The sequence below is a fragment of the Pseudomonas sp. JE3303 genome (assembly GCF_056312565.1).
This window is the reverse complement of the sequence record NZ_JBWGIF010000013.1, coordinates 167,527-223,450: the sequence shown is the minus strand read 5'-3', so window position 1 is coordinate 223,450 and position 55,924 is coordinate 167,527. Positions and strand designations below refer to the sequence as shown.

Annotated in this window: 52 protein-coding genes (2 of these 52 running past the window's edge); 31 read left to right on the top strand and 21 right to left on the bottom strand. The window is 62.9% G+C overall.

Going from position 1 to position 55,924, the window contains the following annotated elements:
- Positions 1-209, top strand: partial view of an exodeoxyribonuclease V subunit alpha gene (gene recD / locus AC0ZZU_RS19405; RefSeq protein ID WP_476342828.1) — the 3' portion only. Its footprint begins 1,867 nt before the window's first position; the window shows 209 of its 2,076 coding nt (coding positions 1,868-2,076); its start codon lies off the left edge, out of view; its stop codon occupies positions 207-209.
- An 11-nt stretch (positions 210-220) separates the two neighbouring features.
- On the opposite strand, the gene AC0ZZU_RS19400 is transcribed toward recD, so the two are convergent.
- A complete protein-coding gene (locus AC0ZZU_RS19400; RefSeq protein WP_476342827.1) occupies positions 221-1,171 on the bottom strand; it encodes a LysR family transcriptional regulator in 951 nt (316 codons plus the stop codon).
- A 94-nt stretch (positions 1,172-1,265) separates the two neighbouring features.
- On the opposite strand from AC0ZZU_RS19400, the gene AC0ZZU_RS19395 reads away from it, so the two are divergent.
- Complete coding sequence (locus AC0ZZU_RS19395; RefSeq protein WP_476342825.1) at positions 1,266-2,792, top strand: CoA-acylating methylmalonate-semialdehyde dehydrogenase; 1,527 nt, start codon at positions 1,266-1,268, stop codon at positions 2,790-2,792.
- Between the two features lie 11 nt (positions 2,793-2,803).
- Positions 2,804-3,691 (top strand): 3-hydroxyisobutyrate dehydrogenase, encoded by an 888-nt coding sequence (gene mmsB / locus AC0ZZU_RS19390; RefSeq protein WP_476342824.1) that lies wholly within the window; start codon positions 2,804-2,806, stop codon positions 3,689-3,691.
- A 61-nt stretch (positions 3,692-3,752) separates the two neighbouring features.
- Here mmsB and AC0ZZU_RS19385 read toward each other — a convergent pair whose 3' ends face one another.
- A complete protein-coding gene (locus tag AC0ZZU_RS19385) occupies positions 3,753-4,097 on the bottom strand; it encodes a cupin domain-containing protein (RefSeq protein WP_476342823.1) in 345 nt (114 codons plus the stop codon).
- Positions 4,098-4,260: 163 nt separating this feature from the next.
- Between AC0ZZU_RS19385 and AC0ZZU_RS19380 the strand changes: the two genes are divergently transcribed.
- A complete protein-coding gene (locus AC0ZZU_RS19380) occupies positions 4,261-5,025 on the top strand; it encodes a sulfite exporter TauE/SafE family protein (RefSeq protein WP_476342822.1) in 765 nt (254 codons plus the stop codon).
- On the opposite strand, the gene AC0ZZU_RS19375 is transcribed toward AC0ZZU_RS19380, so the two are convergent.
- Positions 5,015-5,329, bottom strand: a complete 315-nt coding sequence (locus AC0ZZU_RS19375) for a putative quinol monooxygenase (RefSeq protein WP_476342820.1) — start codon at positions 5,327-5,329, stop codon at positions 5,015-5,017. The genes AC0ZZU_RS19380 and AC0ZZU_RS19375 overlap by 11 nt on opposite strands.
- Before the next feature lie 195 nt (positions 5,330-5,524).
- On the opposite strand from AC0ZZU_RS19375, the gene mdaB reads away from it, so the two are divergent.
- The 3 genes from mdaB to ggt all read left to right on the top strand — a co-directional run bounded on the left by mdaB (position 5,525) and on the right by ggt (position 8,865).
- Positions 5,525-6,115 carry an NADPH:quinone oxidoreductase MdaB gene (gene mdaB / locus AC0ZZU_RS19370; RefSeq protein ID WP_476342819.1) on the top strand — a complete coding sequence of 197 codons (591 nt, stop codon included), beginning with the start codon at positions 5,525-5,527 and terminating at the stop codon, positions 6,113-6,115.
- Between the two features lie 67 nt (positions 6,116-6,182).
- Positions 6,183-7,079, top strand: coding sequence for a LysR substrate-binding domain-containing protein (locus AC0ZZU_RS19365; protein WP_476342818.1), 897 nt, complete (start codon positions 6,183-6,185; stop codon positions 7,077-7,079).
- Positions 7,080-7,197: 118 nt separating this feature from the next.
- Positions 7,198-8,865: a gamma-glutamyltransferase gene (ggt, locus tag AC0ZZU_RS19360; protein WP_476342817.1), complete on the top strand. Its 1,668-nt coding sequence runs from the start codon at positions 7,198-7,200 to the stop codon at positions 8,863-8,865.
- 42 nt (positions 8,866-8,907) lie between these two features.
- Here the strand turns inward: ggt and AC0ZZU_RS19355 are convergent, their stop codons facing one another.
- Together AC0ZZU_RS19355 and ypfJ are read right to left on the bottom strand one after the other, a co-directional pair.
- Complete coding sequence (locus tag AC0ZZU_RS19355; protein WP_476342815.1) at positions 8,908-10,827, bottom strand: methyl-accepting chemotaxis protein; 1,920 nt, start codon at positions 10,825-10,827, stop codon at positions 8,908-8,910.
- 140 nt (positions 10,828-10,967) lie between these two features.
- Positions 10,968-11,846, bottom strand: coding sequence for a KPN_02809 family neutral zinc metallopeptidase (ypfJ, locus tag AC0ZZU_RS19350; protein ID WP_476342813.1), 879 nt, complete (start codon positions 11,844-11,846; stop codon positions 10,968-10,970).
- Between the two features lie 201 nt (positions 11,847-12,047).
- On the opposite strand from ypfJ, the gene pcaH reads away from it, so the two are divergent.
- Both pcaH and pcaG read left to right on the top strand, forming a co-directional pair.
- Complete coding sequence (pcaH, locus tag AC0ZZU_RS19345) at positions 12,048-12,767, top strand: protocatechuate 3,4-dioxygenase subunit beta (RefSeq protein WP_476342811.1); 720 nt, start codon at positions 12,048-12,050, stop codon at positions 12,765-12,767.
- Between the two features lie 11 nt (positions 12,768-12,778).
- Positions 12,779-13,384 (top strand): protocatechuate 3,4-dioxygenase subunit alpha, encoded by a 606-nt coding sequence (gene pcaG / locus AC0ZZU_RS19340; protein WP_476342810.1) that lies wholly within the window; start codon positions 12,779-12,781, stop codon positions 13,382-13,384.
- Positions 13,385-13,447: 63 nt separating this feature from the next.
- Here pcaG and trmA read toward each other — a convergent pair whose 3' ends face one another.
- A complete protein-coding gene (gene trmA / locus AC0ZZU_RS19335) occupies positions 13,448-14,533 on the bottom strand; it encodes a tRNA (uridine(54)-C5)-methyltransferase TrmA (protein ID WP_476342809.1) in 1,086 nt (361 codons plus the stop codon).
- On the bottom strand, positions 14,530-15,825 hold the full coding sequence (locus AC0ZZU_RS19330) for an NCS2 family permease (RefSeq protein ID WP_476342808.1): 1,296 nt from the start codon (positions 15,823-15,825) through the stop codon (positions 14,530-14,532). The genes trmA and AC0ZZU_RS19330 overlap by 4 nt, the downstream gene beginning before the upstream one ends.
- 211 nt (positions 15,826-16,036) lie before the next feature.
- On the opposite strand from AC0ZZU_RS19330, the gene AC0ZZU_RS19325 reads away from it, so the two are divergent.
- A complete protein-coding gene (locus AC0ZZU_RS19325; protein ID WP_476342807.1) occupies positions 16,037-16,516 on the top strand; it encodes a GNAT family N-acetyltransferase in 480 nt (159 codons plus the stop codon).
- Positions 16,517-16,526: 10 nt separating this feature from the next.
- Here the strand turns inward: AC0ZZU_RS19325 and AC0ZZU_RS19320 are convergent, their stop codons facing one another.
- On the bottom strand, positions 16,527-17,756 hold the full coding sequence (locus tag AC0ZZU_RS19320; protein ID WP_476342806.1) for an MFS transporter: 1,230 nt from the start codon (positions 17,754-17,756) through the stop codon (positions 16,527-16,529).
- Between the two features lie 353 nt (positions 17,757-18,109).
- Between AC0ZZU_RS19320 and AC0ZZU_RS19315 the strand changes: the two genes are divergently transcribed.
- From AC0ZZU_RS19315 to AC0ZZU_RS19305, 3 genes are read left to right on the top strand one after another with little or no spacing between them, the layout of a single operon-like run.
- Positions 18,110-19,546: a cytochrome ubiquinol oxidase subunit I gene (locus tag AC0ZZU_RS19315; protein ID WP_476342804.1), complete on the top strand. Its 1,437-nt coding sequence runs from the start codon at positions 18,110-18,112 to the stop codon at positions 19,544-19,546.
- A 3-nt stretch (positions 19,547-19,549) separates the two neighbouring features.
- Positions 19,550-20,557: a cytochrome d ubiquinol oxidase subunit II gene (gene cydB, locus AC0ZZU_RS19310; protein ID WP_476342802.1), complete on the top strand. Its 1,008-nt coding sequence runs from the start codon at positions 19,550-19,552 to the stop codon at positions 20,555-20,557.
- A gap of 12 nt (positions 20,558-20,569) precedes the next feature.
- Positions 20,570-20,725, top strand: coding sequence for a DUF2474 domain-containing protein (locus tag AC0ZZU_RS19305; RefSeq protein WP_476342800.1), 156 nt, complete (start codon positions 20,570-20,572; stop codon positions 20,723-20,725).
- A 12-nt stretch (positions 20,726-20,737) separates the two neighbouring features.
- Here the strand turns inward: AC0ZZU_RS19305 and AC0ZZU_RS19300 are convergent, their stop codons facing one another.
- Positions 20,738-21,862 (bottom strand): methyltransferase, encoded by a 1,125-nt coding sequence (locus AC0ZZU_RS19300; protein WP_476342799.1) that lies wholly within the window; start codon positions 21,860-21,862, stop codon positions 20,738-20,740.
- 231 nt (positions 21,863-22,093) lie between these two features.
- Between AC0ZZU_RS19300 and AC0ZZU_RS19295 the strand changes: the two genes are divergently transcribed.
- Entirely contained in the window at positions 22,094-22,870 is a 777-nt protein-coding gene (locus AC0ZZU_RS19295) for a ferredoxin--NADP reductase (protein WP_476342797.1), read from the top strand.
- Positions 22,871-22,912: 42 nt separating this feature from the next.
- On the opposite strand, the gene mscL is transcribed toward AC0ZZU_RS19295, so the two are convergent.
- Positions 22,913-23,338, bottom strand: coding sequence for a large-conductance mechanosensitive channel protein MscL (mscL, locus tag AC0ZZU_RS19290; RefSeq protein WP_476342795.1), 426 nt, complete (start codon positions 23,336-23,338; stop codon positions 22,913-22,915).
- A 174-nt stretch (positions 23,339-23,512) separates the two neighbouring features.
- Here mscL and radA point away from each other — a divergent pair, with 174 nt between their 5' ends.
- Positions 23,513-24,880, top strand: a complete 1,368-nt coding sequence (gene radA / locus AC0ZZU_RS19285) for a DNA repair protein RadA (protein WP_476342793.1) — start codon at positions 23,513-23,515, stop codon at positions 24,878-24,880.
- 44 nt (positions 24,881-24,924) lie between these two features.
- Here the strand turns inward: radA and AC0ZZU_RS19280 are convergent, their stop codons facing one another.
- Positions 24,925-26,442, bottom strand: coding sequence for a nucleobase:cation symporter-2 family protein (locus tag AC0ZZU_RS19280; RefSeq protein ID WP_476342791.1), 1,518 nt, complete (start codon positions 26,440-26,442; stop codon positions 24,925-24,927).
- A gap of 260 nt (positions 26,443-26,702) precedes the next feature.
- Positions 26,703-27,068: a PilZ domain-containing protein gene (locus tag AC0ZZU_RS19275; protein ID WP_476342790.1), complete on the bottom strand. Its 366-nt coding sequence runs from the start codon at positions 27,066-27,068 to the stop codon at positions 26,703-26,705.
- 171 nt (positions 27,069-27,239) lie between these two features.
- Here AC0ZZU_RS19275 and AC0ZZU_RS19270 point away from each other — a divergent pair, with 171 nt between their 5' ends.
- The 3 genes from AC0ZZU_RS19270 (at position 27,240) to yjiA (ending at position 30,584) form a co-directional block, all read left to right on the top strand.
- Complete coding sequence (locus AC0ZZU_RS19270) at positions 27,240-29,306, top strand: carbon starvation CstA family protein (RefSeq protein ID WP_476342788.1); 2,067 nt, start codon at positions 27,240-27,242, stop codon at positions 29,304-29,306.
- Positions 29,307-29,323: 17 nt separating this feature from the next.
- Positions 29,324-29,521 carry a YbdD/YjiX family protein gene (locus AC0ZZU_RS19265; RefSeq protein ID WP_158460487.1) on the top strand — a complete coding sequence of 66 codons (198 nt, stop codon included), beginning with the start codon at positions 29,324-29,326 and terminating at the stop codon, positions 29,519-29,521.
- Between the two features lie 85 nt (positions 29,522-29,606).
- Positions 29,607-30,584 (top strand): GTPase, encoded by a 978-nt coding sequence (gene yjiA / locus AC0ZZU_RS19260; protein WP_476342787.1) that lies wholly within the window; start codon positions 29,607-29,609, stop codon positions 30,582-30,584.
- A 75-nt stretch (positions 30,585-30,659) separates the two neighbouring features.
- On the opposite strand, the gene glyA is transcribed toward yjiA, so the two are convergent.
- Together glyA and AC0ZZU_RS19250 are read right to left on the bottom strand one after the other, a co-directional pair.
- A complete protein-coding gene (glyA, locus tag AC0ZZU_RS19255; protein WP_476342786.1) occupies positions 30,660-31,913 on the bottom strand; it encodes a serine hydroxymethyltransferase in 1,254 nt (417 codons plus the stop codon).
- Between the two features lie 118 nt (positions 31,914-32,031).
- On the bottom strand, positions 32,032-35,862 hold the full coding sequence (locus AC0ZZU_RS19250; protein WP_476342784.1) for a sensor domain-containing protein: 3,831 nt from the start codon (positions 35,860-35,862) through the stop codon (positions 32,032-32,034).
- A gap of 239 nt (positions 35,863-36,101) precedes the next feature.
- Between AC0ZZU_RS19250 and AC0ZZU_RS19245 the strand changes: the two genes are divergently transcribed.
- From AC0ZZU_RS19245 to gdhA, 3 genes are all read left to right on the top strand, one after another.
- Positions 36,102-36,422, top strand: a complete 321-nt coding sequence (locus AC0ZZU_RS19245) for a hypothetical protein (protein ID WP_476342782.1) — start codon at positions 36,102-36,104, stop codon at positions 36,420-36,422.
- Positions 36,423-36,633: 211 nt separating this feature from the next.
- Positions 36,634-38,301: an energy-dependent translational throttle protein EttA gene (ettA, locus tag AC0ZZU_RS19240; RefSeq protein ID WP_476342780.1), complete on the top strand. Its 1,668-nt coding sequence runs from the start codon at positions 36,634-36,636 to the stop codon at positions 38,299-38,301.
- A 219-nt stretch (positions 38,302-38,520) separates the two neighbouring features.
- Complete coding sequence (gdhA, locus tag AC0ZZU_RS19235; protein ID WP_476342779.1) at positions 38,521-39,861, top strand: NADP-specific glutamate dehydrogenase; 1,341 nt, start codon at positions 38,521-38,523, stop codon at positions 39,859-39,861.
- On the opposite strand, the gene AC0ZZU_RS19230 is transcribed toward gdhA, so the two are convergent.
- The 3 genes from AC0ZZU_RS19230 to AC0ZZU_RS19220 all read right to left on the bottom strand — a co-directional run bounded on the left by AC0ZZU_RS19230 (position 39,858) and on the right by AC0ZZU_RS19220 (position 43,040).
- Positions 39,858-40,358 carry a GreA/GreB family elongation factor gene (locus AC0ZZU_RS19230; RefSeq protein WP_476342777.1) on the bottom strand — a complete coding sequence of 167 codons (501 nt, stop codon included), beginning with the start codon at positions 40,356-40,358 and terminating at the stop codon, positions 39,858-39,860. The genes gdhA and AC0ZZU_RS19230 overlap by 4 nt on opposite strands.
- A 261-nt stretch (positions 40,359-40,619) precedes the next feature.
- The gene (locus AC0ZZU_RS19225) at positions 40,620-42,473 is read right to left on the bottom strand and encodes an Lnb N-terminal periplasmic domain-containing protein (RefSeq protein WP_476342776.1); all 1,854 of its coding nucleotides are present in this window, start codon (positions 42,471-42,473) and stop codon (positions 40,620-40,622) included.
- A gap of 78 nt (positions 42,474-42,551) precedes the next feature.
- Positions 42,552-43,040 (bottom strand): DUF3015 domain-containing protein, encoded by a 489-nt coding sequence (locus tag AC0ZZU_RS19220; protein ID WP_158460478.1) that lies wholly within the window; start codon positions 43,038-43,040, stop codon positions 42,552-42,554.
- A 253-nt stretch (positions 43,041-43,293) separates the two neighbouring features.
- Here AC0ZZU_RS19220 and AC0ZZU_RS19215 point away from each other — a divergent pair, with 253 nt between their 5' ends.
- The 5 genes from AC0ZZU_RS19215 to AC0ZZU_RS19195 all read left to right on the top strand — a co-directional run bounded on the left by AC0ZZU_RS19215 (position 43,294) and on the right by AC0ZZU_RS19195 (position 47,970).
- On the top strand, positions 43,294-45,732 hold the full coding sequence (locus AC0ZZU_RS19215) for a Lon protease family protein (protein WP_476342775.1): 2,439 nt from the start codon (positions 43,294-43,296) through the stop codon (positions 45,730-45,732).
- Positions 45,733-45,891: 159 nt separating this feature from the next.
- Positions 45,892-46,233, top strand: a complete 342-nt coding sequence (locus AC0ZZU_RS19210; protein WP_476342773.1) for a PA4575 family protein — start codon at positions 45,892-45,894, stop codon at positions 46,231-46,233.
- Positions 46,234-46,338: 105 nt separating this feature from the next.
- Positions 46,339-46,827: a TIGR00645 family protein gene (locus tag AC0ZZU_RS19205; protein WP_476342772.1), complete on the top strand. Its 489-nt coding sequence runs from the start codon at positions 46,339-46,341 to the stop codon at positions 46,825-46,827.
- A 134-nt stretch (positions 46,828-46,961) separates the two neighbouring features.
- Positions 46,962-47,267, top strand: coding sequence for a DUF6482 family protein (locus tag AC0ZZU_RS19200; RefSeq protein WP_476342771.1), 306 nt, complete (start codon positions 46,962-46,964; stop codon positions 47,265-47,267).
- An 85-nt stretch (positions 47,268-47,352) separates the two neighbouring features.
- On the top strand, positions 47,353-47,970 hold the full coding sequence (locus tag AC0ZZU_RS19195) for an FKBP-type peptidyl-prolyl cis-trans isomerase (protein WP_158460473.1): 618 nt from the start codon (positions 47,353-47,355) through the stop codon (positions 47,968-47,970).
- Between the two features lie 43 nt (positions 47,971-48,013).
- Here AC0ZZU_RS19195 and AC0ZZU_RS19190 read toward each other — a convergent pair whose 3' ends face one another.
- The 3 genes from AC0ZZU_RS19190 to AC0ZZU_RS19180 all read right to left on the bottom strand — a co-directional run bounded on the left by AC0ZZU_RS19190 (position 48,014) and on the right by AC0ZZU_RS19180 (position 49,769).
- The gene (locus AC0ZZU_RS19190; protein WP_476342769.1) at positions 48,014-48,259 is read right to left on the bottom strand and encodes a PA4570 family protein; all 246 of its coding nucleotides are present in this window, start codon (positions 48,257-48,259) and stop codon (positions 48,014-48,016) included.
- Between the two features lie 101 nt (positions 48,260-48,360).
- Positions 48,361-48,702, bottom strand: a complete 342-nt coding sequence (locus AC0ZZU_RS19185) for a zinc ribbon domain-containing protein YjdM (RefSeq protein ID WP_110639764.1) — start codon at positions 48,700-48,702, stop codon at positions 48,361-48,363.
- A 98-nt stretch (positions 48,703-48,800) separates the two neighbouring features.
- Positions 48,801-49,769: a polyprenyl synthetase family protein gene (locus AC0ZZU_RS19180; protein ID WP_476342768.1), complete on the bottom strand. Its 969-nt coding sequence runs from the start codon at positions 49,767-49,769 to the stop codon at positions 48,801-48,803.
- A 247-nt stretch (positions 49,770-50,016) separates the two neighbouring features.
- Between AC0ZZU_RS19180 and rplU the strand changes: the two genes are divergently transcribed.
- The 5 genes from rplU to AC0ZZU_RS19155 all read left to right on the top strand — a co-directional run bounded on the left by rplU (position 50,017) and on the right by AC0ZZU_RS19155 (position 53,701).
- Positions 50,017-50,328 (top strand): 50S ribosomal protein L21, encoded by a 312-nt coding sequence (gene rplU, locus AC0ZZU_RS19175; RefSeq protein WP_158460469.1) that lies wholly within the window; start codon positions 50,017-50,019, stop codon positions 50,326-50,328.
- A gap of 34 nt (positions 50,329-50,362) precedes the next feature.
- Entirely contained in the window at positions 50,363-50,620 is a 258-nt protein-coding gene (gene rpmA, locus AC0ZZU_RS19170; RefSeq protein ID WP_101316402.1) for a 50S ribosomal protein L27, read from the top strand.
- A 190-nt stretch (positions 50,621-50,810) separates the two neighbouring features.
- The gene (cgtA, locus tag AC0ZZU_RS19165) at positions 50,811-52,031 is read left to right on the top strand and encodes an Obg family GTPase CgtA (protein ID WP_476342767.1); all 1,221 of its coding nucleotides are present in this window, start codon (positions 50,811-50,813) and stop codon (positions 52,029-52,031) included.
- An 84-nt stretch (positions 52,032-52,115) separates the two neighbouring features.
- Positions 52,116-53,234: a glutamate 5-kinase gene (gene proB, locus AC0ZZU_RS19160; RefSeq protein ID WP_476342766.1), complete on the top strand. Its 1,119-nt coding sequence runs from the start codon at positions 52,116-52,118 to the stop codon at positions 53,232-53,234.
- Positions 53,235-53,248: 14 nt separating this feature from the next.
- The gene (locus AC0ZZU_RS19155) at positions 53,249-53,701 is read left to right on the top strand and encodes a CreA family protein (RefSeq protein ID WP_476342765.1); all 453 of its coding nucleotides are present in this window, start codon (positions 53,249-53,251) and stop codon (positions 53,699-53,701) included.
- Positions 53,702-53,765: 64 nt separating this feature from the next.
- On the opposite strand, the gene mksF is transcribed toward AC0ZZU_RS19155, so the two are convergent.
- Positions 53,766-55,924, bottom strand: partial view of an Mks condensin complex protein MksF gene (mksF, locus tag AC0ZZU_RS19150; RefSeq protein ID WP_476342764.1) — the 3' portion only. It continues 673 nt past the right edge of the window; only the last 2,159 of its 2,832 coding nucleotides appear in the window; its start codon lies beyond the right edge, outside the window; it ends in the stop codon at positions 53,766-53,768.

The following is a 55,924-nucleotide window of genomic DNA, read 5'->3' as shown; positions in this document are numbered from 1 at the left end:
TGCACAAGTCCCAGGGCTCGGAATTCGACCACACCGCCCTGGTGCTACCCGATGCCCTCAACCCCGTACTGACCAAGGAGCTGGTCTACACCGGCATCACCCGGGCCAAGCACTGTTTCAGCCTGATAGAGCCGCGGCTGGGAATCTTTGAGGAAGCCGTATCACGCAAGGTGCGGCGCATTTCGGGACTGATGCTTGAGCAGGTCTGAGGCCCGCCGCGCTACCCCTCGTTGAAGCGCATCTCTGCGGATGCGCCCATCAACAACTCAGCGTTCTGCTCGGTCACCCCACGGATGTAATCCCACAACAGCGTAATCCGCTTCAGCTTCCTCAGGTCCTCCCGGCAGTACATCCAGAACTGCCGGGTGACTTCCACCTGATCCGGCAATACCGCCACAAGACGCGCATCCTGCGCAGCCAGGAAGCACGGCAGGATCGCCAATCCTCGGCCCTGCAGCGCCGCGGTGTATTGGGCGATGACGCTGGTGCTGCGCAGGTGCGCGTTGGCATTGGGGATCAGATTGGCCAGGTACAGCAGCTCGGAGCTGAACGCCAGGTCGTCCACGTAGCTGATGAATGGGTGATTGGCCAGGTCGCTGACTTGCTGGATCGGCTCGTGGGTGTCCAGATAATCCTGGGTGGCATACAGGCGCAAACGGTAGTCACACAGCTTGCAGCACACATACGGTCCGTGTTCTGGACGCTCCAAAGCAATGACGACATCCGCCTCGCGCTTGGAGAGGCTGATGAAGTGGGGCAAGGGCAGGATGTCGACGGTGATGGCCGGGTAGGCATCGACGAAGTGGCTCAGTTGCGGGGTGATGAAGAAGCTGCCGAAACCTTCGGTGCAACCCATGCGTATATGCCCGGAGAGCGCAACGCCCGAGCCCGACACCTGTTCGCAGGCCTTGTGCAAGGTGCTCTCGATCGACTCGGCATAGCCGAGCAGGCGCTGGCCTTCGGCAGTGAGGGTAAAGCCGTTGGTGCGCGATTTCTCGAACAGCAAGGTGCCAAGCGCCACTTCCAGCGAGCCGATGCGACGCGACACCGTGGTGTAGTCGACATTGAGACGCCTGGCCGCGCTGCTGGCCTTGCGGGTGCGCGCCACTTCAAGAAAGAACTTCAGGTCATCCCAGTTCAGCGAGCCCAGGGACGTGAGGTTTTTTTGCATGATGGTCCGGCTTTTATGTGCGTTCTTGTTGGAAGTTTGCACATCTATACTCGAATTCAGCCTCGTCCCCAACAATAATTCCAGGAGAGCGCAGATGAACGCACCCCATACCCCAGACCAGGCCAAGGTCGAGCAGGTCAAGCTGCTGATCGACGGCCAGTGGGTCGAATCGAAGACCAGCGAATGGCGCGATGTGGTCAACCCGGCCACCCAGCAGGTGCTGGCGCGTGTGCCGTTCGCCACGGTCGAAGAGGTCGACGCCGCCGTGGCCGCCGCCCATCGTGCCTTCAAGACCTGGCGTGACACCCCCGTCGGCGCGCGCATGCGCATCATGCTGAAATTGCAGGCGCTGATCCGCGAGCACTCCAAGCGCATCGCCCAGACCCTCAGCGCCGAACAGGGCAAGACCATTGCCGACGCCGAAGGGGATATCTTCCGCGGACTGGAAGTGGTCGAACACGCGGCGTCCATCGGCACCCTGCAGATGGGCGAGTTTGCCGAGAACGTCGCAGGTGGCGTCGACACCTACACCCTGCGCCAGCCCATCGGCGTGTGCGCCGGCATTACTCCGTTCAACTTCCCGGCGATGATCCCGCTGTGGATGTTCCCGATGGCCATCGTGTGCGGCAATACCTTCGTGCTCAAGCCTTCCGAGCAGGACCCGTTGTCGACCATGATGCTGGTCGAGCTGGCGCTGGAAGCCGGGGTGCCGGCAGGCGTGCTCAACGTGGTGCACGGAGGCAAGCAGGTGGTCGATGCAATCTGCACCCACCCTGACATCAAGGCGATTTCGTTTGTGGGTTCGACCGAGGTCGGCACCCACGTCTACAACCTTGCAAGCCAGCACAACAAGCGTGTGCAGTCGATGATGGGCGCCAAGAACCACGCCGTGGTGCTGCCGGATGCCAACCGTGAACAGACCCTCAATGCATTGGTCGGCGCAGGCTTCGGCGCGGCCGGCCAGCGTTGCATGGCAACCTCGGTGGCGGTGCTGGTCGGCAAGGCCCGCGAGTGGATCCCCGAACTCAGGGACCTGGCCGCCAAGCTCAAGGTCAACGCTGGCAGCGAGCCGGGCACCGATGTCGGACCGCTGGTTTCCAAGCGGGCCAAGGAGCGGGTGCTGGGCTTGATCGAGAAGGGCATCCAGGAGGGCGCGAAGCTCGAACTCGATGGCCGCGGCGTTCAGGTGCCGGGGTTTGATCAAGGCAACTTCGTTGGCCCGACGCTGTTCTCCGGGGTGACCACCGACATGCAGGTCTACACCCAGGAAATCTTCGGCCCGGTACTGGTGGTGCTGGAGGTCGATACGCTGGACGAGGCGATTGCCCTGGTCAACCGCAACCCATTCGGTAATGGCACAGGCCTGTTCACCCAGAGCGGGGCGGCGGCGCGCAAGTTCCAGAACGAGATCGACGTTGGCCAGGTCGGCATCAACATCCCCATCCCGGTGCCGGTCCCGTACTTCAGCTTCACCGGTTCGCGCGGCTCCAAGCTGGGGGACCTCGGGCCATATGGCAAGCAGGTGGTGCAGTTCTACACTCAGACCAAGACCGTCACCGCCCGCTGGTTCGACGACGACAGCGTCAACGACGGTGTGAACACCACCATCAGCCTGCGCTAAGGAGACCTGCCATGCGTATCGCATTCATCGGGCTGGGCAACATGGGCGCGCCCATGGCCCGCAACCTGATCAAGGCCGGCCATGAGCTGAACCTGTTCGACCTCAACCAGACGGTGCTGGCCGAGCTCGCCGAACTCGGCGGACAGATCAGCACTTCACCCCGGGACGCGGCGGCCAACAGCGATCTGGTCATCACCATGTTGCCGGCGGCGCAGCATGTACGCAGTGTGTATCTGAACGATGACGGCGTGCTCGCTGGCGTGCGTGCGGGCACCCCGGTGCTGGACTGCAGCACCATCGACCCGCAGACCGCGCGCGATGTGTCGCGGGCGGCAGCGGCCAAGGACGTGGACATGGGTGATGCGCCGGTGTCCGGGGGGACCGGTGGCGCGGCGGCCGGTACATTGACCTTCATGGTGGGTGCCACGCCTGCGCTGTTCGCTACCTTCAAGCCGGTGCTCGAGCAGATGGGCCGCAACATCGTGCATTGCGGGGAGGTCGGTACCGGGCAGATCGCCAAGATCTGCAACAACCTTCTGTTGGGCATCTCCATGATCGGTGTGTCCGAGGCGATGGCGCTGGGCAATGCCCTGGGCATCGATACCCAGGTCCTGGCCGGGATCATCAACAGCTCGACGGGCCGCTGCTGGAGCTCGGACACCTATAATCCCTGGCCGGGGATCATCGAGACTGCGCCTGCATCACGGGGCTACACCGGAGGCTTTGGCGCCGAACTGATGCTCAAGGACCTGGGCCTGGCCACCGAAGCGGCCCGCCAGGCGCACCAGCCCGTGATCCTGGGCGCAGTGGCGCAACAGTTGTATCAGGCCATGAGCTTGCGGGGCGACGGGGGCAAGGACTTTTCGGCAATCGTCGAGGGGTATCGCAAGAAGGATTGATGAGCGCTGGCGTCCCTCGCAGGCGAATCGGATTTTCGTCCGATTCGCCTGCGGTCCGGGATCAGGCAAACACGAAATACTTGCGCACCGTCTCGACCACTTCCCAAGTGCCCTTCATCCCCGGCTCGATCACGAACACGTCACCCGCCTTCAGGTGCTTGGGCTCTTCGCCCTCGGGGGTGACGATGCAGTAGCCGTCGAGGAAATGGCAGAATTCCCATTTGTCATAGTTGACTTCGAATTTGCCTGGGGTACAGATCCAGGTGCCCATGATCTTGCTACCGTCCTGGGACAGGTAGGCGTTCAGGTTGACGGTGTGCGGGTCGCCGCCGATGCGCTTCCACTTGGTCGCATCCAGTACCGGGGTTGGGCAGGTTTCGCGCAGGACGGTGATGAAATCGGACATGCTGGGCTCCAGACGAGTCATTGTTTGACCGGTCACCATAGGCCCTGCGCGTGGGTAGCAGTTGCCTGGGCTCGACGTCCAGGTGTCTGCCCGCGCAGTGGCCCTGCCAAAAACCGCCCCTTGTGGTATCACGACAGCCACCTTTCCTACAGGATTGCCGCGTGTGACCACACTCTTTGATTTCTATCATCAGATCGGCCCGGCGCTTTCTCTGCTGGTAGTCGTGACGTTTGTCCTGGCGGGAACCGTGAAGGGCGTGATCGGCCTGGGGCTGCCTACCATTGCCATGGGCCTGCTTGGCCTGGCAATGCACCCTGCCCAGGCTGCGGCGCTGCTGATCGTGCCTTCGGCTTTCACCAACGTCTGGCAACTGGCGGCAGGCGGACATCTGCTGGCACTGCTACGCCGGCTGGGCACGATGCTGCTGATGATCTTCTCGGGCACGCTGCTGGGCAGCGTCTGGCTCGGCATCGACAGCGGGCCTTGGGCAGTGCATGCCCTGGGCGCGGCGTTGGTGGTCTATGCGCTGTACGGCCTGGCTGGGCCGGGACTGCGTACACCCGTCGCCCGTGAGCGCTGGCTCGGCCCGCTGTGCGGGCTGCTCACCGGTGTGATCACCGCGGCCACTGGCGTGTTCGTCATGCCAGCGGTGCCTTACCTGCAGAGCCTGGGCCTGACCCGCGATGAGATGGTTCAGGCCCTGGGTCTGTCGTTCACGGTCTCGACCGTAGCCCTGGCCATCGGTCTTGCGGGTCAGGACGCGCTTGGCGGTGCGGAACTGGGCGCCTCACTGCTGATGCTGGTGCCTGCCTTGCTCGGCATGATTGGCGGTCAATGGCTGCGCCAACGAATCAGCGCGGCGCTGTTCAGACGCTGCTTCTTCATTGGCCTGGCATTGCTGGGCGGGCACCTGCTGATCAACGGTTAGCCGAGGACGGGCTGAGCATCTCGATCAGCTGGATATCAAAATCGCGCTCCAGGTAATCCATTCGCTGCTCGGAGAACCGCTGCATGTGCGGCAGGGCAGAATGTACGTCCAGGTCCGCCTTGCTTGCCCATACCTCGAAGAACACGAACAGTGTCGGGTCCTGCTGGTCGCGGAGCATGTGGTACTCGATGCAACCCGGCTCCTGGCGGCTCGGCTCGACGTACGCACTGAACAGAGCCTCGAAGGCTTCGGCTTTATCGGGACGGGTCTTGGCTTTGAGAATGAAGGCGTAGGGCGCGCTCATGGAATGACCTTTTCAGATAAGTAATGGGCCTATTCTAAAGCAACAATCTGTTGATCATTCGTGATTTGAAATCAAATGTATTTTGAGCATCCAGCGCTGTTTCCCCCGCCTGTAAAGGCCTAATCTGCCGGCCATACAACTTGATACGGTCTGTCGCCATGCAAAGCTGCGGACCGCCAACCAGATGAGGCACGCATGAAAAAGATCCTTCTGCTCAACGGTGGCAAACGCTTCGCCCATTCCGATGGCCGTCTCAACGAGACGCTGCACGATACCGCTCTGGCCTATCTTGACCGCGCCGGTTTCGATGTGCGCCAGACCTTTATCGACGGCGGTTACGACGCCCAGGAAGAAGTCGAGAAGTATCTCTGGGCCGATGTGGTGATCTACCAGATGCCAGGGTGGTGGATGGGCGCGCCATGGACGGTCAAACAGTACCTGGACGAAGTCTTCACCGCCGGGCATGGCAGCCTCTACGCCAACGACGGCCGCACCCGTTCCGACGCCTCGCAGAAATATGGCAGCGGTGGCCTGGTGCAAGGCAAGCAGTACATGATCTCGCTCACCTGGAACGCGCCTCAGCAAGCCTTCGACGACCCAAGCGACTTTTTCGAAGGCAAGGGCGTGGATGCGGTGTACTTCCCTTTCCACAAGGCCAACCAGTTCCTGGGGATGACCGGCTTGCCAACGTTCCTGGCGGTCGATGTGATGAAGCGGCCAAACGTCGAGGCCACCCTGGCCGCCTACGAGGCACATCTGGCCGAGGTCTTTGGCAAGGCTGAGTGACGCGCGCTTGCGTCCTGGCCGGGGAGCGGCTATCAATCACGGCAATCTCAACGAGCAGGACCGCCGCTTGAAAACCCGTTCCGATGAACTGCAAGTATTTGTCTCGGTGATCGACTGCGGGTCGATCACCGCTGCCGCCGAGCAGGTAGGACAGACACCTTCGGCAGTCAGCCGCACCCTCTCGCGCCTCGAAGCCAAGCTGGGCACCACGCTGATCAACCGCACCACCCGACGCATGGACCTGACCGAGGAGGGGCGGTTTTTCCTCGAGCGTGCCAAAGCCATCCTCGAGCAGATGGACGACCTTGAAGAGCGCCTGGCGCTGCACCACCAGACCCCCTCCGGACGGTTGCGCATCAACGCAGCAGCACCCTTCATGCTGCATGCCATCGTGCCGTGGATTGGCGAGTTCCGCCGGCGATACCCGGATATCGAGCTTGAGCTCAACACCGACGACCTGATCATCGACCTGCTCGAACAGAGCACCGACGTGGCCATCCGTATCGGCGAACTGGCCGACTCCAGCCTGCATGCCCGCTCGCTCGGCTGCAGCCCGCTGCAGGTATTGGCCAGCCCGGCCTACCTCGAGCGTCACGGTACGCCGCAGCATGTCGAAGACCTCGACCAGCACTGCCTGCTTGGCTTCAGCGCGCCCGATAGCCTCAACCAGTGGCCGCTGCGTCACGCCCAGGGCGACCGCTGGGCCATTCGTCCGCATCTGCTCGCCTCCAGCGGCGAAACCCTGCGCCAGCTGGCCCTGGCGGGCGAAGGGATCGTCTGCCTGTCGCACTTCATGACCCATGAGGACATCCGAGCGGGACGCCTGCAGGTATTGCTGGCAGACGCCAACAACGGTTATCGCCAGCCTGTGCACGCGGTGTACTACCGAAATACCCAGCTGGCGCTGCGGATCCAGTGCTTTCTCGATTTCATCCAGGACAAGCTGTCGGCCTACGCCTGCTGAGTTGCTTGCCAGCGACAGATCCTGTCCATGGGCGGCGTAAAACCTGTGTGATGTTTGCTTAGTCGCAAGGCCTGGGCCTTAATGACTGATCAACAAAAACAACACCAAGGACGTCCACATGCGAATCGTCATGTTTCAATCCATTGCGCTCGGGGCCGCGATCCTCAGCAGTTCGTCCGCCTTCGCGGTAACGCTGGAAGGCGGCGCGGTGGCCGCGCCCGATCAATATGGTGCACAAGTGGCGGCCGACATCCTGAAGAAAGGCGGCAATGCGGTGGATGCCGCCGTGGCCACCGCCTTTACCCTGGCGGTGACCTATCCCGAGGCCGGGAACATCGGCGGCGGCGGCTTCATGACCCTGTACATGGACGGCAAGCCGTATTTCCTCGACTACCGCGAAGTGGCGCCCAAGGCAGCCAGCCGCAACATGTACCTGGACGACAAGGGCGAGATCATCGAGAACCTGAGCCTGGTCGGCGCCCGCGCCGCTGGGGTGCCTGGCACGGTGATGGGGCTGTGGGAGGCGCACCAGAAGTTCGGCAAGCTCAAGTGGTCCGAGCTGCTGACCCCGGCCATCGGCTATGCGCAAAACGGTTTCAAGATCGCCGCCAAGCAGTACCAATACCGCGACGACGCCTTGGGCCTGTTCAAGACCAGCACCAACTTCAACGACTACTTCGGCAGCATGAAGGTCGGTGAGTCCTTCAAACAGCCTGAGCTGGCGCAGACGCTGGAGCGCCTCGCCGACAAGGGCGTCAGCGACTTCTATCAAGGCAAGACCGCAGACCTGCTGGTGGCGCAGATGCAAGCCGACAAGGGTCTGATCACCAAGGACGACCTGAAGGACTACAAGGCTGTGTGGCGTGATCCCATCGCCATCGACTGGCGCGGCAACACTGTCTATACCGCACCGGCGCCAAGCTCCGGCGGTGTGGCGCTGGCGCAGCTGCTGGGCATCAAGGAGTTGCGTGCCGCGGACTTCAAGGACGTCGAGCTCAACTCCGCGCGCTACATCCATCTGTTGGCCGAGATCGAGAAGCGGGTGTTCGCGGACCGTGCCGACTATCTGGGCGACCCGGCGTTCACCAAGGTGCCGGCGGACCGGCTGGTGGCCAAGGAGTACCTGGCCAAGCGCGCCTTGCAGGTCAATCCAACGGCGATTTCCGAGACCGACAAGGTCCGTCCAGGCCTGGAGCCCCACCAGACCACGCACTTCTCGATCGTCGACAAACAGGGCAATGCGGTGAGCAACACCTACACGCTCAACCTGGACTATGGCAGCGGAGTGGTGGTCAAGGGTGCCGGCTTCCTGCTCAATGACGAAATGGACGACTTCAGCGCCAAGCCGGGCGTGGCCAACGCTTTCGGTGTGGTTGGCGGGGATGCCAATGCCATCGCGCCGGGCAAGCGCATGCTTTCGTCGATGAGTCCGACCCTGGTCACCCGGGACGGCCAAGTGACCCTGGTGCTGGGCACTCCAGGCGGTTCGCGGATCTTCACCTCGATCTTCCAGGTCATGAACAATCTCTACGACTACAACCTGCCGCTTGAGAAAGCCGTGGCGGCGCAGCGCGTGCACCATCAGTTGCTGCCCAAGGACACGATCTACTTCGATGCCTTCGCGCCACTGACCGGCAAGGTGGCCGAGGAGCTGAAGAAGATGGGCTACACCCTGGAGGACCAAGGCTGGGAGATGGGCGACATCCAGGCGATCCGGGTGAAGGGCACGGCGCTGGAGACCGCGTCGGATCCGCGCGGGCGTGGGGTCGGGATGGTGGTCAGGTAAGAGAAGGGACTGGGGCCGCGAAACGGCCCCAGGATTCAGCGGTCAGACGCGGAAATGGCTGACCATGGTCTGTAGCTGATTTCCAAGCCGCGCCAGTTCGACGCTGGAGGCGGCTGTCTCTTCACTCGCCGCGGAGGTCTGTTCCGACACATCGCGCACATTCAGGATGCTTCGGGTGATCTCCTCGGCAACGGCACTCTGCTGTTCCGCGGCTGCGGCGATCTGCTGGTTCATCGACTGGATGTTCGACACCGTGCGCGTGATGCTTTCCAGCGAGGCACCGGCCTTGCGGGTGAGCTCGACGCTGCTGTCGGTCAGGGTGCGGCTGCCCAGCATCACATTGGCCACCTGCTGGGTGCCGTTCTGCAGGCTGGCGACCAGCTCTTCGATTTCTTCGGTGGACTTCTGCGTGCGCTGGGCCAGCCCGCGCACTTCATCAGCCACCACCGCGAAGCCGCGCCCGGCCTCGCCGGCACGGGCCGCCTCGATGGCGGCATTGAGCGCCAGCAGGTTGGTCTGCTCGGCCACTGACTTGATCACGTCCATGACGCTACCGATCTTCTGGCTTTCCTGCTGCAGCAGCTCCATGGCTTCGGTGGAGCGTTTGACCTCCTGCGCCAGGCGTTCGATCTGGCTGATCGCTTCGCCCACGACTCGGTCGCCGGTACGCGCCTGGCCATCGGCTTCGGTCGCGGCCTGCGAGGCCTGCTCGGCGTTGCGCGCGACTTCCTGCACGGTCATGGCCATTTCGTGCATGGCAGTAGCGACCTGGTCAGTTTCGACCTTCTGGCTGTTGACCCCGGCGCTGGTCTGCTCGGTAACCGCCGACAGCTCTTCGGCGGCGCTGGCGATCTGGGTAACGCCATCGCGAATACCGGAGATCAGGTCGCGCAGGGTAGTGCCCATGCGTGCGATGCCTTGTTGCAGCACGCCCAGTTCGTCGCGGCGAGTGACGCGCACGTCATGGGTCAGGTCGCCGGCGGCGATCTTTTCCACGACTTCCAGGGTTTCGCGCAGTGGGCGGGTAATCTGGCGGGTGATCAGGACGGCAGCCAATACGCCGAACAGCAAGGCCAGCAAGGTGGCGATGATCTGCAGCGTACGGGCCTCGGCGCTTTCGCTGTCCCGGCGGTCGAGCTGGATCTTGTACAGCTGGTCGCTGATCTTGACGATGGCCGCGCCTTCAACGGTCATTTCCTGGCGAGCTTCGGCAATGACCGCAAGGGCATCGCGGAACTGGCGCAGGGAATCGCGCAAGGCCACCATTTCATTCTCGAACTGCTGTACACGGGCGGCTTCATTGGGCAATTGCTGCTTGAGGACGTCGATACCCACCAAGGCGGTTTCCAGCTGGGTGAGTGCGGCCTGCTCTGCGCTGGCGCTGGCGTCGGCGATATAACTGCGGATTTCGAGACGGGCCTGGCTCAGCTGTTGCTTCGCGGTGCTGATCACCTGGTACTGCTGCAGACGGACCGCATCGCTTTCAGGCTGATCGAGCACGCTCCGGCCAAGGGCATCGAGTGCCTGGTCGGCGCGGTTCGCGATCTGCATCATGTTGTCTCGAACCGCCTGGCGGCTTTTGTACCCAGCACGCATCTTTTCCAGGGAGACCTGGTACTGGCCGATCACATCGCCCAGCTCGCGCAGCAGCTTGACGTTCTCGGGGCTGGTGAAGCTGGCAAGCAACTTCTGCTGTTGCGCGCCGAAGGTGTCGAGCTTGACCTTGACGGCAGCCGCCGCAGCGTCGTCGCCGTTGGTCAGCATGTACTGCAGGCGCGTGATGCGCATGTTGGTCAGGTCATTGTTGAGCTGACCGATGTCGCCCATCCAGTTGCTGCGGTTGATGAGGCTGCCCAGGCTGTTCCAGCCCGTCAGGGCCAGCAGCCCGGTCAGCACGAGCACCAGGCCGAAGCCCAGTCCCAGTTTGAGGTTGACGCTGATGTTGGCAAACCAGCTGTTCATGCACGCTCTCCAGAAATTGTTCGCTCACTTGATCTTGATCTGGCGGACGTTGTCTTTCTTGAGAGCCCGCTGATTTCGTGCATGGGTTATCGGCGGGTATCGCGGAAGCTGAAACGCTTTTTTTGCTTAATTGCCTTCTGTTACAGGCCCCGGGCGCTGAACGTATCGCAATCGGTCACCTCTCCTGTAGCAAAGCCGGTCTTGAACCATTTCACCCGCTGCGCGGAAGTGCCGTGGGTAAAGGAATCCGGTACGACGCGCCCCTGGCCTTGTTGCTGCAAGCGGTCATCGCCAATGGCATTGGCGGCGTTGAGGGCTTCTTCCACGTCACCCGGTTCCAGCCAGTTCAGGCGTTTCTGCGCCTGGAAAGCCCAGACGCCGGCCAGGCAGTCGGCCTGCAGCTCCTGGCGTACCAGCAAACCGTTGGTGCCCTCCATGCGCTGGCCTCGTTGGCGGGCAGCCTCCACCTGCTTCGAGACGCCGAGCAGCGTCTGCACATGGTGGCCGATCTCATGGGCAATCACGTAGGCCTGGGCGAAGTCGCCTGCGGCGGAGAAGCGTTGTTCCATCTCGCGGAAGAAGGTCATGTCCAGGTAGACCTTCTGGTCGGCAGGGCAGTAGAACGGGCCTACGGCCGAGGAGGCAAAGCCGCAGGCTGAATTCACCTGACCGCTGAACAGCACCAGGGTCGGATCGCGGTACTGGCGGCCGCCCTGGGCGAACAGCGCCTTCCAGGTGTCCTCGGTGTCGCCCAGCACCGACGCAACGAACTCGGCCTGCTCATCGTTGGCCGGTGGCGCCTGGCCGCTGGGGCCGGAGGTCGCACCCTGCTGTTGCATCTGCCCGGTAAGCTGGCCAAGAATCTGCAAGGGGTCCTGTCCGGTAATCCAGCCGATCCCGACGATCAGCAGGATGGCACCGATGCCCAAGCCCTTGCCGCCGCCGAAGCGCATGCCGCCACCGCCCTCCCCACGGGCATCGACCACATTGTCGCTACGCCTGCCTTTTCGCCATTGCATGGATGCTCTCCCGCATCAGGAAATATGGAACAAAGATTAGTCCAGCCATGGCACCCACGGGAGGCGGGTACAGGCGACATAACCGTTTGGTTATGCATGCGACAGCGGTTTTCAGTATTCAGCTCCCGCTACTTGTCCGAAACTGCACGCTCGCCTGCCACGCACAGGCGACCCGATAATTCCAAGAGAGAGGAAACCGGAATGCCTGCCCAGGACACCAGCCGCTTTGTGATCCGCGATCGCAACTGGCACCCCAAGGCCTTGACCCCTGACTACAAGACCTCGACGATGCGCTCCCCGCGCCAGGCACTGGTCAGCATTCCCCAGTCGATCAGTGAGAGCACCGGCCCCAACTTCTCGCACCTGGGCTTCGGCCCCCACGACAACGACCTGCTTCTCAACTTCAACAATGGTGGCCTGCCGATCGGCGAGCGCATCATCGTTGCCGGACGCGTGTGCGACCAGTTCGGCAAGCCTGTGCCCAACACCCTGGTGGAAATGTGGCAAGCCAACGCCGGTGGCCGCTACCGCCACAAGAACGACCGCTACCTGGCCCCGCTTGACCCCAATTTCGGCGGTGTAGGCCGCACCCTCACGGACAGCCAGGGCTATTACAGCTTCCGCACCATCAAGCCCGGCCCTTACCCATGGCGCAACGGTCCTAACGACTGGCGTCCGGCGCATATCCACGTCTCGGTCAGCGGCCCGTCGATTGCAACCCGCCTGATCACCCAGCTGTATTTCGAAGGCGACCCGCTCATCCCCATGTGCCCGATCGTCAAGTCCATCGCCAACCCTGAGGCGGTGCAGCAACTGATCGCCAAGCTCGACATGAGCAACGCCAACCCGATGGATTGCCTGGCCTACCGCTTTGATATCGTCCTGCGCGGCCAGCGCCAGACCCACTTCGAAAACTGCTGAGGAGGCCCGTCATGCCTATCGAACTGCTGCCCGAAACCCCTTCGCAGACCGCTGGCCCCTATGTGCACATCGGCCTGGCCCTTGAAGCGGCGGGCAATCCACCCCGCGACCGCGAGATCTGGAACCGCCTGGCCCAGCGTGACGCGGCTGGCGAGCACATCGTGCTGATCGGCCATGTCTATGACGGAAACGGCCACCTGGTGCGTGATTCGTTTCTGGAGTTCTGGCAGGCCGATGCTGCAGGCCAGTACGTCGACGACTACAACCCCGAGAACGACTTCAACAGCTTTGGCCGCACGGCCACCACCTTCGATGCGGGCGAGTGGGCGCTGCACACGGTCAAGCCAGGCGTGGTGACCAATGCCGCAGGCATGCCGATGGCACCGCATATCAACGTCAGCCTGTTTGCCCGGGGGATCAATATCCACTTGCACACGCGGCTGTACTTCGAAGACGAGGCCGAGGCCAACGCAAGGTGCCCGGTGTTGAATCTGATCGAGCAGCCGCAGCGGCGCGAGACATTGGTTGCACGGCGGTGCGAGGTGGAAGGGAAGACGGCGTACCGGTTCGATATCCGGATCCAGGGGGAGGGGGAGACGGTGTTCTTCGATTTCTGATGCAAGACCGCGCCACTGCGATCTGCTGACTTGCCAGCGAATAGCAGCGGCGCGGTGAATGGGTTACCGCCGGACCAGCAGCACTCCGCTTTCCATATGGTGCGTATATGGGAACTGATCAAACACCGCGCACCGCTCAACCCGGTGCGTGTCCTGCAGCTGGGCAATGTTGGCCGCCAGCGTCTCCGGGTTGCAGGAGATGTACAGGATGCGCTCGAAGCGGCGGGTCAGCTCGCAGGTGTCCGGGTCCATCCCGGCACGGGGCGGGTCGACGAACACGCTGCCGAAGTCGTAGCTTTTGAGGTCGATCCCTTCCAGGCGGCGGAAAGGCCGCACCTCGTTGAGGGCCTCGGTCAACTCTTCGGCCGACAGGCGCACCAGGCGCACGTTGTCGACGCCGTTGTCATCCAGGTTGTGCAGCGCGGCATTCACCGAGGTCTTGCTGATCTCGGTGGCCAGCACCTTGCGCACTCGGGTCGCGAGGGGCAGGGTGAAGTTGCCATTGCCGCAGTACAACTCCAGCAGGTCGTCATCGCGCTCGCCCAGCGCCTCGTAGGCCCAGCCAAGCATCTTCTCGTTCACCGTGCCGTTGGGCTGGGTGAAAGCACCCTCTGGCTGGCGATAGCGGAATGTACGCCCGGCAACATCGAGCGATTCGACGGCGTAGTCGCGGCCTATCACCACGCGCTTGCCCTTCGAGCGGCCGATGATGCTCACGCCCAACTCGGCGGACAACTGCTGTGCTTCGGCTTCCCATGCCTCGTCCAGCGGACGGTGGTAGCAGAGGGTGATCATCGCGTCGCCCGCGAGGGTGGTCAGGAACTCTACCTGGAACAACTTGAAGCTCAGCGCGTGGCTGGCTTGCCAGGCGGCCTTCAGGCGTGGCATCAGGTCGTTGATCTGCAGGCTGGCGATAGGGAAGTCGTCGATCAGGATCGGCGTGTACTTGTCCCCTGGGGCGAACATCGCGTAGTGGCGTTGCTCGTTTTCGCGCCACAGGCGAAACTCGGCGCGCAGCCGGTAATGTTCGCGAGGCGAGTCGAACACGGCAGGCTCCGGCGCATCGAAAGGCGCCAGCAGGCCGCGCAGGCGCTCGACCTTGGCGGCCAGTTGCTCGGAATAGCTCGAAGGGTCGAAGACAGCACTCATGCGTTGAACCAGCCCAGCTTGATGACAAAGAGAATGGACAGGATCACCAGCGCAGGATTCAGGTCACGGTAGCGACCGGAGAGCAGCTTGATGGCAGTCCAGGCGATGAATCCGAAAGCGATGCCGTTGGCGATCGAATAGGTCAGCGGCATGGCCAGGGCAGTCACTACCACGGGTGCGGCTTCGGTGACGTCGTCCCAGTTTATTTCCGCCAGGCCCGAGGCCATCAGCACGGCGACGAACAGCAGCGCCGGCGCCGTGGCGAAGGCAGGCACGCTGCCGGCCAGCGGGGCAAAGAACAAGGCCAGCAGGAACAGTGCCGCCACCACGATGGCGGTCAGGCCCGTCCGGCCACCGGCGCTTACGCCCGCCGCCGATTCGATGTAGCTGGTAGTGGTCGAAGTGCCGAGCAACGAACCCGCCATGGCGGCGGTACTGTCCGCGATCAGGGCGCGGCCCATCTTCGGCATGTGTCCGTCCTTGCCCATCAGGCCGGCGCGCTTGGCGACGCCGATCAGGGTGCCGGAGTTGTCGAACAGGTCGACGAACAGGAAGGCGAAGATCACGCTGACCAGGCCCACGTCGAGCGCGCCCATGATGTCCAGCTGCAGGAAGGTCGGCGCCAGCGACGGCGGCATCGACACCACGCCGGCGAATGGCGTGACGCCCAGCACGATCGACACCACGGTCACGGCGAGAATCCCGATCAGCACGGCGCCGCGAAGCTTCATGGCCTCCAGGGCGACGATCAGGAAGAAGCCCAGGGTCGCCAGGATCGGCGCTGGCTGCCGGAGGTCGCCCAGGCCTACCAGGGTGGCCGGGTTATCAACGACGATACCTGCGTTATGCAGCGCGATCAGCGCCAGGAACAGGCCAATGCCCGCGGCGATGGCCGAGCGAAGCGGCAGTGGGATGCTGTTGACGATCCATTCGCGGATGCGGAAGATCGACAGCAGGAAGAACAGCACCGCCGAGAGGAACACCGCGCCCAGCGCCACCTGCCAGGTATGGCCCATGTGCAGGACCACCGTGTAGGTGAAGAAGGCGTTCAGGCCCATGCCCGGCGCCAGCGCGATCGGGTAGTTGGCGATCAGGCCCATGGTCACCGAGCCGATGGCTGCGGCGAGGCAGGTCGCGACGAAGATCGCGCCCTTGTCCATGCCAGTCTCGCCGAGGATGCTCGGGTTGACGAACAGGATGTAGGCCATGGCCAGGAACGTGGTGATACCCGCAAGTATCTCGGTGCGCACGTTGGTGTCGTGTGCTTTCAGTTGAAACAGCCTTTCCAGCATGCCCGCTCCCCATGACGCTCCAGCGCCGCGAAATGTATCGACCCCATCAGCAAAGCACAGACCGTACCAGGCGCCGTGGTTTTATCCGGGGTGAAAAAAGCCGCGCATCATACCAGCATGGTTGCCAGGCGGTAATGCGTGTTGCAGTACACTTGATCGATCCTGTGGTATCGCCGCCGGCAACTCACCGTACTCCTCAGCGAAAACACCCATGCGACTGATCGATTATCACGGACTGTCCCCGCTTCAACGCAGCCAGTTGATCGACATCGACGTGCGTCCTGGGCAGCTGCGCTTTGCCGGCGATATCTCGAGCGCGCTGTACATTCTGCTCAGCGTCCAGAGTGATGACCGGCGGGGCATTGCGTTGCTGGTGGAGGACACGCCCAGGGCATTCATGCTGATCGAGCGCGGGACGCACCTCCCGGCATGGGCCGAGCCTGACGCGGTGACGCTCAGCGCCTTGCAGGTCGACTGGCGGTGCCAGGGCCGAGGCTTCGGACGCTTCTGCATGACCGCGCTGCCTCCATTGGTGCGCCGCGTGTGGCCACAGGCCCGACGGATGCAATTGTCGGTGGATCCGCAGAACGAGGCGGCCATTGCCCTGTACCTGTCCACCGGCTGGTGCGACAGCGGAGAGGGCTACCGGGCCCGCGTCGACCGAGAGCGCGCGATGACACTGCCGCTCTAGTCGCTGGCGCTCATGTGCCTTGGCGTTTGCTGTGCATGTGGTCGCGGCCTGCCAGGGTCGGGAACAGCTTGATCCACACTCCGGTCACCACCAGTGTGCCGACGCCACCAAGCACTACCGCTGGCACTGTGCCAAACCAGTGCGCTGTAACGCCCGATTCGAACTCGCCGAGCTGATTCGAGGCACCGATGAACAGGCCATTGACGGCGCTCACCCGGCCACGCATCTCATCGGGCGTCTCCAACTGCACGAAGGCGCTGCGGATGACCATGCTGATCATGTCGGCGGCGCCCAGTACCACCAGCACCGCCAAGGAAAACCAGAACGACGTCGACAGCCCGAAGCCGATGGTCGCCACACCGAACACGCCGACGGCGGTGAACATCACACGGCCCACCTTGCGCTCCACCGGGAACCGCGCGAGCCACACCGACATCAGCAACGCCCCGACCGCTGGCGCCGAGCGCAACAGGCCCAGGCCCCAGGGGCCGGTGAGCAGGATGTCCTTGGCGAACACCGGCAGCAGGGCAGTGGCACCGCCCAGCAGGACCGCGAACAGGTCCAGCGATATCGCGCCGAGGATGTCCTGGCGGCTGCGGATGAAGCGCACGCCCGCCAACAGAGATTCCAAGGTGGCGCGGCCATGCTGGGCGACTTGCTGGCGGGCGTCCAGGCTCAGCGTCAGCGTGCACGCGATGGCATAGAGAACCACGGTGGGGCCATAGACCCAGAGACTGCCGAAAGCGTAGAGAAAGCCGCCTACGGCAGGCGCGACGATAGTCGCGGCCTGGGTGGCCGATGCCGAAGCCGCCACCGCGCGCGGAAACAGCCCAGGCGGCACGACGTTGGGCAGCAGCGCCTGGGTTGCCGGCATCTCGAATGAGCGAGTCGCGCCCAGCATGAAGGCCAGGATGAAGATCATCTCGCGGCTGACGCTGTCGCTGGCGCTGGCCACCGCCAGCGACAGTGCGATCAACCCTTGCAGGCTCTGGCACAGCGCGGCGACCCGGCGGCGGTCGTAGCGGTCGGCGACGTGACCGGTGTGCAGCATGAACAGCACCCGCGGAGCGAATTCGACCAGGCCCACCAGGCCCAGGTCGAGCACGTTGCCGGTCAGCTGGTACAGGTGCCAGCCAATGGCCACAGTCAGCATCTGGAAGCCGCTAGCGGTGAAAACCCGGGCTAGCCAGAAGGCGAGGAAAGGGCGGTGGTGGCGCAACAGTAGCGGGGCGTCTGACATCGGCAAACCTGATCCATGGCGGCGGGGGGGCGCTGCAGATTATCACCAGTTTGTAACACAAGGTTGCAGATTGACGCCGCATCGAGACGGTCCGGCCACGGTCTGATGATTTCCAGAAGCAGGTGAGACAACCGGCCACGCGGCAAACAGCCACACTTCCCGGCGGGGCTTTCGGGACTATGCTTTGGGCTGTTGTTGACCTGGATCAATACGCCCGGGCTTCACAACAGAACCACCAGGCCCTGACGCCCGCGATCCAATAGAACAATTTCACCACGTCGTACTCGTAACCGTGGGGGCAGCAGGCTGAATGCCTGATGCCTGGTGCCGGATCACCTGACTGAGGAAGCACTATGTTCGGTTTAGAGGCTCTAGATCTCGCCCGAATCCAGTTCGCGTTCACCGTGTCGTTCCACATCCTGTTCCCGGCCATCACCATTGGTCTGGCGAGCTACCTTGCTGTTCTCGAAGGCCTCTGGCTCAAGACGGGCAACAGTGTCTACCGTGACCTCTACCATTTCTGGTCGAAGATCTTCGCTGTGAACTTCGGCATGGGCGTGGTCTCCGGCCTGGTCATGGCCTACCAGTTCGGCACCAACTGGAGCCGCTTCTCCGACTTTGCCGGCGCCGTCACCGGGCCTTTGCTGACTTACGAGGTGCTCACCGCCTTCTTCCTCGAGGCGGGTTTCCTGGGTGTCATGCTGTTCGGCTGGAACCGCGTTGGGCGCGGCCTGCACTTCTTCTCCACGGCAATGGTAGCGCTCGGCACCCTGGTCTCGACCTTCTGGATCCTGGCCTCCAACAGCTGGATGCACACGCCGCAGGGCCACGAGATCATCGATGGCCGGGTGATTCCAATGGACTGGCTGGCGGTGATCTTCAACCCCTCCTTCCCCTATCGGCTGGCGCACATGGCGACTGCCGCGTTCGTTGCCACCGCCTTCTTCGTCGGCGCTTCGGCCGCCTGGCACCTGCTGCGTGGGCGTGACAACCCGGCCATCCGCAAGATGCTGTCGATGGCCATGTGGATGGCCCTGATCGTAGCGCCCGTACAGGCGGTGATCGGCGACTTCCATGGCCTGAACACCCTCGAGCACCAGCCTGCGAAAATCGCCGCGATCGAAGGGCACTGGGAGAACGAGCCGGGGGTGCCCACGCCGCTGATCCTCTTCGGTATTCCCGACATGCAGGCCGAGGTCACTCGCTACAAGATCGAAGTGCCGGCCCTGGGCAGCCTGATCCTCACCCACAGCCTGGACAAGCAGGTACCGGCGATGAAGGAATTCGCGCCCGAGGACCGACCGAATTCGCTGATCATCTTCTGGTCGTTCCGCCTGATGGTCGGGCTCGGCATGCTGATGATCGCCGCGGGCCTGTGGAGCCTCTGGTTGCGCAAGCGCGGCACGTTGCACAGCTGCCGGCCGTTCCTGTACTTCGTGATGTGGATGGGACCCTCGGGGCTTATCGCGATCCTGGCGGGCTGGTTCACCACCGAGATCGGTCGTCAGCCGTGGGTGGTCTATGGCCTGATGCGCACGGCCGACGGCGTGTCCAACCACAGCTATGCCCAGCTCAGTATCACCCTGGTGATGTTCGTGGTCGTCTACTTCGCCCTGTTCGGCACCGGCTTCGGCTACATGATGCGCCTGGTGCGCAAAGGCCCGCACACCGGCGAAGGCGACGAGCAGAACCCTGGCGGCCCAGGACAGAAACGCACCCCGGCGCGGCCGCTGTCGGCGTCCTACGAGTCCACGGTTGGCGACAACGTCAGCCACAGCAAGGAGAACTGAGCCATGGGTATCGATCTTCCGCTGATCTGGGCCGTGGTGATCATCTTCGGCATCATGATGTACGTGGTCATGGACGGGTTCGACCTGGGCATCGGCATGCTCTTTCCCTTCGTAAAGGACGAGCGCGACCGTGATGTGATGATGAACACCGTGGCGCCGGTGTGGGACGGCAACGAAACCTGGCTGGTACTGGGCGGTGCCGGGTTGTTCGGCGCCTTTCCGCTGGCCTACTCGGTGGTCCTGTCGGCGCTCTACCTGCCGCTCATGCTGATGCTGGTAGGGCTGATCTTCCGAGGGGTGGCGTTCGAATTTCGCTTCAAGGCACGGGATGAAAAGCGCCACCTCTGGGACAAGGCGTTCATCGGCGGCTCGCTGGTAGCGACTTTCTGCCAGGGTGTTGCGCTGGGTGCGTTCATCGAAGGCTTCAAGGTGGTCGACCGCAACTACGCCGGCGGTTCGCTGGACTGGCTGACGCCGTTCAGCCTGTTCTGCGGGCTGGGGTTGATCGTCGCCTATACCTTGCTCGGTTGCACCTGGCTGATCATGAAGACCGAAGGCGACCTGCAGCGGCGCATGCATCACCTGGCACGCCCGCTGGCGTTGGTGCTGCTGGTGTTCATCGGCATCGTCAGCCTGTGGACCCCGCTGGCCTACCCCAACATTGCCGAGCGCTGGTTCAGCATGCCCAACCTGATCTGGTTCATGCCGGTGCCGCTGCTGGTGATGGTGACCTTCTACGGCCTGTTACGCGCCGTGGCGAGCAAAGCCAACTACCGGCCGTTCCTGCTGACGCTGGTGCTGATCTTCCTGGGGTACAGCGGCCTGGGGATCAGCTTGTGGCCGAACATCATCCCACCGTCGATATCCATCTGGGATGCAGCCGCGCCGCCACAGAGCCAGGGCTTCATGTTGGTGGGCACGCTGTTCATCATCCCGTTGATCCTCGTGTACACCTTCTGGAGCTACTACGTGTTCCGCGGCAAGGTGACCCACGACGACGGCTATCACTAGGAGGGGCAGGGCATGACGGGAAAGGACGGTATCGAGGAGGAGAAGAAACCGCTCTGGCAGCGCTTGGGGTGGCTGGTACTGATCTGGTGCGCCAGCGTCGCCACCTTGGGCGTGCTGGCGTGGTTGATGCGGATGTTCATGGCTGCGGCGGGCCTGACGACCCACTGAGACAGCGGGTAATTACTTGCGCGCTTTGAGCACCACGAACTTCGGCGTCGCCGCCACCTGTTCCACCCCACGGAACAGCCGCGCCAGCTTGCTGTGATAACCCAGGTGGCGATTGCCGACGATATACAGCGCGCCACCTACCACCAGCGCTTCCCGCGCCTGCTGGAACATGCGCCAGGCAAGCAGGTCGCCGACCACTTGCTGCTGGTGAAACGGCGGATTGCACAGCACGACGTCGAGCGACTGCTTCTCCTGGCTTGCCAGTCCATCGGCAGCTTCGATGATGGAGGGGCGATCGCCTAGCGCTGCCTGCCAGTTTTGCCGGGCCGATTGCACTGCCATGTAGGATTCGTCCAGCAAGGTGAGATGCGCCTCGGGGTTGGCCAAGGCACAGGCGATTCCCAGCACGCCGTTGCCGCAGCCAAGGTCGGCTATCCGCGCCTGACCCAGGTTGCGCGGCAGGTGCGGAAGGAAGGCGCGGGTGCCGATGTCCAGTCCTTCACGGCAGAACACGTTGGCATGGTTGAGCAGCTCGAGCGGTGGCATGTCGAGTTGGTAGCGGGTCGGGTAAGGCGAACGGGCGAGCGGGCGCTCATCCAGCGTGGCGGTGAGCAGACGTGCCTTTTTCTGTGCCAGAGAAGCCTGCACCGGGCCGACATACTTCTCGAGCAGGTCGCCTGCCGCGCGAGGCAAGTGCTTGATCATCGCGCCGGCGACCACCTGGGCGCCCGGCGCCAGGTGCCCCTGCAGGCGGATCAGTTGTTCTTCAAGCAGGGCCAGAGTCTTGGGCACACGCACCAGGACCCGGTCGAAATGACCTTCCCATTGTTCACTCGCAGGCACGAACGTCACGCTGTCGTATGCGCGGCCGTTGGCGACCAGGTTTTTCTCCAGGGCCATGCGTGCGAGGTGCGAGTCGCCGCTGCTGACCACCTCGAGTTTGCCGGAAAGACTGATGGCCAGTGCACCAAAGCTGTCGTTCAGCACCAACACGCGGCAGTTATCTGCCGGAGCCTGTTCAGCCAGGTTGTCCAGCAGATACTGGTCGGCCGCGTCGAAGGCCTGCAGAGGATCGTTGGCCTGCTCCGGCTGGCGGATCAGGTCGAGTTCGGCGAAGGGGCTGGAAAACAAGGGCATGGAATCGGCTCGGGTACAAAGGGCGCCCACCACAGGAAACGGCAGGCTGAAAGCGGCGATTCTACAGTGCTTTGCCCCCGCCGTGAGCCTGGACTGAGCTCAGACAGGCCGCAGAGGATGCTGGTTTTGCAGCTTCTCTGACACAGGCTTCGGGATAGCCCTACCAACCAGCGGTGTTCATCGCCAAGGCTTTGCGCGACACTTGCAACCATCTGATCGATGGAGCACCCCATGACCGCCAGCGCCGAGAAATTTACCCGCCAGACCCTGCTCGACGTGCAGCCGTTGACGCCCAACCTGTTCAGCCTGCGGACCACCCGCGATCCAGGCTTTCGGTTCAGCGCCGGACAGTTCGCGCGCCTGGGGGTGACCAAGCCTGACGGCAGCGTGGTATGGCGGGCATATTCCATGGTGTCGGCACCACACGACGAACACCTGGATTTTTTCTCGATCGTGGTACCGGGAGGCGAATTCACCAGCGAGCTGAGCCGGCTGGGGGAGGGCGACCAACTGTTGATCGACCGCCAGGCCTTCGGTTATCTGACCCTGGACCGCTTCACGGGCGGCCGTGATCTCTGGCTGCTGGCCACTGGTACAGGCATCGCGCCGTTCGTGTCGATCCTGCAGGGCTTCGAGGCCTGGGAGCGTTTCGACAGCATCAAGCTGGTGTATTCGGTGCGCGAGGCGAAGGAGCTTGCCTATCTCGACCTGATCAACGGCCTTGAACAGCGCGAGTACCTCGCCGAGCATGCGGGCAAGCTGCAGTTTATCCCAGTGGTCACCCGGGAGGCTTATCCAGGGGCCCTGAATGAGCGAATCACCACCCTGATTGAAAACGGCGGACTGGAGGAGGCAGCTGGCCTTGCGCTGACGCCTGAGCATTCGCGAATCATGCTGTGCGGCAACCCCGACATGATCGACGAGACCCGCAAGGTGCTCAAGGCGCGAGACCTGCAGTTGAGCCTTAGCCGGCGGCCTGGGCAGGTCGCCGTCGAGAACTACTGGTAACCGTTGCACGGCGCCGCGAAGGCGCCGTGCATGAGGCCAGCGTCAAGGCAGGCGATTCTGATCCTGGCGCTGGGTCTTGAGCAGGTCGCGGATCTCGGTCAGCAGGGTTTCCTGGGGAGTAGGGGCTGGCGGCACGCTGGGTGCTGCAGCCTCTTCGCGCTTGAGGCGGTTGATGACCTTGACGCCCATGAAGATGGCGAAGGCAATGATGATGAAGTCGATCACCGTCTGGATGAACTTGCCGTAGGCCAGCATCACCGCCGGTACATCGCCGTTGGCTGCCTTGAGCGTGATGGCCAGGTCGCTGAAGTCCACACCACCGATCAAAAGGCCCAGTGGTGGCATGACCACGTCGCCCACGAAGGACGAGACGATCTTGCCGAACGCGGCGCCGATAATGATACCGACCGCCATGTCCACGACGTTTCCTTTGACCGCGAAGGCCTTGAACTCTTTCAGCATGCCCATGGGTTTATTCCTTGTTACAAATGGTGAAGGTTAACGCAGTGTAATTCAGCATCGTGCATGACGCTGCGCACTGGAGTTAGTGACTGTCCTTGCACCAAATAGTTTTGTCGCCTCGCCTCAGGCTCGGCAAAGGCTGCGTCGGTTATCATGGCGGTTTTGCCAGGAGACTGTCCCATGGCCAAGGCCAAGCGCTTGTATGGCTGCACCGAGTGCGGTGCGACCTTTCCAAAATGGGCGGGGCAGTGCAGCGAATGTGGCGCCTGGAACACCTTGGTCGAGACCATGCTCGAAAGCGGCGCCGCTGCGGCGCCCAGCGGGCGGGCCGGATGGACCGGGCAGCAGGCGCAGATCAAGACCCTGGCAGAGGTCAGCGTCGAGGAAATCCCCCGTTTCAGCACCAGCAGCTCCGAACTTGATCGGGTGCTGGGCGGTGGCCTGGTCGATGGCTCGGTGGTGCTGATCGGTGGCGACCCCGGCATCGGCAAGTCGACCATCCTCTTGCAGACCCTGTGCAATATTGCTGAGCGCATGCCGGCGTTGTACGTCACGGGCGAAGAGTCCCAGCAGCAGGTGGCCATGCGCTCGCGGCGCCTTGGCTTGCCGCAGGACCAGCTCCGCGTGATGACCGAGACCTGCATCGAGACCATCATCGCCACGGCGCGTCTCGAAAAGCCGAAAGTGATGGTCATCGATTCGATCCAGACCATCTTCACCGAGCAGTTGCAATCGGCACCGGGCGGCGTTGCCCAGGTTCGCGAAAGCGCGGCCCTGCTGGTGCGCTATGCCAAGCAGAGCGGCACGGCGATTTTCCTGGTAGGGCACGTCACCAAGGAAGGCGCGCTGGCCGGCCCCCGCGTGCTGGAGCACATGGTCGACACCGTGCTGTATTTCGAGGGTGAGTCCGACGGGCGCCTGCGCCTTTTGCGGGCGGTGAAAAACCGTTTTGGCGCGGTCAACGAGCTAGGCGTGTTCGGCATGACCGACAAGGGCCTGAAAGAGGTGTCCAACCCCTCGGCGATCTTCCTCAACCGCGCCCAGGAGGAAGTGCCTGGCAGCGTGGTCATGGCCACCTGGGAGGGCACCCGGCCGATGCTGGTAGAGGTGCAGGCGCTGGTCGATGACAGCCATCTGGGCAACCCGCGCCGCGTCACCGTGGGCCTGGACCAGAACCGCCTGGCAATGCTGCTGGCCGTGCTGCACCGTCATGGTGGCATCCCGACTCACGACCAGGATGTGTTTCTCAACGTGGTGGGCGGGGTCAAGGTGCTGGAAACGGCATCGGACCTGGCACTGCTGGCGGCGGTGATGTCCAGCCTGCGCAACCGCCCCCTGGCCCATGGACTGCTGGTGTTTGGCGAGATCGGTCTTTCAGGTGAGGTACGACCGGTGCCCAGCGGTCAGGAGCGCCTCAAGGAAGCCGCCAAGCACGGCTTCAAGCGTGCCATCGTACCGAAGGGCAACGCGCCGAAAGAGTCTCCGGCGGGGTTGCAGGTGATTGCCGTGACGCGGCTGGAGCAGGCGCTGGATGCGCTGTTCGAGTAGGAGCGGCGGTACGGAAGCCCCAGCGACCTGCTCCTGCACCTTGCTCAGTGCTCCGCGGCAGCTGCCTGCCGCTTGAGCGGCAGGCTGTCATCGGCTTCGTCCAGCACGGGAATTTCCTTGCCCTCGGCATCGAACAGCTTGCCATCCTTGAAGTAGTCCCCGTCACGCAATACCGAGAGGTCCGAGTAGTGGATGGTGCGCTCGTAACCCGCGGCGAATACCGACTGCTGGTCCGAGTTGCCGGCCTTGAAGTGGTTGAACGCCAGGTTCAGCACGATCGCCATGATCGCCGCCGAGCTGATGCCTGAGTGGAAGATGGTTTCGAACCAGTTCGGGAAGTGATGGTAGAAGTTCGGGGCGGCGATCGGGATCATGCCGAAGCCCAGCGAGGCGGCGACGATGATCAGGTTCATGTTGTTCTTGTACTCGACCTTCGACAGCGTGCGGATGCCACTGGCAGCCACGGTGCCGAACAGCACGATGCCTGCGCCGCCCAGCACCGAGGGCGGTACCGCGGCGATCACCCGGCCCATGACCGGTAGCAGGCCGAGCACCACCAGGATTACCCCGCCCGTGGCAACCACATAGCGGCTCTTGACGCCCGTCACCGCGACCAGCCCGACGTTCTGCGCGAAAGCGCTCTGAGTGAATGAGCCGAAGATCGGCGCCAGGACGCTCGACGCCATGTCCGCGCGCAGGCCGTTGCCCAGACGCTTCGAGTCCACCTTGGTCTCGATGATCTCACCCACGGCAAGAATGTCCGCCGAGGTCTCTACCAGGGTCACCATGATAACGATGCACATCGAGAGGATGGCGGCGATATGGAAGGTGGGCATGCCGAAATGGAAGGGGGAGGGAAATGCCATCATCGGGCCTTCGCCGACCTTGCTGAAGTCGGTCATGCCCAGGCTCCAGGCGATCAGCGTGCCGATGATCATCGCCAGCAGGATCGACAGGCGGGAGATGGACGCGCTGCCCAGCTTGCTCAGTAGCAACACGGTGCCGAACGTCGCGGCCGCCAGGCCGATGTTCGCCATGCTGCCAAAGTCAGGGGCCTGGCTGTTTCCGCCCATCACCCAGCGTGCGGCCACGGGCATCAGGGTCAGGCCGATGGTGGTGATGACGATGCCGGTCACCAGCGGTGGGAAGAACTTGGTGATCCGCGAAAACACCGGCGTGATCAGGAATCCGATAAACGAGGCTGCCATGACCGCACCCAGCACGCCTTGCAGGCCACCGCCGCTCTCGCTGCTGAGGATCGCTCCCATGGTAGCTACCCCGGCAAACGACACCCCTTGCACGAGCGGCAACTGGCAGCCGAAAAACGGCAGGCCAAGGGTTTGCAGCAGTGTGGCCAGCCCTCCTGCGAACAGCGACGCGGCGATCAGCAGGCCGATATCGGCGGGGCTCAGGCCGGCGGCCTGGCCGAGAATCAGAGGCACCGCGACGATGCCACCATACATGGTCAGAACATGCTGCAGGCCGTAGGCCAGGTTGGCGCCAATACCCAGGTTCTCGTCTTCTGGACGCTGGGGTGATGACGTACTCGGGGAGGTAGTCATTGAGCAGGCTCTCTGTTTATTGTTGTGGCTCTACTGTAGACAACTACTGGCATGGATTGCCATAACAATTGTATACAATATTTTGATTTGAGCACGAACACGCGCACCCTCAGGTTGCCCGAGGGCTCTATGCAGATAGCGTTCCAACTGCCAGGAGGCTGGCTTAGAGGGGTGTGTACAAACTGCTACCCACCAGCTGCGAAGCTGTCTGGGTAGACAGGAAACATGTCAGGGCGAGTCCGTTAGCTGGCTAAGAGATTTCAAACTTCGATGAGTTCGCGCAACTCACGCATCATTTCGGTGCTGTCGGCCAGGTTCAGCTCCACAAGACGGTGCACGTGGCTCAGTGAATCCAAGTCGATGTGCAGACAGACAAAACCCAGCCGGTCAGGCTCTTCATGGCGCAGTTCCACCTGCATCTGCAGGCGGGCCTGAGGGCTGAGGTGAATGATGGCCTCGAAGTCCTGTGTAAGGTCGACATCCCAGGGCTCGGGACGTCTTATCAAAAGACCCTTGAGAGACAGGTCCAGAAGCTTGACCGGCCAGCAGTGCTTGCCCTGGCAAAGCTCGGTCGGCGCGTCAAAGGCAATGCGCTGGAAACGGCGGCGTTCGTCGTGATCGCTCATCATCGATAAAACCCTCTGGGCTACTGCCTGACTATAGTTGAAACAGCTGGGTCACACGGATACCGCTAAACTGGCTGCAAAGGCTCTAGATCAAAGCAAGTGTGGCAATGCGCCCAGACTGGCCCTAGACTCGATGGGCGGTCTTTCCAATTCACCAGCTGGAAGCTAACCATGAACAACAATAATAGCCTGCTGCGCCACATTCCGTGGTTGGTGGTGGCAGTCATAGGGGCCGCTGCGCTGGGTGTGGTTGCCCTGCGCCGTGGCGAGGCAGTCAACGCCTTGTGGATCGTGGTCGCGGCGGTCGCCATCTATCTGGTCGCCTACCGCTACTACAGCCTGTTCATCGCCACCAAGGTGATGCAACTGGACTCGCGCCGTGCCACCCCGGCGGTGCTCAACAACGATGGTCTGGACTATGTGCCGACCAATAAACACATTCTTTTCGGTCACCACTTTGCCGCCATTGCCGGCGCCGGCCCCCTGGTCGGTCCCGTGCTCGCCGCGCAGATGGGCTACCTGCCCGGCACGCTCTGGCTGATTGCCGGCGTGGTGCTGGCCGGTGCCGTACAGGACTTCATGGTCCTGTTCCTGTCCACCCGCCGCAATGGCCGTTCCCTGGGCGACATGGTCCGCGAGGAAATGGGCCGGATCCCGGGCACCATCGCCCTGTTCGGTTGTTTCCTGATCATGATCATCATCCTTGCGGTGCTGGCGCTGATCGTGGTCAAGGCCCTGGCCGAGAGCCCGTGGGGCATGTTCACTGTCATGGCGACCATCCCAATCGCCATGTTCATGGGCGTCTACATGCGCTATATCCGACCCGGACGGATCGGCGAGATCTCGGTGATGGGCGTGGTCCTGCTGCTGCTCTCGATCTGGCTGGGGGGCGTGGTGGCGGCTGACCCGGTATGGGGCCCGGCATTCACGTTCACCGGCGTGCAGATCACCTGGATGCTCGTAGGCTACGGGTTCGTCGCCGCCGTGCTGCCAGTGTGGCTGGTACTGGCGCCGCGTGACTACCTGTCGACCTTCCTCAAGATCGGTACGATCATTGCGCTCGCCATCGGTATCCTGGTCATCGCGCCCGAGCTGAAGATGCCGGCGCTGACCCAGTTCACCGACGGCACCGGCCCGGTCTGGAAGGGCACCCTGTTCCCGTTCCTGTTCATCACCATCGCCTGCGGCGCGGTCTCCGGCTTCCATGCCCTGATCTCCTCGGGCACTACGCCCAAGCTTCTGGACAACGAAACCAACGCCCGCTACATCGGTTACGGTGGCATGCTGATGGAATCGTTCGTGGCCATCATGGCCATGGTCGCCGCCTCGGTGATCGAGCCAGGCGTGTACTTCGCCATGAACAGCCCGGCCGCCGTGGTCGGCAGCGACGTGGTGTCGGTGGCGCAGACCGTCAGCAGCTGGGGCTTCGCCATTACCCCCGAGCAGCTTGAAGCGACCGCCAGGGACATTGGCGAGCACACGATCCTGGCCCGCGCCGGCGGTGCGCCGACGCTTGCGGTGGGTATCGCGCAGATCCTTCACCAGGTACTGCCGGGTGAAAACACCATGGCGTTCTGGTACCACTTCGCGATTCTCTTCGAGGCGCTGTTCATCCTTACCGCCGTGGACGCCGGTACCCGTGCCGGACGCTTCATGCTGCAAGACCTGCTGGGCAGCTTCGTGCCAGCGCTCAAACGCACCGAGTCCTGGGGCGCCAACCTGCTCGCGACCGCAGGGTGCGTGGCCTTGTGGGGATACCTCCTGTACCAGGGTGTGATCGATCCGCTGGGAGGCATCAATACCTTGTGGCCGCTGTTTGGTATCTCCAACCAGATGCTGGCGGGTATTGCACTGATGCTCGGCACCGTGGTCCTGATCAAGATGAAGCGCCAGCGCTATGTCTGGGTCACCCTGCTGCCGGCCGTCTGGCTGCTGATCTGCACCACCACTGCGGGCCTGATCAAGCTGTTCGACCCGAATCCGGCGGTGGGCTTCCTGGCCTTGGCCAACAAGTACAGCGTGGCGCTGGACGCAGGCCAGGTGCTGGCTCCGGCCAAGGATATCGGCCAGATGCAGCATGTGATCTTCAACGCGTACACCAACGCCGGGTTGACGATCCTGTTCCTGGTGGTGGTGTTCAGCATCCTGTTCTTCGCCCTCAAGGTCGGTTACGCCGCCTTGGGGCGCAAAGAGCGCAGCGACAAGGAAACCCCGTTCCAGGCCTTGCCTGACGCGTAACCAAGAGGAATGCGGTGATGTTCAACGACCTCGGTCGACTGGGTAAATACCTGGGACAGGCGGCCCGCCTGATGGTCGGCATGCCCGACTACGACACCTACGTCGAGCACATGCAGACCAAGCACCCGGACAAGCCGGTGATGAGCTACGAGGTGTTCTTCCGCGAACGCCAGGAAGCCCGTTACGGCGGCAAGGGTGGGCCCAAGTGCTGTTGAAACGCAGCTGCTGAGGGCGTTTGAAACCTGTGGGAGCCCGGCATGCCGCGCTCCCACAGTCATTTTTGGACAGGAGACCTTTCGTTTGCACGTACCTATTCCCGTCACAGTGCTCAGCGGCTTCCTGGGTGCCGGCAAGACTACCCTGCTACGCCACCTGCTCAAGGCCGAGCACGGCCTGAAGATTGCCGTGATCGAAAACGAGTTCAGCGATGCCGGCATCGACACCCAGTTGCTGGGCGACGAGCCGGTGCAAGTGATGACCCTGGCCAACGGCTGCGTGTGCTGCAGCATCCATACCGACCTGACCAAGGCCTTGTTCCTTCTGCTGGAGCGTCTGGACGCCGGCGAAATCGCTTTCGACCGCCTGGTGATCGAATGCACCGGCCTGGCTGACCCGGCGCCGGTGGCGCAAACCTTCTTCATCGAGGAAGAGCTGCGTGATCGCTACATCCTTGACGGCATCATCACCCTGGTCGACGCCGCCCATGCCGAGCAGCACCTGACCCAGTCCATCGCCCAGGCCCAGGTCGGTTTCGCCGACCGCCTGCTGCTCAGCAAGACCGACCTGGTCGAGCCTGCTGCTGTCGAGGCCCTGACCGAACGCCTGACCCGTATCAACCGCCGCGCCGCGATCCGCGTGGTCGAGCATGGGCGCATCGACCTTGCCGAACTGCTCGACGTCCGGGGCTTCAACCTCAACGACGACCTCGGCGCCAACCTGGCGCCGACCCTGCGCCCCCTGCGCGCGCCCGCCACCCCTGACCGCATCTCCAGCCTGGTCCTGCGCACCGATGCCCCGCTGGACATCGACCGCCTCAGCGACTTCATGAACGAACTGCTAGAGGACCATGGCAAGCAACTGTTGCGTTACAAGGGCGTGCTCAACATTGCCGGCGAAGACCGCCGCCTGGTGTTTCAGGGCGTGCTGAAGCTGTATGGGTTCGACTGGGACAGCGAATGGGCGGACGGAGAAGTGCGCGAGAGTGTGATGGTGTTCATTGCGGATGAATTGCCCGAGGAGAAAATCCGGGCGGGGTTTGAGGCGTTGGGTGACGGTTGATCGCCGTTTGCATTCCTTGGCCCCCACAAAAAAGCCCGGCATCAAGCCGGGCTTTTCAGATCAGGCGATCGCCAATCAGTTGCCGTACACCGGCAGCTTCTTGCAGACGGCCTTGACTTTCTCGCGAACGGCGTCGATCACCGCTTCGTTGTTCAGGTCGGCCAGGATGTCGCAGATCCAGCCGGCCAGCTCGCGGCACTCGGCTGCCTTGAAACCACGGGTGGTGACGGCCGGGGTGCCGAAGCGCAGGCCCGAGGTGACGAACGGGGAGCGTGGGTCATTCGGCACCGAGTTCTTGTTCACGGTGATGAATGCCTTGCCCAGGGCAGCGTCTGCGTCCTTGCCCGAGATGTCCTGCTTGATCAGGGAGAGCAGGAACAGGTGGTTCTTGGTGCCGCCGGAAACGACGTCGAAACCACGCTCGATGAACACTTCGGCCATGGCCTGGGCGTTCTCGACGACTTGCTGCTGGTAAGCCTTGAACTCAGGCTGCAGGGCTTCCTTGAAGCAGATCGCCTTGGCGGCGATGACGTGCTCCAGCGGGCCGCCCTGGGCACCAGGGAAGACAGCGGAATTGAGCTTCTTCTCGATGTCGGCGTTGGCACGTGCCAGGATCAGGCCGCCACGTGGACCACGCAGGGTCTTGTGGGTGGTGGTGGTGACCACGTCGGCGAAAGGAACCGGGTTCGGGTAGACACCTGCGGCGACCAGGCCGGCCACGTGGGCCATGTCGACGAACAGGTAGGCACCGACCTTGTCGGCGATTTCGCGGAAGCGGGCGAAGTCCAGGACCTGCGAGTAGGCGGAGAAGCCTGCCACAACCATTTTTGGCTTGTGCTCGAGGGCCAGGCGCTCGACTTCGTCGTAGTCGATCAGGCCGTTGGCATCGATGCCGTACTGGATGGCGTTGTACAGCTTGCCCGAAGAGCTGACCGAAGCGCCGTGGGTCAGGTGACCGCCATGCGCCAGGCTCATGCCCAGGATGGTGTCACCGGCCGACAGCAGCGCCAGGTAGACAGCGGCGTTGGCCTGCGAGCCCGCATGCGGCTGGACGTTGGCGTAGTCGGCGCCGAACAGTTCCTTGGCGCGGTCGATTGCCAGCTGCTCGACGACATCTACGTATTCGCAGCCACCGTAGTAGCGCTTGCCCGGGTAGCCTTCGGCGTACTTGTTGGTCAGGACCGAACCCTGGGCTTCCATGACGGCGGGGCTTGTGTAGTTTTCCGAAGCGATCAGCTCGATATGCTCTTCCTGGCGCTGAGCTTCTTGCTCCATGGCGGCAAAGAGATCGGCGTCGTACTTGGCAATGGTCAAATCACGGCTGAACATGGCGGTCCTCAAGGATCGGGCTGAAAAGGGGGGCATTCTACCCCATCGCTCGAGGGCTGGCATATGAAACGGCATCATGTCGCAGACCAGTGGAATTCATGGTCCCCACAGGCTGGTGCTACCCCAGCATGAACAACGTCTCGTTGCTGAACTGCGCCTCGAACTGGCTGGCCGGCATCGGCCGGCCGAACAGGTAGCCTTGCACCTCGTCGCAGCCATGCTCGCGCAGGAACTCCAGTTGCTCGTGGGTCTCGACGCCCTCGGCGATCACGGCGAGGTTGAGGCTGTGGGCCATGGCGATGATCGCGCGGGCGATCTGAGCATCCTGCTCACCTTCAGGCAGGCCGTCGACGAAGGTGCGGTCGATCTTGAGCACGTCGATAGGGAACTGCTTGAGGTAGTTGAGCGACGAGTAGCCCGTGCCAAAGTCGTCTACCGCAATGCTCAAGCCCAGGTTTTTCAAGCTGTCGAGAATCTGCATGGCCTTGTCGACTTCACGCATCAGGATACTTTCGGTCAGCTCCAGCTCGAGGCAGGCAGGCGGCAGCCCCGTCTCATCGAGGATGGTGGCAATGCGTGTGCCCAGATGGCCGTCCGAGAACTGCCGCGCCGAAATGTTCACCGAGACCTTGGGCACCCGCACCTTGTCCCGGTGCCAGGTCTTGAGCTGACGGCAGGCCTCGCGCAGCACCCAGTCGCCGACGTCGACCACCAGCCCCAGCTCTTCGATCACCGGGATGAAGTCGCCCGGCGGCACCAGCCCGCGGCGGGGGTGGCGCCAGCGCAGCAGGGCTTCGGCACCGGTCAGGCGCTTGCCGTCACCGCTGAACTGCGGCTGGTAATAGAGCACGAACTCGTCTTGCTCCAAGGCATGACGCAGGTCGCTTTCCAGCTCCAGGCGCTCCAGGGCGCTGGCGTTCATGTCGGCCTGGTAGAACTGGAAGTTGTTCTTGCCACGCTCCTTGGCGTGATACATCGCCGTATCGGCGTTCTTCATCAGCTGGCTCAGCTCATTGCCGTCCTGCGGGCTGAGGGCGATGCCGATACTGGCGGTCACGAAGAACTCGCGGTTTTCCAGCACGAACGGCCGAACCAGGCTGGCGAGGATGTTTTCCGCCACATGGATAGCGCGGTTCAGTGCCATCTCCCGCGTGGCGCGCGGCTGCAGCAGCAGGGTGAATTCGTCGCCGCCCATGCGCGCCACGGTGTCGTCATTGTCGACGCAGGCGAGCAGGCGCTCGGCCATGTCCTTGAGCATCCGGTCGCCCGCGGCATGGCCGAGCGAATCGTTGATCGGCTTGAACCGGTCCAGGTCGAGGAACATCAGCACCACCCAGGACTTGTTGCGCTCGGCCTGCTGCAATGCCGTGTAGAGCCGGTCCTGGAATAGCGTCCGGTTGGGCAGGTGGGTCAGGGCATCGTAGTAGGCCAGGCGGTGAATGCGCTGCTCGCTGGCCTTGCGCTCGCTGATGTCGGTGAAAAAGCACACGTAGCTCGCCAGGTCGCCTTCATCGTCCAGCACAGCGGTAATGCCGACCCAGGCCGGATAGTGCTCGCCGTTGCGGCGCTTGAGCCAGACTTCGCCCTCCCAGGTACCCCGCTGGTTCAGTTGCTTGAGCACATAGCGAAGGTGCGCCTGCTGCTGGTCGTCGACAGTCAGCATGCTGGGGAACTGGTCGAGCACATCGCCCACCGCATGCCCGCTGACCCGGCTGAAGGCTTCGTTGGCCTGGACGATGTAACCCGCAGGATCGGTGATCAGGATCGCCGAAGTCGAATGCTCGAACACCGTCGCGGCCATGCGCAGGTCTTTCTCGGCACGGCGCTGCTGGCTGATGTCGCGGCCCACGCCAAGCAGGCCCTCGAAGCGCTCCTGGTCGTCCCATACCAGCACCAGGCGCAGCTCGATTGGAATCTTGCGGCCATCGGCGCGCAGGCAGTCGAACAGGAACAGCTGGGTCGGCATCTGGCTGCGCAGCAGGGCCAGCTGCTGGCTGTCGCCCAGCGTCGCATGGATCCGTTCCATCAGTTCGTAGAGAGCGGAGAGCTGCGTAGGATTGGCGATGATCGATTGCCAGCCGTGCTGGAAGATCCAGTCGGCGCTGTACCCCAGCACCGCTTGCACGGAAGGGCTGACATAGTCGAGCTGCAGCTGGTTGTTGGTGGAGAAGATCACGTCGCTGATACTTTCGGCGAGCATGCGGTAGCGCTGTTCGCTCTCGCGCAGCGACTCGCTGGACGCGATCTGCACCGTCACGTCCTTGCCCACGCCAACGACGCGGGTAACCAGGCCTTCGGCGTCACGGGCCAGCACTTGTTCGCGGATGTCATACCAGCGCCAGCTGCCGTCGTGATGACGGAACCGCAACTGGCAATGCAAGGCCTGGCTGTAGCCGGTGTCGCGCTGTTGCTGACGCAGCAGTCGGTACTTCTCGGCATCCTCGCAGTGCAGCAGAAGCTCCCAGAAACGGTCACCCATCTGCGCCAGCTCGCTACGGTCGTAGCCCAGGGTCTGGCCCAGGTGCCGGTTGCTGAAAATTATCCGCTGGCTCAGCACGTCCTGTACATAAAGCTGATCGGGCACGGTTCGCACCACGTCTGACCAGAAGCCCTCGCGCTCGAGCAGGGACAGTTCGACCTGCTTGCGGCTGGTGATGTCGCTGATGCTCAGGATCACTGCCTGGAAGTCGCCACGGTGCTTGGGCAGGCGCGCCATCAGCCACAGGTGCAGGTCGCCGCCCGCCGGCGTGCGCAGGCGGACTTCCAGTTCCAGCTGGGAGCGTTGTCCGAGCAGCGCGTCGATCAACTGCATGCCTACGCTGTCACGGCTATCGTCGCTCTCGTCGATCAGACGCTGCCAGGCGCCCTCGTTGGAGTTGACGTCGAGCAGCTGGCGGGCCACCTGGTTGATCTCCGTGATCTTCAACTGCAGCAGCAACGAGCGGCGCAGGGCCGGGTCCAGCGCGAGGCTCTGGTTGAGGGCGGCACGGTCGCGCAGGTGATGGCGGTCTAGCTGGCCGGGCAGGCTGGAGAGGTCGAGCACGCACAGGGCAACGCCGGTGCCTTCGAAGATTTCCCGGTAGCGCCGGCGGTCTTCCTGCAGCGCCTGCTGGCGTCGCCGCATGTCGAGCAGCGCCAGCACCGGCAGCAGCGCGCAGATCAGCACCAGCAGACATTTGCCCAGCAGCGCTGGCAGCAACTGCTGGCGCACCAGGCCTGCGTCAAACAGCCCTCGCACTTGCCAACTGCTGCTGTCGATGTAGGCCAGCAACACGCTCTGCGATGATCCGGCATCGGCGCGGGCAGGCGCATGGCCCACGATTACCTCACCGCTGCGGATGTTTTCCAGCAGCCAGTGCGGCCGCGTAGGCCCGTCCAGATGACGGGTGAGTTCCTGGTAGTAGTCGGCTGACAGTTGCAGCAGCCAGTAGCCAGGGGTCGGTTCGCCGGGTTGGCGCAGCATGAGGTGGAGACTCAGGTCATCAGAGGAGTTGCCGTAGAAATAGGCGCGGCCCTGAGTGCGTTGCACATACTCGTCAATCAGCTGACGCGCAGGGACGCCTGCCTGGCTGTCTGCAAGCGTCCGGCCACCGGCATCCACCCAGCTCAAGCGCTGAAGCGCGGGTATCTTTTCCTGCAGCGCATGCATCATGGCAGGCATCGCCGAGGGCGCCGGAGGTTTGACGTGAGGCTGAAGCAGGTTCAGCGCCTGCTGGGCCTTGAGCGCCAGGTTCAAGTTCAGGTAGTCCGCCAGCTCAGCCGTCGCTTCCACGCTCTGACGACGCAGATCCGCCTGGGTGTGGCTGAACTGGGCGAACAGTTGCCACAGGAGCAAACCCAGCAAACCCAGGGCGAGCATGGCTAGCGTTCCCTTGAGGGAGCCGCGCAGCGGGGCAGCGGGGGCGGAGTGCTCGGTACGCGGGAGCGGCGGCAATGAGAGATTGGTCAAAGCGTTGTCCTGCGATAAGGCTGGCGAAGGCAGGGTTGAACCGAATGCATGGGTCGTGCCGAGCAGGCGCACTATAAGCCCGGCGGTCGAGGCCGGCTAGCATGCTCGTAAATGTGGCAAAGTGCCAGTCATGTCGATGAGAGGTCTCGGGGTCGATGCATGCGCCTCGGTCGGCATCCCCCCGCAACCTGTGCGAAAATGCGGCCGCTTGATAGACAACGCTTTGGAGATGTACGGTTTTGGTTATCCACTATTCAACCAACGGCAGCGATTCGGCCTGCGGTCGCAACAGTCAGTCCCTGGTCAGCACCGCGCAGGCCGCCGAGGTTTCCTGCAAGTCCTGCCAACGTTCTTTGGCCAAGCCCGATGGCGCCGCTGCCCCGGTTGGCGTGCGCAAGAGCCCCTCGCTGGCTGAACTGCGCAAGTCCACCAGCAAGCCTGCCGGCAAAACTGCCCAGGTGAACGCTTTCTGCGCCAAGGCCAGCTGGCGTGAGCGCCTGTCCGGGCAATCCGACCGTTGCCGCCTGCCGCGCGGTATGGCCAGACAGTCCCACGTCTGATCACCCTGGCGCCATGCCGGGCTCCCGGCATGGCCTGCCATCTGCCCATCTGTGCAACGCTGCGTCTTGGCGTAGAATGGGCGCCTTTGTTCAATGACACCCCGTAAATACATCACCGGACTACCCCGGCATGTCATCGGCAGGCCTGCCGCAGACTCCGCCGTGGTTTTTCGCCGATGTCTTTACCTCATATCTGATAGAGGGCTTGGTTTTGGCTCAATACGTCTACACCATGCATCGGCTGAGCAAGGTCGTGCCGCCGAAGCGGGAAATCCTGAAGAACATCTCGTTGTCGTTCTTCCCAGGCGCCAAGATCGGCGTCCTCGGCCTCAACGGCGCCGGTAAGTCGACCCTGCTGCGGATCATGGCAGGCGTCGACAAGGAGTTTGACGGGGAAGCCCGTCCGATGCCCGAGCTCAATGTCGGCTACCTGCCCCAGGAGCCGCAGCTCGATCCGAGCAAGACCGTTCGCGAAGCGGTCGAGGAAGCGGTCAGCGTGATCAAGGACGCCCAGGCCCGCCTGGACGAGGTCTACGCTGCCTACGCCGAACCCGATGCCGACTTCGACAAGCTGGCCGCCGAACAGGCCAAGCTCGAATCCATCCTGCAGGCCGCCGACGGCCATAACCTCGAGCGCCAGCTCGAAGTCGCTGCGGACGCCCTGCGCCTGCCGGCCTGGGAAGCGAAGATCGAGCACCTGTCCGGTGGCGAGAAGCGCCGAGTGGCACTGTGCCGCCTGCTGCTGTCGGCACCCGACATGCTGCTGCTCGACGAGCCGACCAACCACCTGGATGCCGACTCGGTTGCCTGGCTCGAGCGCTTCCTGCACGACTTCCCTGGCACCGTGGTAGCGATCACCCACGACCGTTACTTCCTGGACAACGTCGCGGGCTGGATCCTCGAGCTCGACCGCGGCGCCGGTATCCCGTACGAAGGCAACTATTCTGGCTGGCTTGAAGCCAAGTCGGACCGCCTGGCGCAGGAATCCAAGCAGCAGAGCGCCCACGAAAAGGCCATGAAGGAAGAACTGGAGTGGGTGCGCAAAGGCGCCAAGGCCCGCCAGTCCAAGTCCAAGGCCCGTCTGGCACGCTTCGAGGAAATGCAGTCGCAGGAATTCCAGAAGCGCAGCGAGACCAACGAGATCTACATTCCGGCCGGTCCTCGCCTGGGTGACAAGGTCATCGAGTTCAAGAACGTCAGCAAAGGCTATGGCGATCGCGTGCTGATCGAAAACCTGTCGTTCGCCATGCCCAAGGGCGCCATCGTCGGTGTCATCGGTGGTAACGGCGCCGGTAAGTCGACCCTGTTCCGCATGCTGATGGGCAAGGAACAGCCAGACTCGGGCAGCATCGAGATCGGCGAGACCGTGCAGCTCGCGTGCGTCGACCAGAGCCGCGAAGACCTGGACGGCGGCAAGACCGTGTTCCAGCAGATCTCCGACGGTTCGGAGCAGATCCGCATTGGCAGCTACGAGATTCCTGCGCGTACCTACGTTGGCCGCTTCAACTTCAAGGGTGGCGACCAGCAGAAGTTCGTCAAGGACCTGTCCGGTGGTGAGCGTGGGCGCCTGCACCTGGCCCTGACCCTGAAGGAGGGCGGCAACGTCCTGCTGCTCGACGAACCGTCCAACGACCTCGACGTCGAGACCCTGCGTTCGCTTGAGGAAGCCCTGCTGGACTTCCCGGGCGCCGCGATCGTGATCTCTCACGACCGGTGGTTCCTGGACCGCGTGGCGACCCACATCCTGGCGTACGAGGATGACTCGAACGTGCTGTTCTTCGAAGGCAACTACACCGAGTACGAAGCCGATCGCAAGAAGCGGCTGGGTGATGCTGCGGCGCAGCCGCATCGTGTACGCCACAAGAAGCTGGCCCAATAGGGCCCTTCTAGATGCACAGCAATGGGGCCCTTCGGGGCCCCATTTTTGTGCCTGGGTCAAACCGGATAGACGGTAAATTCGACTCCTTCTTTGTATACATTTATAGAAATGCACCAAAAATATTCATAAAAACGACATGACGCCCTGTTGCAGTGCGACTCGTTCTTGATAAAGTCCGGAAAAAATTCCTACAAATCCAATAATCTGGTGAACCTTGTCATGATCGAATCCGTCGACGATTTCCTCGCGCGCCTCAAGCAGCGCGACCCTGCCCAGCCCGAATTCCACCAGGCCGTCGAAGAAGTACTGCGCAGCCTGTGGCCCTTCCTCGAAGCCAATCCTCACTACCTGCAGGCCGGTATTCTCGATCGCATGGTCGAGCCTGAACGCGCGGTGCTGTTCCGTGTGTCGTGGGTCGATGACCAGGGCAAGGTCCAGGTCAACCGCGGCTACCGCATCCAGATGAACAGCGCCATCGGCCCGTACAAGGGCGGTCTGCGCTTCCACCGTTCGGTGAACCTGGGCGTGCTGAAGTTCCTGGCCTTCGAGCAGGTGTTCAAGAACTCCCTCACTTCGCTGCCCATGGGCGGCGGCAAAGGTGGGTCGGACTTCGATCCGAAGGGCAAGAGCGACGCCGAAGTCATGCGTTTCTGCCAGGCGTTCATGAGCGAGCTGTATCGCCATATTGGCGCCGATGTAGACGTACCTGCCGGTGACATCGGTGTCGGTGCCCGCGAGATCGGCTTCATGTTCGGCCAGTACAAGCGTCTGGCCAATCAGTTCACCTCGGTGCTGACCGGCAAGGGCATGACCTACGGCGGCAGCCTGATCCGCCCAGAGGCCACCGGCTATGGCTGCGTGTATTTTGCCGAAGAGATGCTCAAGCGCCAGGACAAGCGCATCGACGGGCGCCGCGTGGCCATCTCGGGTTCCGGCAACGTGGCGCAGTATGCCGCGCGCAAAGTCATGGACCTGGGCGGCAAGGTGATCTCGCTGTCCGATTCCGAAGGCACCCTTTACTGCGAAGCCGGTCTGAACGATGAGCAGTGGGATGCGCTGATGGACCTGAAGAACGTCAAGCGCGGCCGTATCAGCGAGCTGGCCGAGCGCTTTGGGCTTGAGTTCCGCAAGGGCGAGACTCCATGGAGCCTGCCGTGCGAGATCGCATTGCCGTGCGCGACGCAAAACGAGCTGAACGGCGAAGATGCCCGCACCCTGCTGCGCAACGGCTGCCTGTGCGTGGCCGAAGGCGCCAACATGCCCACCACGCTCGATGCTGTGGACCTCTTCATCGAGGCTGGCACCCTGTTCGCACCAGGCAAGGCCTCCAATGCCGGCGGTGTTGCGGTAAGCGGGCTTGAGATGTCGCAGAACGCCATGCGCCTGCTGTGGACCGCAGGTGAAGTCGACAGCAAGCTTCACCACATCATGCAGTCGATCCATCACGCGTGTGTGCATTACGGCGAAGAAGCGGACGGCAGCGTCAACTACGTTAAGGGCGCCAATATCGCGGGCTTCGTGAAGGTTGCCGATGCCATGCTGGCCCAGGGCGTGGTCTAGTCCTCGAGCGGCCCGATGGTAACGACCTCGATCATCTGATTGCCAACGGGTCGCTGCCACAGCACTTCATCACCGGGGCCGGCGCCCAGCAGCGCACGGCCTAGCGGCGAACCCCAGTTGATCAGGCCACGCGCAGCGTCGGCCTGGTCTTCGCCTACCAGTTGCACGATGTGCTCGTGATCGTCTTCATCGATGAAACGTACCCGGCTGCCGATCTGCACCTTGTCTTGCGTGGTGGCGGGCGGCACCACTTGCGCGCTCTGCACGCGAGCACGGAAATAGCGCAGGTCCCGCTCGATGTCGGCCAGGCGCTGCTTGTCGGCTTGCTCGCCCTGGGCCACCAGCTCGCTACGCAGCGCATCGAGGCTTGCGACCCGTTGTTGCAGCAAAGCCAGGCCGCTGGCGGTGACGTGGTTGGGTTGCTCACTGATCCGGCGCTCTACCGGCTGGCTGGCCTGTGCGGCGGCCTGGTCTTCGTTGACGAATGCTCGGCTCATGTGGGGCCTCCTTTTGCAGAAGACCGTAAGAGCGGGGCGCGGGTTGCAATGATGTTCCTGATGGAACTCAACCTGCGGTCGAATTGTGGGAGCGGGCTGGTCCCGCGATCGGGCGCAAAGCGGCCGTGAAATCTGCAAAGGCCGTATGTAAGGATCATCGCATTAGCAGATTCTACGGCCGCTTCGCGCCCGATCGCGGGACCAGCCCGCTCCCACACGGTACAGGTGCAGGGTGCAGGGGAACGGGACAGGCAGTGAATCTCAGTAGTTGTACCACTTGAGTTCCAGCATCACTTCGTTCTGCGCGCTCGCGAGCTGGCTGAACTCACGCTTGGCACTCAACCGCACTCCAAGGTCGCGCGACACTTCCCACTGCTGGTTAAGGCTCAGGCTCCGACGAACCTCGCCATTGGTGAAGTAATCACCCTTGGCTTCCAGGCTCAGGTTGCCCAGGCCGTTGCGCCAGAGCACGCCGCCATTGAACCCGGCCGCAGGGGCGATGAACTGGGCGAAATCGTTGTGATGCTCGACGCGCACGGTGCCCAGGGCAAAACCAAGCAGGCCGTCGGCCAGCTCCCAGGTGCCGCCGGCGCCGCCGTTGACGTGACTGACCAGCACATCATCGTTGTGCTTGCCCGGCACTCGCTCAAGGCCCCCGGCCACTTGCCACGACCAGGGCTGCAGCAGTTCGTTGCGCGGGGTGAGCGAGCGGATGGTCGCCAGGTCCAGGCGCTGAACCTGCCAGTCGTTGCTTTCGTACTGGCGCAGCTTGAGCTGCAGGATCTCGATCTGCGCACCCAGGGGGAAGCCGTAGGCGTTGTCGTTGAGGTCGTGGTAGGCCATGCGCAGGCCATACTCGGCAAAGGCACGGTCTTCACGGGTACCTGCGCCCAGCTGCCAGGTACGCGACTGATGGCCGTTTTCGGGTAGCCCCGGACGCTCGATGTCCAGGGCAGGTGGCGGATTACGGTTGATTGCCCGCAGCAGCTCGAAGCTGCGCTTGGCGCGCGCCGGATCACGCTCCTGGCCGGTCGCGCGGTAACGCTCCAGGCGAAACGCCGCGTCCTGCACCAGGGCTTGGCGGTCCTGGGGCAGGGCAGTGAACTCGGGGGCCTCCAGCCTGGCAGTGTCGGCGCTGAGGGCCAGCACCTGCTCTTGTTCGGCATCGTCGAGGGGCTCCGCGCGGGCCAACAATTCCCGCTCGCGCGAAGGACGGTAACGGGTGCTCTCCACCAGCCCGGCCTGCTTGACGGCCTTGACCGTGTCGGTAGGGATGGCAGTGAGCGGAAACTGCGAGGTCAGGTCCAGGCTGGGACGCGCCACCTGCAGCAGTTCGAGCAGGCGGTAGGAGCAGTTTTCGTCGAAAAAGAAGTAGTCGAACTGGATCTGCTTGAGCTCCCAGACGTGCTCGACCATGCGCCCGGTTTCCTCGGGCGTCAGGTTCAGCTGGTATTCCCACAGGTCGCGGTTTTCCAGGCTGCGGTATTCGGAAAGCTTTTCCTGATAGGGAACCATGGCAAAGAGCCCGGGATAGCCGCCCATCAGGCCTTTCCAGGCATACAGGATGCTGTTGTCGCTGCCCTCGACGTAAGCGCCGAAGTTGATGGCATAGCTGAGCAGCGAGGTCTCGTCGCGCTTGGCCGCGGCCTGGTCGATACGCAGCAGGGTGTGGCCGAACATCGAGGAAGGGCTGTTCAGGTAGGCTGCGGGAAACACCAGTACGGCGCTATCGGGCGAGACATCCTGGTACCAGCTTTTGTACTCCTGGCAGTCTGGCTGCGGCAGGTCGGTCAGCTGCAACTGCTCGCGCAGCCAGCGTGTGCGTGCGGGGTAGACGCATTGGGCATGCTTGTCGCCCAGGCTTGCCGGGGCATAAAGGGCGTCAAGGGTGGCGCGCAGCTCCTGATCGGGATGGTGGGCACCGTCGGCTGCGAGAAAAAAGCGTGGGTCATCGACATAGCTGCGCCAGCCACCGAGCTTGCCGGTTTCGTAATGGCCGATGGCGATCCAGTAGCGGTCGGCGGCCAGCTGTTGCAGGCGCGTGGCATCCGGCTGCTGGGCAGCGTGAAGCGGGGCGCTGGCACAGAGCGCCAGGCAGGCAAGGCGTTTGAGCATATCGGGCAACTACGTCTGAATGATGCCGAAAGAAGGGTGTGCAATACCCTGCCCCGGTAGGGGCAGGGCGGGCCGAGCTTAGGCCTGGGTCGCGTATTTGGCCAGGCGAGGGTCGTTTTTCAGGATGGCGAGGGTGTTGCTGTGGACGTCTTCGGCAGTCACTTCGGCGCTGTTGAAGATTTCCTGGAAGTGCTGGTGAGTGACCGAAGCGAAGTGCGCGCGGTCCTCAGGGGCCACGCCAAGCACCACGGCGTAGGTGGTCAAGGCTTCGCCCTGGCCCTTGGCCATGTCTTCGGAAAGCTCATTCATCATGCCGTTCATGGCGAACCAGGATTTGCCGCCATAGGTCAGGGAGGCATTAGTCGAGCAGCCATTGGTGCCGGAGGTCATGCCAAAGGTGGCGTTGCCGGAGGTGCCGTTGGTGGTGGAAGCGAGGAAGTGAGCCGGCGTGCCGCGCTGGCCCTCGAACAGCATGTTGCCCCAGCCGCAGTCCGGGCCGCCTGGCGCCTGGGCCATTGCGTTCAGGGAAACCGCGGTGAACAGAGTACCCAGAAGAATCCGTTTCATAGCTTTGTTCTCTTTTTCGAAAGTACCAAAGGTCAGGGTTTTCTGGCGATACCGCTGCCAGGTCGGGGATGCAAAGCACCCACCCGCGCAGCTTGGAGTTTAGGCACGATCCAAAGGTTGCGTGGCTTATTGCGAAAAATTGCAGGAAACGACGTATCCCCTGGCTGCGACATAAAGTCTTGGGGAGCCTTGCAACCCGCGCCAAGGCGGCGCCAGAATGCCGACATCTGCCCCGCCGAAGTAAGGAAGCCCAATGCCCGATCCTGTCGCTGCGAGCCTGCGTCTTGCGCCTGAAGCCCTGACCCGGCGTTTTTCCGCTGAACAGTTTGCCTTCACCAATACTGACGATCTGGAACCTTTTCGTGGTGTGCTGGGCCAGGAACGCGCTGTCGAGGCCCTGCAATTCGGCGTGGCCATGCCGCGCCCTGGGTACAACGTGTTTGTCATGGGGGAGCCCGGCACCGGGCGTTTCTCGTTCGTCAAACGCTACCTCAAGGCTGAAGGCAAGCGTCAGCAGACCCCGGCCGACCGGCTCTACGTCAACAACTTCGATGACCCGCGCGAACCGCGCGCGCTGGAGCTGCCGGCCGGTACCGCAGGCGAATTCTGCGCCGACATGAACGGCCTGATCGACAACCTGCTGGCGACGTTTCCAGCGGTGTTCGAGCACCCGTCCTACCAGCAGAAAAAAAGCGCCATCGACCGCGCCTTCAACCAGCGCTACGACCGCGCTCTGGATGTGATCGAGCGTGCGTCGCTGGAAAAGGACGTGGCCCTGTACCGCGACAGCAACAATGTCGCCTTCACTCCGATGAGCGATGGCAAGGCGCTGGACGAGGCCGAGTTCGCGCAGTTGCCCGAAGACGTCCGTGAACGTTTCCATGACGATATCGCCGCCCTTGAGGAACGCCTGAACGAAGAGCTCGCCAGCCTGCCTCAGTGGAAGCGCGAGTCGAGCAACCAGCTGCGCCAGCTCAACGAAGAAACCATCACCCTGGCACTGGAGCCTTTGCTGGCGCCGCTGTCTGAAAAGTATGCCGAGAATGCGGTGGTCTGCGCCTACCTGCAGTCCATGCAGCTGAACCTCCTGCGCACCGTGGTCGAGCAGTTGGTGGACGACAGCAAGGCCGACGCCGTGGCGCGCAAGCTGCTCGAGGAGCAATATGCGCCGAGCCTTGTAGTCGGTCACCATGCCAGCGGCGGCGCGCCGGTGGTGTTCGAGCCGCACCCGACCTACGACAACCTGTTCGGGCGCATCGAATACAGCACTGACCAAGGAGCGCTGTACACTTCGTACCGCCAGTTGCGTCCGGGCGCCTTGCACAAGGCCAATGGCGGCTTCCTGATCCTCGAAGCCGAGAAGATGCTCGGTGAGCCTTTTGTGTGGGACGCGCTCAAGCGCGCCCTGCAATCGCGCAAGCTGAAGATGGAATCGCCGTTGGGCGAGCTGGGCCGCGTCTCGGCCATCACGCTCAATCCGCAGATGATCGCGCTGAACGTCAAGCTGGTGATCATCGGCTCGCGCCAGCTGTACTACGCGCTGCAGGACCATGATCCGGACTTCCAGGAGATGTTCCGCGTGCTGGTCGACTTCGATGAAGACATCCCCATGGTCGATGAGAACCTGGAGCAATTCGCCCAGTTGCTCAAGACCCGCACCAGCGAAGAGGGCATGGCGCCGCTCACCTCCGATGCAGTGGCGCGGCTGGCTACCTACAGCGCGCGCCTGGCCGAGCACCAGGGGCGTTTGTCGGCGCGCATCGGTGATCTGTTCCAGCTGGTCAGCGAGGCCGATTTCATCCGCCAGCTTGCCAGCGACGAGATGACCGACGCGGGCCACATCGAGCGTGCGCTGCGGGCCAAGGCCACGCGCACCGGCCGGGTGTCGGCGCGCATTCTCGATGACATGCTGGCCGGGATCATCCTGATCGATACCGAAGGTGCGGCCATTGGCAAGTGCAATGGCTTGACCGTGCTGGAGGTCGGTGACTCGGCCTTCGGCGTGCCGGCTCGGATCTCCGCCACGGTATATCCGGGAGGCAGCGGCATCGTCGACATCGAGCGTGAGGTCAACCTGGGCCAGCCGATCCACTCCAAGGGTGTGATGATCCTGACGGGTTACCTGGGCAGCCGCTATGCCCAGGAATTCCCACTGGCCATTTCGGCAAGCATCGCCCTGGAACAGTCCTACGGTTACGTCGACGGCGACAGCGCTTCGCTGGGCGAGGTCTGCACGCTGATCTCGGCGCTCTCCAAGACCCCGCTCAAGCAGTGCTTCGCCATCACTGGCTCGATCAACCAGTTTGGCGAGGTCCAGGCTGTCGGCGGGGTCAACGAGAAGATCGAGGGCTTCTTCCGGCTCTGCGAGGCTCGCGGTTTGACGGGCGACCAGGGGGTGATCATTCCGCGCCCGAACGTGGCGACGCTGATGCTCGACGAGCGCGTCTTGCAGGCGGTGGAAGCGGGGATGTTCCACGTCTATGCGGTCAGCCAGGCCGATGAGGCGCTGAGTCTGCTGGTCGGGGAGCCCGCCGGGGCACCAGATGCTGACGGACAGTTCCCCGAAGGCAGCGTCAACGCCCGAGTGGTGGAGCGGCTGAGCTTCATCGCCGAGATGGTCAGCGAAGAAGACATCAAGGAGGCCGAGAAGGACCGGCTCGAAGAGGCGCTGGCCCAAGCAAAACCTGCGTAAGTCAAGAAACCGGCGCGGCGGCACTTCGCTACCGTTCGGCGCCGGTTTTCTATCTTATCGCTGGGTAATCTATGCTGGAAGGCATGGAGAGCAAACAGGTTCAGGATGGAGACAGCCCGCAGCGGCGGGCTGAACAGAGCCTCATCGAGGGCCATCGCCATGCCGCGCAGCCTCAGCCTTACCCGCCAGTGCCTGGGCCTAGTGACCCGTATCGAATGCAGTATCCGTCCCCTGGCCGGAGACAACGGCATGTGGACCTTGCTGTTCGCCGCCGGCATGGCTGGCGAGCAACCGTCCGCCATCAAGGCCCAAGGCCCGTTTCATGGACCGCTTGTAGCCGAATCCGTGCTCAACGCCATCGTCGACAGCCTGACACTGCATGGCTACCAGGTCGCCACTGACCCGCAGATCTGGTGCCTCCACCTGCAAGCTCAGTTACGCAAGATCAATGGCGAGCGGGTTCACAACCTGGGCGACTACCAGTTTCATCCGGAAACCTGAAAAGAGCGGATTCGCCTGCGTCGCCTTGTCGCAGGCTTTTATCTGTCATGGCAGGCTGGCTATACTCGCGCTCGCTTTTTCGCCATCAGATGAGTTTTATATCCCATGGAACGTGTTCTCGAAAACGCGATGTATGCCTCGCGCTGGCTGCTCGCTCCCATTTATTTCGGTTTGTCCCTGGGCCTGCTCGCGCTGGCGCTGAAGTTCTTCCAGGAAGTCGTCCACGTCCTTCCCAATGTCTTCGCTCTGAGTGAGGCAGACCTGATCCTGGTGATTCTCTCGCTGATCGACATGTCCCTGGTCGGCGGCCTGCTGGTGATGGTGATGTTCTCCGGCTACGAGAACTTCGTCTCGCAGCTCGACATCGATGACAGCAAGGAAAAGCTCAACTGGCTGGGCAAGATGGACTCCTCATCGCTGAAGATGAAAGTGGCGGCATCGATCGTGGCGATTTCCTCGATCCATCTGCTGCGGGTGTTCATGGACGCGCAGAACATTTCGACCGACTACCTGATGTGGTACGTGATCATCCACATGACTTTCGTTGTCTCGGCGTTTGCCATGGGTTACCTGGACAAGCTCACGAAGCACTGACGGTCGCGCGTTGTGGGCCGATGCCGCCGCCCGTCCGTTGCGAAACGGACGGGCGGTTGCGTTTTTGTCTTGTGCTTTTGCCAAGGCCGTACGAAAAATAGCACTCACGCGTGGTTCCATCGCGAGGTGCTCACATGAACCTGCATGAACTCAATGGAGAGGCCAGGGCGGGCCGTGTGGAAGAGCTCAACCTGATCGCCATCGAAGGTGGTGACTATCTGCTTGAAGCCCGTATCCACGGGCGTCCCCATCCACTTGCCGATGCCCGGGGGCAACGGCTGCGGGTGCATTCGGTCGAGGATGCGCGGTTGCTGCTGCAAGATGTGCCGCTGGTATCGATGAACCTTGTTCACTGGTCTGTCCAGGATGAGATGTGCGGCATGGGCGTGCACCCCGAGGAAGACCTGAAAGTCCCCATTTCCCGGCGTTCCGCCTGGTAGCTGAAGGCTGCGCCGCAGTGTGCTAGGCTGCTCGCCCTTTTCATAAAGGGCGCGGCTGTCGTGCGCCCTGCAGCGGAGCAAGCAAATGTCCGAACTGAACCTGTCTACCGACGAAACCCGCGTCAGCTATGGCATTGGCCGTCAGCTGGGTGGCCAGCTGCGTGACAACCCGCCACCGGGCGTGAGCCTGGATGCCATCCTGGCTGGCCTGACCGATGCCTTCAACGGCGAGCAGAGCCGCGTAAGCGAAGCCGAGCTGTCGGCCAGCTTCCAGGTGATCCGCGACATCATGCAGCGCGAAGCGGCCGTCAAGGCTGAAGCTGCTGCTGGCGAAGGCAAGGCCTTCCTGGCTGAAAACGCCAAGCGTGACGGCATCACCACCCTGGCTTCGGGCCTGCAGTTCGAAGTGCTGACCGCAGGCGAGGGCGCCAAGCCATCGCGTGACGACAGCGTCCGTACCCACTACCACGGCACCCTGATCGACGGCACCGTGTTCGACAGCTCGTACGAGCGTGGCCAGCCGGCTGAATTCCCGGTCGGTGGCGTTATCGCGGGCTGGACCGAAGCGCTGCAACTGATGCAGGCCGGTAGCAAATGGCGCCTGTACGTGCCTAGCGAACTGGCCTACGGTGCCCAGGGCGTTGGCAGCATCCCGCCGCACAGCGTGCTGGTGTTCGATGTAGAGCTGCTGGACGTTCTGTAACGTTGGCACCTGGGGCCGCACAGCGGCCCCAGTCCCCTCCCGGTCAGTGCAATTGACCTGTCGCCGGCCTCAGTGCCCGCGCATAGCAGAACAGAAACAGGTTACGCACCAGTTCCTTCAGCACGATCGGTTCACACGAATTCAGCCCATTGAGGTCCAGGTCTCCCTGGTCACGAAGCTCATCGAGCGCGTCTTCCTCGATCACCGCACATACCTCGCCGGTTTCCCGGTGCAGGATGCGCAAGTAGGGCTGGGGACGGTCAAGCCAGGCGTCTATCAGATAAGTCATGGCTATTCTCCTTGGATTCGATTTCCAATGAGAATAATTCTTATTATCAAAATAGCAAGTGCCTATTGGCGAATTTCTGCGCCAGCCCCTATGGCGGGGGATCAGACCTTGCGCACGAATTCCGACTTCAGCTTCATCGCGCCGATACCGTCGATCTTGCAGTCGATGTCGTGGTCGCCGTCGCACAGGCGGATGTTCTTGACCTTGGTGCCGACCTTGACGACCAGGGACGAGCCCTTGACCTTCAGGTCCTTGATGACGGTCACGGTGTCGCCATCCTGCAAGACATTGCCCACCGAGTCCTTCTTCACCACGTCATCGCTGGCCGCTTCGGCTTCGCCGCTGGCCGACCACTCATGGGCGCACTCCGGGCAGACCAGCTGGGTGCCGTCTTCGTAGGTGTATTCGGAGTTGCATTTGGGGCAGGGTGGCAAAGTGCTCACTAGGGTTCCTCAAGACAGGCAAGAAAATAAGACCCACATTGTATAGGGTTTTGCCGGTCAATTGGAAAGCGGGCCCATCCAGGGATGGGCCGGAGGGATCAGTGCGTACGGGCGACGGCGAACTCGCTGAGTTCAACCAGGGCATCGCGGTACTCGCTGGCGGGCAGGGCTTCCAGGCAGGCGATGGCGCGGGCCGCATAGTCGCGGGCCAGGCGGGCGGTGTAGTCCAGGGCGCCCGAGGACTCGACGGCGGCGCGGATGCTTTCGAGATCTTCGATGCCGCCTTTCTGGATCGCGCGGCGCACAAGGGCGGCCTGCTCGGCAGTGCCTTCGCGCATGGTGTAGATCAGCGGCAGAGTGGGCTTGCCCTCGGCCAGGTCGTCACCGACATTCTTGCCCAAGGCTTCGGCGTCGCCCTTGTAGTCGAGCAGGTCGTCTACAAGCTGGAATGCCACCCCCAGGTGGTCGCCAAAGGTGCGCAGGGCTTCGCGCTGGGCATCGCTGGCCTCGGCCAGGGCCGCTGCGCTGTGGGTCGACGCTTCGAACAGCATCGCGGTCTTGCCGCGGATGACATCCATGTAGACGTCCTCGGTGGTGCTGGCGTCGCGCACCTTGGACAGCTGCAGCACCTCGCCTTCGGCGATCACGCGCGTGGCGCGGGACAGGATCTGCATGACTGGCATGGACCCCAGCTCGACCATCATCTCGAACGAGCGCGAGTACAGGAAGTCGCCGACCAGTACGCTCGGGGCATTGCCCCACATGGCGTTGGCGGTTGAGCGGCCGCGGCGCATGCCCGACATGTCGACCACGTCGTCGTGCAGCAAGGTGGCGGTGTGCAGGAACTCGATGGTCGCGGCCAGCAGGCGCAGGTCGTCGCCTTCACGGCCCAGGGCCTTGCCGCACAACAGCACCAGCAACGGGCGCAGGCGTTTGCCGCCGGCCGAGGTGATGTAGTCGCCGATCTTCGATACCAGCGGCACGCGCGAGGTCAGCTGCTTCTTGATGATCTCGTCGACGGCGCTGAAATCTTCAGCTACCGCGCGGTAGAAAGCTTGGGGTTGCATCGGCTGCTCCATTGGGGTTGCGCGGCATGCTAGGTCGCGGGTCCCGGTGTGTCAAGGCGCGGTGCCCGGCCTGTGGGTGCGACACTTGCAAGGGGTTGGCGCCTTGCGTACAATCGCGCACCCTGAACTTCCCTGGGCATCACCTGCCTTACGCAATGCACCGGGCCGTTCCAGCCCCATGCAGCCATGCCAGCCAATACTCTTCCTATAAAGAGCTGGGTGAGCAGGATTAACGGAGATATACCCCATGTACGCAGTAATTGTTACCGGTGGCAAGCAGTACAAAGTCGCCGAAGGTGAATACCTGAAGATCGAAAAACTGGAAATCGCCACTGGCGAATCCGTGACTTTCGATCGCGTTCTGCTGGTCGCCAATGGTGACGACGTGAACATCGGCGCTCCTGTCGTTGCTGGCGCCACGGTTGTCGCTGAAGTCGTGTCGCAAGGCCGTCACGATAAAGTGCGCATCATCAAGTTCCGTCGCCGTAAGCACCACATGAAGCGTATGGGCCACCGCCAGTGGTTCACCGAGATCAAAATCACCGGTATTCAGGCTTAATTGCCTTAATCCCCAATCTTTGGAGAATTGAACCATGGCACATAAAAAAGCTGGTGGTAGTACCCGTAACGGCCGCGACTCAGAATCGAAACGCCTTGGCGTGAAGATGTATGGCGGCCAGGTCATCAAGGCCGGCAACATCATCGTCCGTCAGCGCGGCACCCAGTTCCACGCTGGCTACGGCGTTGGCATGGGCAAGGATCACACCCTCTTCGCGAAAATCGAAGGCGTGATCAAGTTCGAGAAGAAAGGCGAGTTCAACCGCCGTTATGTAAGCGTCGTCGCGGGCTAATCGCGCTGTCGCTGGAGAAGCCCCGTCATGCGACGGGGCTTTTTCGTTTGTGGTGAGTCTCTTGCAAAGCTGTTTGTATGGGCTGCCGGCGCTGGATCCATGGTCGACCGGGAGCCGCCGCGCTCATTTTTGCAAGAGCCTTATGTCTTTGTGTCATTGAGCTCGTCACCCGACGAGAGGCGGTTTTTTTATGAAGTTTGTTGACGAAGTATCGATCCGGGTCAAGGCCGGTGACGGTGGTAACGGTTGCATGAGCTTCCGTCGCGAGAAGTTCATCGAGAACGGTGGCCCCAACGGCGGTGATGGTGGCGACGGTGGTTCGGTGTACCTGGTTGCCGACGATAACCTCAATACCCTGGTCGACTATCGTTATACCCGGCATTTCGATGCCCAGCGTGGCGCCAACGGCGGCAGCACCGACTGTACCGGCAAGAAGGGCGAGGACATGTTCCTGCGCGTGCCGGTCGGCACCACGGTGATCGATGCGAGCACCCAGGAAGTGATCGGTGACCTGATCACCCCAGGCCAGAAGCTGATGGTCGCCCAAGGAGGCTGGCATGGCCTGGGCAACACCCGCTTCAAGTCCAGCACCAACCGTGCGCCACGCCAGACCACCCCAGGCAAGCCGGGCGACCAGCGTGACCTGAAACTCGAGATGAAGGTACTGGCCGACGTTGGCCTGCTTGGCCTGCCCAACGCTGGCAAGAGCACCTTCATCCGCTCGGTCTCGGCTGCCAAGCCGAAGGTTGCCGACTACCCGTTCACTACCCTGGTGCCAAACCTGGGTGTGGTCAGCGTTGACCGCTGGAAGAGCTTTGTCATCGCCGACATTCCCGGTCTGATCGAAGGCGCCTCCGACGGTGCCGGCCTGGGTATCCGCTTCCTCAAGCACCTGGCGCGTACCCGCCTGCTGCTGCACCTCGTCGACCTCGCGCCGCTGGATGAAAGCAGCTCCGCCGATGCCGCCGAAGTGATCGTCAACGAGTTGACCCGCTTCAGCCCGTCGCTGGCCGAGCGTGACCGCTGGCTGGTCCTGAACAAGACCGACATGCTGATGGACGACGAGCGTGACGAGCGCGTCAAGGAAGTGGTCGAGCGTCTGCAGTGGGAAGGTCCGGTCCATGTGATCTCGGCGATCTCCAAGCAGGGCACCGAGCAGCTCAGCCGCGACATCATGCGCTACCTCGAAGACCGTGCCGACCGCCTGGCCAACGATCCGGCCTACGCCGAAGAACTGGCCGACCTGGACCAGCGCATCGAAGACGAAGCCCGTGCCCAGCTGCAGGCCCTGGACGACGCCCGCGCCCTGCGCCGCACCGGCGTCAAGAGCGTGCACGACATCGGCGACGATGACGATTGGGATGACGAGGACGACGAAGACGGTCCGGAAATCATTTACGTGCGCGACTGACCGGTTGCAGTACACTGAACGCCGCTCATTCGAGCGGCGTTTTTGTATCTACGGTATCTACAGATCGACATAGGTTGGAAGAAGATGCGGAGCAAGGTGACGGGTGCGCGGCGTTGGGTGGTCAAGATCGGCAGCGCCCTGCTGACGGGCGATGGCAAGGGCCTCGACCGGGCGGCGATGGCCGTCTGGGTCGAGCAGATGGTGGCGCTGCGCGAGGCGGGCGTGGAGTTGGTACTGGTCTCTTCCGGCGCAGTGGCAGCCGGCATGAGCCAGCTGGGCTGGACCAAGCGGCCGAGCGCGATGAACGAGCTGCAGGCGGCGGCCTCGCTAGGCCAGATGCGCCTGGTACAGGCCTGGGAATCGAGCTTTGCCGAGCACGGCAAGCACACCGCGCAGATCCTCCTGACTCACGACGACCTGTCTGACCGCAAGCGTTACCTCAATGCCCGCAGCACCCTGCGCACCCTGGTGGAGCTTGGCGTGGTGCCGGTGATCAACGAGAACGATACCGTGGTCACCGACGAGATCCGCTTCGGCGACAACGACACCCTGGCAGCCCTGGTGGCCAACCTGGTCGAGGCCGACCTGCTGGTGATCCTTACCGACCGCGATGGCATGTTCGATGCCGACCCGCGCACCAATCCCGATGCGCAGCTCATCTCCGAAGCCCGTGCCGACGACCCGAGCCTCGACGCGGTGGCCGGAAGCACCGGCGGCGCCCTGGGCCGTGGCGGCATGCAGACCAAGCTGCGCGCCGCGCGCCTGGCAGCCCGCTCGGGCGCGCATACCATCATTGTCGGGGGTCGTCTCGAGCGGGTGCTTGACCGCCTCAAGGCCGGCGAGCAGCTGGGTACCCTGCTTTCGCCCGAGCGCGGCATGATCGCCGCGCGCAAGCAGTGGCTGGCCGGCCACCTGCAGACCCGCGGCACCCTGGTGCTCGACGACGGTGCCGTGCGCGCGCTGCGCGAAGCCAACAAGAGCCTGCTGCCGGTCGGCGTGAAGACCGTGCAGGGCAGTTTCCGCCGTGGCGAGATGGTGGTCTGCGTTGGCCCCGACGGCCTTGAGGTGGCGCGTGGCCTTGCCAACTACAGCGCCCTGGAGGCGCAGAAGATCATCGGCCAGTCCTCCGAGGCGATCGAGAGCCTGCTCGGCTATAGCGCCGAGCCGGAGTTGATCCATCGCGACAACCTGGTGCTGGTGTGAGCTGCGTCAACGTCATGAGCAGGCTGCTTGCTGCTGCGGCGCTGGCCGTGCCGATGCTGGCGGGCGCCGAGGAGATCGGCCAGGTCTCGACCGTGTTCAAGTTTGTCGGGCCCAATGATCGCATCGTCGTCGAGGCGTTCGATGATCCCAAGGTCGAGGGCGTGACCTGTTACCTCTCGCGTGCCAAGACAGGTGGGCTGAAAGGCGGATTGGGGTTTGCCGAGGACCGAGCGGAGGCATCGATTGCCTGTCGGCAGGTCGGGCCGATCAAGTTCGACGGCCAGCTCAAGGATGGTGAGGTTGTGTTCAAGGAGCGTACCTCGCTGGTGTTCAAGACCATGCAGGTGGTGCGTTTTCTCGACAAGAAGCGCAATACGCTGGTGTACCTGGTGTATAGCGACCGCTTGATCGAGGGTAGTCCTCAGAATGCGGTGACGGCGATTCCGATATTGCCTTGGGTGCAGTGATCCTGATCCTGCATCTCCGGCGCCCTTTTCGCTGGCAAGCCAGCGAAAAGGGCGCTGCGGTCTGTCAGGCCTCCAGCGAAACCTCTTCCTCCGGCACCTCCACCTTCACCTCTTCCAGCCGGCTGATGTACTTCCAGTCATCCTCATCGATATAGATGCCATTCGGTCCGCTGCCACCTTCCAGATCGATCGCCACATGCGCCGACACCTGCGGCTTCACGCTCGCGAGGATGGGCACGAAGCCCAATTGCTGGCTGGTCTCCAGCAGCGCGGCCTGGTTGCGCTCGTCGATGTCGGCCGCTTCGTCAAGGTAGTACGGCAGGCGCACACGACCGGCCTGGTCGCGGTCCATCAGGTGCAGCAACAGGTACATGTTGGTCAGCGCCTTGATGGTCATGGTGGTGCCGTTGGACGCGGCGCCGTCGATGTCGGTGTGGATCACCGGCTGGCCGTTGACCTTGGTGATCTCGAAGGCGAGCTCGAACAGGTCCTTGAGGCCCAGCTGGTTATGGTTGGCCGCGACCAGCCGAGCCAGGTACTCCTTGGCCTCTTCGTTCTTGTTGTCCTGCTCGGCGCTCTGGCTCAGGTCGAACACCGACAACGTCTCGCCTTCTTCGTACTGCCCGGCGCTGTGGATGATCTGGTCGATGTGCTTGAGCGCTTCCTTGTTCGGCGCCAGGACAATCCGGAAGCTTTCCAGGTTGGACACCTGGCGCTTGTTGATCTCGCGGTTGAACAGCGCCAGCTGGTGCTCGAGGCTGTCGTAGTCGCTGCGGATGTTGCGCAAGGTCCGGGCGATGTCGGTGACCGCGGCGCGGCGCGCCTTGCCCAGGGTCAAGGCTTCGTCGGTGCGGTGCGCGTAGGCGTTGATCAGCAGGTGCAGGCGGCGCTCCATGTCGTCTTCGCTGTCGAACTTCGCCACGCCCTTGAGGCGCACCTGGGCATACAGCGCCTCGATCTGGCCGTCGACCCGCTGCAGGCCTTGCCAGCTGTCCTGGTAGTCATTGAGCAGCGGCAGCAGGTTGTCCATCGAGTCGTCCACCACTTCCATGAACGGCGTGCCGTACGGCAGGTCAGCCGGCAGCAGGTGGCGGCGACGGAGGGCGTCGTCGAGGGTGCGCTGCCTCGCCTCCAGGTCGGCGATCTGCCGGTTCACCAGCTGCAGCTTGGCGGACAGCTGCTGGACGCGTTCGGTGAAGGCGTCGCTTGAGCGCTTGAGCTCGTCCTGCGAGGCCTCGAGCTGGGCAAGATGCTCGAGTCTGTCGGGTTCTTCGGCCGACAGGGTCTGGGTGCGGCGGAAGTCTTCAAGGGCCTTTTGCGCGTCCAGCACCTGCTGGTACAGCGTTTCGGTCTGGGTCTTGCTGGCGGCGCGGTCGGCGGCCACGGCCTGCTGGGTGCGCAGCTGCTTGAGTTCTTTCTCCAGGCGCTCCTTCTGGTCGCGCAGGCCGGCGCGGTCGGCCAATGCCTGCAGGGCAGGCGGGTCGATGTGCGACAGGTCGATGGACAGGCCTGGCATCTCGAAACGCTCGCCCTTGAAGCCGGCCAGCACGGCTTCGAGGGATTTGACCCACTTGTCTTCGTCGTCCAGCGCGATGCCATGCTCGCCCAGTGGAAGGCTGAACAGGGCGCCGTTGAACAGGCGCATCAAGCGCTCGACATCGGGCTGCGAAAACGCCTCGCGCAGGCGGGCGTAGCTGTTGTTATCGGCGTGATCGAGCTGCTGTGTGACCGAGCGCAGGCGCATCTCCAGGTCGCGCAGACGCTGGCCGAGGTCTTCGGCGCTGAACTGGCGCGACTGGGCCAGGGCACCGGCCAGTTCATCGTGAGCGTCCTTGGCCGCCAGCAGTTGCTGCTCCAGCATCTTGACGTCATCGACCAGGGCAAAGCGGTGCTTGAGTACCGACAGCTCGCCCAGCCAGCGCTGGATGCCGGTGATCTCGCGCTCCAGGCGCATCAGCTCCTGGGTGCCGTTGCGCTGGGTGTTCTGCAAGCCGTCCTGCTGGTGCTGGTAGTGCTCGACCTGGATCAGCAGCTCTTCCTTGCGCGCCATGGCGTAGTCCTGCCAGGTGCCGAGCAGGTTGTCGAGGAGCGGCGAGATACGGTGCAGCTTGCCGCGCAGGATGTCCCGTTGGGCGACGCCGTTGGCCAGGGCCTCGACCAGCGGTCCGGCGGACACGAGGGAGTTGTAGTCCTGCTCCATGCGGCGCACGTCGCGAAAGGCCT

Excerpts from the sequence above, each read along its gene's own strand:
- AC0ZZU_RS19270 (WP_476342788.1), top strand. The coding sequence starts at position 27,240 with ATGAACAACAATAATAGCCTGCTGCGCCACATTCCGTGGTTGGTGGTG.
- AC0ZZU_RS19375 (WP_476342820.1), bottom strand. The coding sequence starts at position 5,329 with ATGAGCGCGCCCTACGCCTTCATTCTCAAAGCCAAGACCCGTCCCGAT.
- AC0ZZU_RS19385 (WP_476342823.1), bottom strand. The coding sequence starts at position 4,097 with ATGTCCGATTTCATCACCGTCCTGCGCGAAACCTGCCCAACCCCGGTA.
- mmsB (WP_476342824.1), top strand. The coding sequence starts at position 2,804 with ATGCGTATCGCATTCATCGGGCTGGGCAACATGGGCGCGCCCATGGCC.
- AC0ZZU_RS19395 (WP_476342825.1), top strand. The coding sequence starts at position 1,266 with ATGAACGCACCCCATACCCCAGACCAGGCCAAGGTCGAGCAGGTCAAG.
- AC0ZZU_RS19225 (WP_476342776.1), bottom strand. The coding sequence starts at position 42,473 with ATGCTCAAACGCCTTGCCTGCCTGGCGCTCTGTGCCAGCGCCCCGCTT.
- AC0ZZU_RS19330 (WP_476342808.1), bottom strand. The coding sequence starts at position 15,825 with ATGCTGGAAAGGCTGTTTCAACTGAAAGCACACGACACCAACGTGCGC.
- rplU (WP_158460469.1), top strand. The coding sequence starts at position 50,017 with ATGTACGCAGTAATTGTTACCGGTGGCAAGCAGTACAAAGTCGCCGAA.
- AC0ZZU_RS19215 (WP_476342775.1), top strand. The coding sequence starts at position 43,294 with ATGCCCGATCCTGTCGCTGCGAGCCTGCGTCTTGCGCCTGAAGCCCTG.
- AC0ZZU_RS19230 (WP_476342777.1), bottom strand. The coding sequence starts at position 40,358 with ATGAGCCGAGCATTCGTCAACGAAGACCAGGCCGCCGCACAGGCCAGC.
- AC0ZZU_RS19355 (WP_476342815.1), bottom strand. The coding sequence starts at position 10,827 with ATGAACAGCTGGTTTGCCAACATCAGCGTCAACCTCAAACTGGGACTG.
- AC0ZZU_RS19305 (WP_476342800.1), top strand. The coding sequence starts at position 20,570 with ATGACGGGAAAGGACGGTATCGAGGAGGAGAAGAAACCGCTCTGGCAG.
- proB (WP_476342766.1), top strand. The coding sequence starts at position 52,116 with ATGCGGAGCAAGGTGACGGGTGCGCGGCGTTGGGTGGTCAAGATCGGC.
- AC0ZZU_RS19280 (WP_476342791.1), bottom strand. The coding sequence starts at position 26,442 with ATGACTACCTCCCCGAGTACGTCATCACCCCAGCGTCCAGAAGACGAG.
- rpmA (WP_101316402.1), top strand. The coding sequence starts at position 50,363 with ATGGCACATAAAAAAGCTGGTGGTAGTACCCGTAACGGCCGCGACTCA.
- ypfJ (WP_476342813.1), bottom strand. The coding sequence starts at position 11,846 with ATGCAATGGCGAAAAGGCAGGCGTAGCGACAATGTGGTCGATGCCCGT.
- radA (WP_476342793.1), top strand. The coding sequence starts at position 23,513 with ATGGCCAAGGCCAAGCGCTTGTATGGCTGCACCGAGTGCGGTGCGACC.
- AC0ZZU_RS19320 (WP_476342806.1), bottom strand. The coding sequence starts at position 17,756 with ATGTCAGACGCCCCGCTACTGTTGCGCCACCACCGCCCTTTCCTCGCC.
- mscL (WP_476342795.1), bottom strand. The coding sequence starts at position 23,338 with ATGGGCATGCTGAAAGAGTTCAAGGCCTTCGCGGTCAAAGGAAACGTC.
- trmA (WP_476342809.1), bottom strand. The coding sequence starts at position 14,533 with ATGAGTGCTGTCTTCGACCCTTCGAGCTATTCCGAGCAACTGGCCGCC.
- AC0ZZU_RS19275 (WP_476342790.1), bottom strand. The coding sequence starts at position 27,068 with ATGAGCGATCACGACGAACGCCGCCGTTTCCAGCGCATTGCCTTTGAC.
- cgtA (WP_476342767.1), top strand. The coding sequence starts at position 50,811 with ATGAAGTTTGTTGACGAAGTATCGATCCGGGTCAAGGCCGGTGACGGT.
- AC0ZZU_RS19400 (WP_476342827.1), bottom strand. The coding sequence starts at position 1,171 with ATGCAAAAAAACCTCACGTCCCTGGGCTCGCTGAACTGGGATGACCTG.
- cydB (WP_476342802.1), top strand. The coding sequence starts at position 19,550 with ATGGGTATCGATCTTCCGCTGATCTGGGCCGTGGTGATCATCTTCGGC.
- AC0ZZU_RS19200 (WP_476342771.1), top strand. The coding sequence starts at position 46,962 with ATGAACCTGCATGAACTCAATGGAGAGGCCAGGGCGGGCCGTGTGGAA.
- AC0ZZU_RS19300 (WP_476342799.1), bottom strand. The coding sequence starts at position 21,862 with ATGCCCTTGTTTTCCAGCCCCTTCGCCGAACTCGACCTGATCCGCCAG.
- pcaG (WP_476342810.1), top strand. The coding sequence starts at position 12,779 with ATGCCTATCGAACTGCTGCCCGAAACCCCTTCGCAGACCGCTGGCCCC.
- AC0ZZU_RS19220 (WP_158460478.1), bottom strand. The coding sequence starts at position 43,040 with ATGAAACGGATTCTTCTGGGTACTCTGTTCACCGCGGTTTCCCTGAAC.
- mdaB (WP_476342819.1), top strand. The coding sequence starts at position 5,525 with ATGAAAAAGATCCTTCTGCTCAACGGTGGCAAACGCTTCGCCCATTCC.
- AC0ZZU_RS19155 (WP_476342765.1), top strand. The coding sequence starts at position 53,249 with ATGAGCAGGCTGCTTGCTGCTGCGGCGCTGGCCGTGCCGATGCTGGCG.
- AC0ZZU_RS19315 (WP_476342804.1), top strand. The coding sequence starts at position 18,110 with ATGTTCGGTTTAGAGGCTCTAGATCTCGCCCGAATCCAGTTCGCGTTC.
- AC0ZZU_RS19295 (WP_476342797.1), top strand. The coding sequence starts at position 22,094 with ATGACCGCCAGCGCCGAGAAATTTACCCGCCAGACCCTGCTCGACGTG.
- AC0ZZU_RS19325 (WP_476342807.1), top strand. The coding sequence starts at position 16,037 with ATGCGACTGATCGATTATCACGGACTGTCCCCGCTTCAACGCAGCCAG.
- AC0ZZU_RS19195 (WP_158460473.1), top strand. The coding sequence starts at position 47,353 with ATGTCCGAACTGAACCTGTCTACCGACGAAACCCGCGTCAGCTATGGC.
- AC0ZZU_RS19205 (WP_476342772.1), top strand. The coding sequence starts at position 46,339 with ATGGAACGTGTTCTCGAAAACGCGATGTATGCCTCGCGCTGGCTGCTC.
- pcaH (WP_476342811.1), top strand. The coding sequence starts at position 12,048 with ATGCCTGCCCAGGACACCAGCCGCTTTGTGATCCGCGATCGCAACTGG.
- AC0ZZU_RS19180 (WP_476342768.1), bottom strand. The coding sequence starts at position 49,769 with ATGCAACCCCAAGCTTTCTACCGCGCGGTAGCTGAAGATTTCAGCGCC.
- AC0ZZU_RS19190 (WP_476342769.1), bottom strand. The coding sequence starts at position 48,259 with ATGACTTATCTGATAGACGCCTGGCTTGACCGTCCCCAGCCCTACTTG.
- ggt (WP_476342817.1), top strand. The coding sequence starts at position 7,198 with ATGCGAATCGTCATGTTTCAATCCATTGCGCTCGGGGCCGCGATCCTC.
- AC0ZZU_RS19265 (WP_158460487.1), top strand. The coding sequence starts at position 29,324 with ATGTTCAACGACCTCGGTCGACTGGGTAAATACCTGGGACAGGCGGCC.
- gdhA (WP_476342779.1), top strand. The coding sequence starts at position 38,521 with ATGATCGAATCCGTCGACGATTTCCTCGCGCGCCTCAAGCAGCGCGAC.
- AC0ZZU_RS19210 (WP_476342773.1), top strand. The coding sequence starts at position 45,892 with ATGCCGCGCAGCCTCAGCCTTACCCGCCAGTGCCTGGGCCTAGTGACC.
- glyA (WP_476342786.1), bottom strand. The coding sequence starts at position 31,913 with ATGTTCAGCCGTGATTTGACCATTGCCAAGTACGACGCCGATCTCTTT.